The sequence below is a fragment of the Sinorhizobium kostiense genome, assembly GCF_017874595.1.
Taxonomy (GTDB): domain Bacteria; phylum Pseudomonadota; class Alphaproteobacteria; order Rhizobiales; family Rhizobiaceae; genus Sinorhizobium; species Sinorhizobium kostiense.
The window spans coordinates 340,255-396,287 of the sequence record NZ_JAGILA010000001.1 but is presented as its reverse complement, the minus strand read 5'-3'; the positions used below and the strand labels follow the sequence as shown (position 1 = coordinate 396,287).

The window sequence follows — 56,033 nt, the reverse complement described above, 5'->3', positions numbered from 1 at the left end:
GCGGCCCGACCAGCAGGACGCCTTTCGGCATCCGCCCGCCAAGGCGTCCATAGCCCTTTGGGTCCTTGAGGAAGTCGACGATTTCCTTCAACTCGTCCTTCGCCTCGTCGACGCCGGCGACGTCCTTGAACGTCACGCCCGTGTCAGTCTGGACATAGATCCTCGCCTTCGATTTGCCGATCTGCATCAGGCCGCCGCCCATCCCGCCGGCCATCCGCCGCAGCACGAACATCCAGATGCCGATGAAGACCACGGCCGGCAGGACCCAGGAAAGCAGGTCGCGAAGGAAGGTGCTCTCGACCTGACCGCTGACGACGACCCCGTGTTCCTGCAGTTGCGCCGCGATACCCGGCTCGACCCGGGTCGTGATGAACATCGGTTTGCCGTCCTGCGGGGTCTTGAACGTGCCCTGGATATATTGGTCCGAAACGGCAACTTCGGCGATCTTGCCCCCTTCGAGATAGGTCTCGAATTGGCTGTAGGGAATCTGCGCCACTTGCGTTGCGGTGGTGAAGATGTACTGAAACAGCATCAGCGCGAAAATGGCCGCTATCCAGTACCAGATGTTGAACTTCGTCTGCTTGTCCATCTTGCTGACCTGTCCGGCTGCAAAGGCACCTGCGTCAGCGCGCGAATGCAATGGGCGGATCCGCGCTCCGCCGTAAAACCGAAACGCCGCTGGAACGACGCCGGTTCCCCGGCAATGCTCGGCATCCCAAGGCAAAGGTTTGCGCGCAGCCGCTTCGTCGGTGCAATCCTGCAGCGCCGCGCGTCTCATCAGACGCGCAAAGGTCGCTGTAGCCCTTTCATCGCTGCATGTCTTTTTCCTTAAATCGAGGTCGATTTAAGGAGACATGCAGTAGGCGACAGACAGTCTAATGGCTACCCTGGCGTATGTGCTCGGGCTAGCGATTGACCAGCCAAAGAGTGACGGAGAGGAGGACGCTGAGTAGAAGCCCGGTGGTGATCGGGATGTAGAGGGTGAAATTCCCGCGCTCGATCATGATGTCGCCTGGGAGCCGCCCAAGGCCGACGCGCGTGAGCCACGGCCAGAGGAGCCCGACGGCGACGATAACGAGGCCGATGATGATCAGCAGTCGCGACATGACTCAATCTTACGCAACTGGCCCGGCAATATCCACGGCCGCAACAGTAAGTGGAAGATCATTCGGGTAGCTGTTCGCAATCGTCACGCGACCTTAGGCGACGGCAGGGTATTCCTCGCCCGAACTTCGGTCCTGACGGCGTTCATCAGCAGGACGCCGAGCAGGCAATAGACACCCATGGCCGCGATCTGCCACGGATAGGGCACGCCCGCATCGATGAGAAATCCGGTGAGACCCGGCCCCATAGCAGTGCCGAACACCATCAGCGCGACGATGATGGCCCTAATGCTTCCGAGATGCTTGATGCCGTAGATCTCCGGCCACAGCGCCCCGAACAGCGTCGTCGAAGAACCGAGAGATACGCCGAGCAGTCCCATGAAGACGAAGGCGCTCCACTGCGCGTCGACAAAGGCCAGGACGAAGCAGGCGGCGGAGAGCGGCACGAGATAGAAGGGGAGAATGTCGACGGCCGAGTAGCGGTCGACCAGATAGCCGCTCATGAGGGAAGAGACGACGGTCATCGATGACGAGACGATGAACGCGCTTGCGAAGATCTCGATCGACCATTGGCGCAATTCCACGAGGTAGACCTGGTGAAAGAAGATGGTCGTCGCGATGAAGCCCGGCGCGAGTACGCCCAGGAGCGCCAGCCAGAAGGTAGGATCACGAAGGACCTCCGAGCGTGTCCAGTCGCGCAATGCGGATCTGCGTTCCGGGCCGTCGCTGGCGCTTGGCATTCGTTCGATCCGCAAGAGGAAATAGATGGCCGGCAACCCGATGAGGAGGATGGCGGCGGCCGAGAGAAGCCAGGTGTTGCGCCAGCCGACAAGGGGTACGAGCGCGACCAAGGCGAGCGGAAACAGCGCCTCGCCCGCCTGATTGCCGAGGCTTGCCAGTGAAACCGCACGACCACGCTGCGCGGAAAACCAGCGCGCCATGGCCGTCATCGCGTTATGAGTCATCATGCCCTGCCCGAAGAGGCGCAGCAGGTATACCGTCACAAGGAGCCAAACCCAATTCGACGCAAAGCCCATTGAGATCGTCGCGATCGCCAGCACAGGCAGGGTCATGAGGAGGACATTGCAGGCCCGGATGTGATCGACGATCCGCCCGAGTTGGGGAAGCGTGAGCGCACTCAGGAGGGTGGCGCCCATGTACAGCATGCCGAAGGCGCCGTGGCTGAGGCCGTATTCCCGTCGGATATCACCTGCGGAGAGCGAGATGAAGAATGTCTGCCCGAAGGAGGAGAAAAAGCAGAGCAGGAATCCGCCGGCCAGCCAGCGACAGTTTCTCACGAGAAAGGTCGAAAACGGCATGTTGTTCTCGCTTGCAGGTGAATGTGGCGGCGTTTATCCCCGCCGTCGGGGCGGCTTCAGGGCTTCCTCGTTCCGAGCCCTGGGCCGAGTCCGATCGACCCAGGGTCATCTGGTCTAGTGGGCCGGCGCCGCCACCGCCACATCTTCCTTCTTGTCATGCACTGCGAAGCGGTCGAGCATGTGGGCGCTCGCTTCGTTGAGGCCGATGACCTCGACGAAGACGCCGTGGCGGCGGTATTTCAAAACCACTTTGTCGAGGGCGCCGACGGCCGTGATGTCCCAGAGATGCGCCTCGCTGATGTCGATCACGACCTTCGCCAAGGGCTCGGCGAAATCGAAGGCAGCGATAAACGCTTCGGTCGACGCAAAGAAGATCTCGCCGTCGACATGATAGGTGCGCACCTTGCCGGTCTCGTCGAGCGTCGAGCGGACATGGAAGAGGCGTGCAACCTTGCCGGCGAAGAACACTCCGGAGAGGAGCACGCCGACCAGGACGCCCTTCGCGAGGTCGTGCGTGCCGACGGTCGTGACGACTGTCGCCAGCATGACGACGGAGGACGGCAGGGGATTGCGGCCAAGGTCGAGGATCGAGCGCCAGGAGAATGTGCCGATCGACACCATGATCATAACGGCAACCAGAGCCGCCATCGGAATGATCCGCACGAGCTCATCGAGAACGAGGATGAGGAAGAGGAGGAACGCGCCGGCGACGAAGGTCGAGAGCCGTCCGCGTCCGCCGGAGGTCACATTGATGACCGACTGCCCGATCATGGCGCAGCCGCCCATCCCACCGATCAGACCGGAGGCGATGTTGCTCGCCCCCTGGCCGATGCATTCCTGGCTCTTGCTGCTCGTGGTATCCGTCATGTCGTCGACGATCTGCGCGGTCAGGAGCGACTCGAGCAGCCCGACGGCGGCGAGCGCGACCGAATAGGGGAAGATGATCTGCAACGTCTCGAGTGTCAGCGGCACCTGCGGCAGGGCGAGGATAGGCAGGCTCGATGGCAATTCGCCGAGATCGCCGACCGTGCGGATATCCATGCCGGTCCAGTAGGCGACCGCGGTCAGAACGGCGATTGCGACGAGAGGCGACGGGACCGCCTTCGTGAGATAGGGAAAGAGATAAATGATCGCCAATCCGGCGGCGATCATCGCATAGGTCACATGCGGTACGCCGATCAGTTCCGGAAGCTGCGCCATGAAGATCAGGATGGCCAGTGCGTTGACGAAACCGGTAATGACCGAGCGCGACACGAAACGCATGACCCGGCCGAGTTTCAGGAAGCCGGCGGCGATCTGGATCAGGCCCATCAACAGGGTCGCAGCGAAGAGATATTCGAGGCCGTGGTCCTTGACGAGGGTCACCATCAGCACGGCGGTGGCGGCGGTCGCCGCCGAGATCATGCCCGGACGGCCGCCGGCGAAGGCGGAAACACAGGCAATGGCAAAGGAGGCGAACAAGCCGACTTTCGGATCGACGCCCGCGATTACGGAGAAGCCGATTGCTTCCGGAATGAGGGCAAGCGCCACGACGATGCCCGAAAGGACGTCACCGCGGATGTTTGAGAACCATTCGCGTTTGTAGCTGGCAATTGTCAATTTCATGATTTTCTTCGCAAAAGTAGTGCACCAGGCCGGCGGGAGGTCCGGCAAGCTATGGTTTGATGCTGTTGCGTTGTCTGGCGGATCGGCGGCCAGAAGAGCCACCCGGAGTTTCACCGGGTCCAGGGCGAATGGCGCCGTTATAGGGAACGGCCGGGCTGGACGCAATGGCCTATTGTGCATTGCCGCAATTGCAGCGGCGAGCCAACGTGCAGCGATGAAAGTGGCCGCCTTCGATGGCTCCGGTCAGCGTTCAGGTGGAGCGCGCCGCCACCCAGGCGTGCCAGTCCTCCTCGCTGCCATGGAAGACATTGAGGTCGATCCTGCCGTCGACGCCGTGCGACAGGCCGGAACCGGAATATTGCCAGAAGATCCATTTGCGGCCGGGATAGACCTTGGACGGATGGGCGGCCACCGATCTCAGCCAGAAAGGATGGTTTGGAAAGGCGCCGTCGAGATTGTCGCGATAGAAATCCGGTGCGGTATAGATGATCGGCCGCTGCCCGTAATGGCGCTCGAGCTTGTCCATGAAGACCTGCATCTTCTCCCGCACGCGCGCCGGCGAGAGGCGTCGCTTGCAGCTCGATTCACCATTGTATTCGACGTCTATCACCGGCGGCAGCGCATCGGCCTCCCTTGGCACGTTACGGATGAACCAGTCGGCCTGCTCGCCTGCCGTCCGGCACCAGTAGAAGAAGTGATAGGCGCCGCGTTTCAGACCGGCGGCCTGTGCCCGGCGCCAGTTCTTCTTGAACATCGGGTCGAGATGGTCGCCGCCATCGGTCGCCTTGATATAGGCGAAGTTCGCGCCCCGGCTTCGAAGCTTCGCCCAATCGATTTCGCCCTGCCAACGGGAGACGTCGACGCCGTGGACGGCAAGTTTACGCGGCGATCTCTTGCCGAAATTGATCGGTTTGGCATCGCGGAACTGCTGGCTATAGACGCGCGAGCGCATGCGTGCAGCCGGGCTGTTCGCGGGATTCTCCGGGGTGACGAACGCGACGGGCCGCGCGTTCGGTACCGGCATACCGGCTTCCCGCTCCATGGGTGCGAAGGCCTGCGAATCCGGAACCGGCCCCGCCCAGGCAAGCGCCTCTTGCGACTCGGCCGGCGCTGTCGCCGGACCCACGGCTGCGGAAGGAACGGGGGCAGGTACCGCAAGCGCGGGCGCAACGGAGCTCGTGATTTCTTTCGACGACCGCGGCGAAAGGACGCTTTCGGGGCTGGAACTTGATGCGCAGCCTGCGAGGATCAAGCAGGTGAGGAGGACGGCTGGCGTGGCTGATGAACGCATGAGGACCCGTTACGCGATGACAACTGTCGGCTGCAGCGCTCGGTGACTGCGCGACCATTGGTCGGAAAGGCTAACGGGAAATTGCCAACAAAGATTGAATCAGGTCCGGGCTCGTCCTTAGTGTATCTCGGGTTCGGGCAGTTTGTGCGGCGACTGCAGGAAGGTGAAGTCGCAACCGTCCGGCGCCTGCTGGATGTGCTCGGCATGCATCTTCAAATAGCCGCGCGAATAGTCGCGCGCGGGCGGCTGCCATGCGGCAAGCCGGAGTTCGATCTCCGCCGGATCGACCTCGAGGTTGATAGAGCGCTTGGCGACGTCGAGCGAGACGATATCGCCGTTGTTGACCGCGGCGAGCGGTCCGCCGACATAGGCCTCCGGTGCCACGTGCAGGATGCAGGCGCCATAGCTGGTGCCGCTCATGCGGGCGTCGGAGATGCGCACCATGTCACGCACGCCCTTTCTGAGCAGTTTCTTCGGGATCGGCAACATGCCCCACTCCGGCATGCCCGGCCCGCCGACCGGCCCGGCATTGCGCAGGATGAGCACGGTATCGGCGGTGACGTCGAGATCCTCGTCGTTTACCGCCCGCATCATCGAGTCGTAATCGTCGAAGACAAGGGCAGGACCGCGATGCTTGAGGAGCGCCGGGTCGGCGGCGGCGGGCTTCATGACGCAACCGTCCGGGGCGAGATTGCCCTTGAGGATCGCCGTGCCGCCGCGCGGGGCAACCGGATTGTCGAGCGGACGGATGACCTCCGGCAGGTGAACCTCGGCGTGTGTTATCGCCTCGCCGATGGTGCCGATGACGTTGCGCTCCTCAAGATGAAGCAGCGGCTGCAGGCGCTTCCAGAGCGCCAGCAGACCCCCGGCATAATGGAAATCCTCCATCAGGAACGCCCCGGTCGGGCGGATATTGCAGAGCACCGGCACGTTCTCCGACATGCGGTCGAAGTCGTCGAGTATCAGAGGCACGCCGCAGCGCCGCGCCATAGCGATCAGGTGGATCATCGCGTTCGTCGAGCCGGCCATCGCCATGTGTACGACAAGCGCATTCTCGAAGGCCTTGGCGGTCAGCATGTCGGAGGGTTTCAGGTCCTCGAAAACCATGTCGACGACGCGGGCGCCGGAAAGCGCCGCCATTCGCGAGTGGCCGGCATCGGCCGCTGGTATGGTGGAGGCGCCGGGGAGACAGAGACCGAGCGTTTCCGCGAGTGCCGTCATGGTCGAGGCGGTGCCCATGGTCATGCAGGTGCCGAAGGAGCGGGCAATGCCGCGCTCCATCTCGTTCCATTGCAGTTCGGAGATCAGCCCCGCCTCCTTGTCCGCCCAGTATTTCCAGACATCGGAGCCAGAACCGAGCGCCTGACCGCGATAATTGCCGCGCAGCATCGGCCCGGCCGGCACGAAGATTGTCGGCAGGTCGACCTGGATCGCGCCCATGATCGTCGCCGGAGTGGTCTTGTCGCAGCCGGCGAGCAGCACCACGCCGTCGACCGGGTGCGAGCGAATGAGCTCTTCCACTTCCATGGCGAGAAAGTTGCGGTAGAGCATCGTCGTTGGCTTCACATAGGTTTCGGCGAGCGACATGGCCGGCAGTTCGACGGGGAAGCCGCCGGCCTGCCAGACGCCGCGCTTGACCTCCTCGGCCCGGGCGCGCAGATGCGCATGGCACGGGTTGATGTCGCTCCAGGTGTTGATAATCGCAATAACAGGCTTGCCGGCGATTTCCCGCTGATCGTAGCCCATCTGGAAGAGCCGGGAGCGGTGGCCGAAGGAACGCAGGTCCTTTGCGCCGAACCAGCGAAAGCTTCTAAGATCTTCTGGAGACTTGCGTTTGGCCATTGGCGACCTCCTTTGCATTCCGCATCGGCTCGGCTAAGCTACACCTGTTCAAAAAAATGACAGGCGAGACAAGCGATTGAACGACGTGACGTTGAAGTTGAAGCCGGCGCGGCGCGAACGCCTCGCCGACGTTCTCTACGGCCAGATCCTCGAGCAGATCACCAGCGGAGAACTTGTCGAAGGCGCGAAACTGCCGTCGGAGGCCCGGATCTGCCGTGATTTCCAGGTTTCCCGGCCGGTGGTGCGTGAGGCGCTGATGCGGCTGCAGGCGGACGGGCTCGTCGTCTCGCGCCAGGGAATCGGCACCTTTGTGAAAAGCCGCCCGTCGAGCAAGCTCACCGATTTCGCGGCGTCCGCGGATATTGCAAGCTATCTCCGCGCTTTCGAGCCGCGGCTGGCGCTGGAGGCGGAATCTGCGGCACTGGCCGCGATGCGCCGCACCAAGGCGCAACTCATTCAGATCGGCGAGGCGCTGGCGGCGCTCGAAACCGCCTTTTCGCGCGGCGAGTCCGGTTGGGAGGAGGATTTCGCCTTTCATCTCGCCGTGGCGAGGGCGGCTGGCAACGAGCTTTTCCCGCGTCTGCTTGAGGAGTTGCGCGATATACTGAGCGGCTCGATGCGCATGGCGCTCGGCCTCACGCGGCATGGCTCGGACGACCGGCGGCGGCGCGTCCTCGAGGAACATCGGAAGATCTTCGCGGCCATCTCCAGCCAAAACGCCGATCTCGCGCGCCTCTACATGCGCCATCACCTGACGGAGTCCCGCGCCCGCATCACCGGCTCCTACGGCGATCTTTAGTCCATTCGGGCGCGTGGGAGTGCATGCCTGCCTCGCGTTCTCCGTCACCGGTTGATTCATGTCAGGCACCCGTCGCCAGCCGCTTTGCTCCGCCGGCCGCCGCTTCGCTCCTTGCCTTCAGCGCCCTTGCGGCTTTGGCGATGGTACCGAGCCGTTCGGCGTCGTCGAGATTGGAGAGGAATTCGCCGATCGGACCCGTGTCGCAAATGCCGGCAAGCCGGACCGCCTCGTGCAGGACGCGGATCGGCGAGTGCGCATCCCGCAGGTCCTCGAGCGGGAGGAAATCCGCGCGAATGGCTCTTGCGTCGGCAAACCGCCCTTCGCGGCACGCCCTGAGGATCGCCGTCGACAGGTGAGGGGCGATGCAGACGGAGCCGGAGGTGAAGCCGGCAAGACCCATTTCCAGATGGTCGATCGCCGGGCGCTCGCCAATGCCGCTGACGATGCGCTCGCCGGACCCGACGGCATCGAGGATGGCGGCAAGGTAGGGATCGTTCGTCGGCTCCGGGCGCACCACCGCGTATTTCACAGCCGCAATTGCGCCGTCGCGGAAGAGACGGGCGACGTCCCGTGCATCGAGAAAGCCGCCATTCTTGATATAGGCGATCAGCGGCCGGCGGGCGGCATCGGCGAGCTTCACAAGGCCCCTAGCGACGCCCGAAGGCGTCGCCGGAAAGCCGAGCGGCAGCAGCATCGCCGTCGGAAAGGCGCGCTCCCGCAGAATGGCCGCCTGATCCATGGCCTTGCCGAAATCGGCGCCGATCGACGGGATCATCCAGCCGTCAGCCGGTGCGATCTCCTCGAGGATGTCGAGAAGGTGGGCAAAACCCGTGCTGCTGAAATTGTAGAGATTGGCATTGCCGCCATAGAGATAAGTCGTGACACCGCCCGAGCGCAGCCAATCCACCTGCCTGCGGTTTTCGGCAGTGCTCGGTTCTCCCCGCGCATCGCGCGCCAACGGCGGCACCGAGACGACGGAGGCAGCGAGGTCGGCCACTTCTACGGGGGCGGTCTTCATGGAAATCTCCCTTGCAAGTTTCCTGTATTTTTAATTTACAAGTTGAGAAAGCGCAAGGGCGATGCTAGGAGAGACAACTATCGAAAACGGGGCCTTCCAGGCCGGGTCTTTGCCGATGGCTGCGCGGGCCAACTGACACGTGGGGATAGGTTGAGAACATGTCTTGCGACCTGACTTTCAAGTGCGTGTTCGACTTGCGTTGTCAGGTAGCCGAGAGCCCCGTGTATGACGACCGCCGCAACTGCCTGTTCTTGGTCGATATCGGCCGCAGCACGGTTCATCGGATCGACCTTGCCGGCGCCGATCATGTCGAATGGAGCGTCGAGAACGGCGCCTGCAGCCTCGGTCTGACGCAGTCCGGGCGCCTCGTCCTGGCGCAACGCGATCGCGTCGTACTGTTCGATCCCGAAAACGGTGCGATCGTCCGCCAGGTCGCCGTGGTCGAGGCGGAGAGGCCGGACACTCGCCTGAATGACGGCAAGGTGGGGCCGGATGGCGCCTTCTGGGTCGGCACGATGCATGACGTCGTTGCCGACCGACGTCCCGTCGCCTCCCTTTATCGCGTGACGGCGGAGGGAACCGTTGAGCGCAAGGTGCCGGACGTGATCTGTTCGAATGGTCTTGCCTGGAGTGCCGACGGGACCGTCCTGTTCCACTCCGATTCGCGGGGACCCTGGATCGATCGCTGGCAATTCGACCCTCAGACGGGCGCAATGTCGGGGCGTCGGAGGCTCGCCACGCTCGATGACGGCAGCGGCCGGCCAGACGGCGCGGCGATAGATGTCGAAGGCAACTACTGGAGTGCCGGCGTCTCTGCCGGCGTGCTCAATCGCTTCGACCCCGAGGGCGGGCTGATCGAGGCCCATCCGTTCCCGGTCACGGCGCCGACGATGCCCTGCTTCGCAGGGCCGGAGCTCAGGACACTTTTCGTCACGTCGTTGCGTCCGGAAGGGATCGCCGAGGACAGCCCGGCAGGTGGCATTTTCGCGACCCGCAGTCCTGTCGCGGGCGTCCCAATCCGGCGCTTCGACGACCGCAGGCTATGAAGGCGGACGAGCGGATCAAAGCCGTCGACCTGGACGACAGGTCAAAACTCGGCATGCGTGGAAAGCGAAAATGCCCGACTTAAGGAACGGCACCACGGCAGGCCCAGGCGACATTTGCGAAGGATCTCGGCCCGTCGGGTCGGCCGGCCTGGTAAGCGTCGCGCACGGCGGCGCCGATACGCATCCGCTCCGTTTCATCGAGGGTGGCCACATATTGGCCGAGCGGCCCTTCGGCCGCGGCAATCGGCGCCCAGAAGTCGTCGAAGCTCTGGTAGTCCATGCGGATCATCAGCTCAGTTTCCGCGACGTCCAAAAAACCCTGCTCGACGAAGGTCTGCTTCATCTCGCCCGGCTGCATCATCGGCTGGAAACAATAGCGTTCGCGCAGCCGGCGCCCGCCTTCGCTGAGGGCCGCCACCGTATCGACCATCATGCGCATGCCGGGCATGCCGCCGAGGTGATCCCACACGGCCGCCGCGGCCACACCGCCCGGCCGGACAACCCGGCGTATCTCGGCGACGGTCTGGGCGGCCGCGGGCACGAAATGGAGCACGAGCAGTGCGAGGGCCCGGTCGAAGGTGCCGTCGTCATAGGGCAAGGCACAGGCATCCGCCTGTCGGATGCTTATTCGCGGATCGGTGTTGCGCCGCGCCGCCGCCTCGACGAAAACGGGCGAATAGTCGATGGCGGCGATTTCGGCGAGGTCTGCGGCTTCGGCAAGCGCGAAGGTCAGGCTGCCGGTGCCACAGCCGACATCGAGGACCTTCTCGCCATCGGCAAGGCCGGCGAAGTTGATGAAAAGCGGCGCGAGCCTCCGGCTCCAGCGGCCCATGAGCTGCTCATAGCCGGCCGCATTATGGACATTGAAGCTTGAGGTCATCGAAAGTCTCCATACGCTCGCGCGTATGCTAGGCCCTTTCCGGGTTAAATGGAAACATTCTGCCGGAGCAGGTTTTCGTCAGGGCAGAGGCGATTGCCGCAGGTCGTACCCGGAGGTACGGCCGAGGCGATCGCCTCTGATCCTGGCGGAAAGATGCCCGGCCACTGCACGTCTCCTTGAAGCGATCTCGCTTCAAGGACAAAGACATGCAGCAATTCAAAGTGCTACAGCGACCTTTGCGCGTCTGATAAGACGCGCGGCGCTGTAGAGGTTGGCTGAAGCGGGCGGCCTGTTTGCCCGGCTGGCTTGGCCGTATGCTTCGGCTACGCCGCGCGCCAGCCGGGCAAACATTCCGCTCCGCTTGAGCCAACAGAATCGTTTCCATTAACCCGGAAAGGCTCTAAGTCCTGCAGGAGGCACAAGGCAAACGGGTGTGCTGGCATCCCGTTTGGGGATGCGCTGCTAATGAAGGTGCCTCAGCTTGTCTGGGTTGCGCACGATATAGATCGCTGTCACCATGCCGTCCTCGATTTCGAGCGCCGTCGTCTGGAGTTCACCATCGGCCTCAAGCGTGACGAAGCCTGGTAGGCCGTTGATGAATCCGGTCCGAACAAGCGTCGAGCCGTGCTCCTTGAACCGCGCTGCCAGATGTTCCTGCACCTTCATCACCTCGTCGAAGCCGATCAACGGTCGCAATGCCGCCGAACGCTTGCCGCCGCCGTCGGCGTGGACGCTGACGTCGGTAGCCAGCATCGCCCCGAGCGCCGTCATGTCGCCGCTGCGGGACGCGGTGAAGAAGGCCTCCGCTAGCTCGAGGCCGCGCTCCTTCTCGACGCGAAAGCGCGGTCGCGCTTCGCGCACGTGGGTGCGTGCTCGGGCGGCGAGCTGCCGGCAGGCGGCGGGTTCGCGCTGGATTGTCGCCGCGACCTCCTCGAACGCCAGGCCGAACACGTCATGCAGCAGGAAGGCCGCACGCTCGAGCGGCGAGAGGCGTTCGAGCGCAAGCATCAGCGGCAAGGTGACGTCTTCCTGCTCTTCGTCTTCGACCACAGGGTCGGGAAGCCAGGGGCCGATATAGGTCTCGCGCTGGCGGCGCGCCGATTTCAGCTGGTCGAGGCAAAGCCGGGTGACCGTGCGGCGCAGGTAGGCCTCCGGCTCACGCACGCCGGTGCGGTCGGCCCCCATCCAGCGGATGAAGGCCTCCTGCACCACGTCCTCGGCGTCTGCCACCGAGCCGAGCATGCGATAGGCGACGCGGACGAGCTTCGGACGCAGCGGGTCGAAACTTGCCGCTGCGTCCTGGTGAAGTTGGCCTGCCATCAGGCGACCGCCTTGGCAGCGGTGTTTGCGGCGACCGCCGGATCGACCCACAGACCAAAGCCGACCGCAATCCGGTTCCAGCCATTGATGACGTTGATCATCAGCGTGAGCTTCACCTGCTCCTCCTCGGTGAACTGGGCCTTCAATTCCTGATAGACACTCTCATGTGCATGACGCTCCGAAAGTCGCGTCAGGGCCTCGGTCCATCCGAGCGCGGCGCGCTCGCGATCGGTATAACAAGGTGCCTCGCTCCAAGCCGACAGCAGATAGATCCGCTGCTCGGTTTCGCCTTTGGCGCGCGCTTCCGCAGTATGCATGTTGATGCAGTTCGCGCAGCCGTTGATCTGCGATGCCCGGATCTTGACGAGTTCGATCAAGGACGGTTCAAGGCTCGATGCGACGGCCATCGACGTGCTGGTCCAGCTTTTCATGAGAGCAGGGGCGGCGGCGAAGGGATCAAGTTTGGCGGTCATGATGTGCTTTCCTGTTGTTGATGACAACACCATGACGAGACAGGATCCCCCGATGTGACATCCAGACCGATTTTTCCGTTCCGGGGCGAGCTTATCCTCTCTGCGCTGCTAAATCTAATTCGCGCAGGCTATTTCGGGATAATCAACGCCGCGGTCACGTCGGTGAGCTTGACTGCCCATGACGAATCCAACGCAGAGCAACGATTTCGGTTGAGACTGGGTCATAGAGGACAGGCGCGTTTGCGACCATGCTGCCGGACCACATTTGCGTGGCCGTAAATCAGCGCCGACGCAGTATGACCCTACAACTTCCTTCGTGCCGTAGGGTTGCACTGCGTCGTAAGTCATTGTTGGGCCGGTGCCGCGGTGGCACTGGCCGATTCATCAGGCAGCCTGCCTGTGCAGGCTCAGAGCCTCCTCGAGCGTGATCTCGCCCGCGAAGCCGCCGCTGGATTCAGCCGCTTCGCCGCGCTCGATCGCATGGGCGAAGCGTACCCCAGGATCGTTCTCCAGCTTTTCGTAGAGCCGCTGAACCGAGGGATAGTCCCTGCGGTCGAGTACGTCGTGATAGTTCGTCCATCGTGCAATGCCGATGAAGTAGGCATCGGCCAAGCTGCGTTGGTCGCCCAGCAGCCAGTCCTTACCTTCAATCATTCTATCGAGATGGGCGTGGACGTTGGCGAGACAGGAGGCGCCGTAAGCACGCAGCGCATCCTTCGCAGCTCCTGGCACGTCATGTTCCAGCGCGTACCACAAAGGCGCAAAACCACTGAACAGGCTGGTATTGAGGAAAGCCAGGATCTGATTGAGACGATCGAACTCGGCGGTGCCTTGCCGGAAGCCCAGCCCCGTGCCGATGCCGAGTGCCCCGAGATGATTGAGGATGGCCATGCTCTCGGTGATGATTGTGCCATCGCCTGCCATCAGCGCCGGCGTCTCCGCGACCGGGTTGACGCGCCGATAAGCCTCGCTCGTGACATCGCCCGGCATTTCGATGCGCGACAGGCGGTAAGGCTCGCCGAGCCATTCCAGAGCCACGATCGACCCGAACGAGCAGCCCGAGGGGACACCGTAGAAGAGGATAGGTTCCATTTCAGTCTCCATGCTTGAGGTCGGGCATCACTAATGCCCTTCAACGGCTCAAAGCATGCATCAGTAGACTTTGCAGCTGAAGTCGCTAAGATGGCGCCTTATAGTCCACCAGTATGGACGTTGGAGCCATGTTGAACCTCAATGACCTTCAATTGTTCGTACGTGCGGTGGACAGCGGCGGCTTTACCGCGGCCGCCCGCATGATCGGTGCACCAAAATCGACAATCAGCAAGCGGGTGGCAGAACTGGAGGTCGAGCTCGGTGCGCGGCTCATTCACCGAACGTCCCGCAACTTCACCCTGACCGAGGTGGGGCGCGAGTTCTATGAACATGCGCGGGCTTCTCTCATCGAGGCCGAAGCAGCCGAGGAGGTCGTGCGGAGGCGGTTGGCAGAGCCGGTGGGCAGGGTCAGGATCACGAGTTCGGTCCCGGTTGCGCAGTTCCAACTTGCCGACCGCCTCGCGGCACTGTCGAGGGAATATCCCAGGATACATCTGGATATTCACGTCACCGATCGTTTCGTCGATCTCATCCACGAAGGCTTCGACATCGCGATCCGGAGCCACATGGCGCCCCTGCCCGACTCCGGACTGATGCAAAGACGCATGTCCGTCGAGCCGGTCATTGTCGTTGCGTCGCGGGACTACGTGGCCGAGCATGGCAAGCCACAGTCTCCGCTGCAGCTTGCGGACCACGCCGGCGTCAATGCGGGGCCGAGCTCAAACGTTTGGCGCCTTCGCAGCGAGACGGGAGAAGAGGTGCGGGTTTCGCCGCGCGCCTGCCTCAGCGCCGATGAGGCTGGGGTATTGCTGCGAGCCGCAAGGGCGGGCCTCGGAGTCGTCCGTTTACCTGAGACGATCGCAAGACCAGACCTTGACCGGGGCGAACTGGTCCATCTGCTGCCGGGGTGGACGGAAGGAACGATCACCACGACGATCCTGATGCCGCACCGGCGCGGGCAATTGCCGGCAGTCCGCGCGGTGGTCGACTTTTTGACGAAACCTGACCTGTCCATAGGGCGGCTCGCGCCGTTGAAATAAGATCGAGGAAGCGGAACGTCGCCAAACCAGGTGCCGCGAGGAATAGCAAAGCCTCGTTGCCGGCAGCCCAGCCGCCTTCTACATCGCCTTGCCGTCGGCGCCGAATACGTGGCAGCGGCCGGGATCGAAATAGACCGGGAGGTTGGTGCCGCGCTCCACTTTCTGCTGGCCATCGAGTGCGACCGTCACCTGCTGATTGTCCGGCGTGATGCCGTAGAGCATGGTTTCGCCGCCGAGATTTTCCACGAGCTCGACATTGATCGGCGCAAGTTCGATGCCGCTGTCGCGGGCGGAGAGATGCTCCGGCCGGATACCGAAAGTGACCTCTTCGCCAGCCGTTGCGCCGGCGAGCCGGCGCGGCAGGCGGATCGTGCCGCCGCAGACCTCAATCGACGTTTCACCTTCCCCAACTTCCGCAATCCGGGCTTTTAGGAAATTCATCTTGGGGCTGCCGATGAAGCCGGCGACGAAACGGTTTATGGGATTGTTGTAAAGTTCGAGCGGTGCGCCGACCTGTTCGACATGGCCGGAATTGAGGACGACGATCTTGTCGGCCATTGTCATGGCTTCCACCTGGTCATGGGTGACATAGATCATCGTGTTGCCGAGATCGCGATGGAGCCGGGAAATCTCGACACGCATCTGGACCCTGAGTTCCGCGTCGAGATTGGAGAGCGGCTCATCAAAAAGGAAGATCCGCGGCTCGCGCACGATCGCCCGGCCGATTGCTACCCGCTGGCGCTGACCGCCGGAAAGAGCCTTGGGTTTCCGGTCGAGCAGCTTCTCGATCTGCAGGATCTCGGCGGCGCGGCGAACCTTTGGTTCGATCTCCGCCTTCCTGTATCCGGCGGTTTCGAGACCGAAGGCCAAATTCTTGTAAACCGACATATGCGGGTAGAGCGCGTAGGACTGGAACACCATGGCGATGCCGCGCTTGGCGGGCGCCACCTCGTTCATCCTGTCGTTGTCGAGGAGCAGGGTGCCACCCGAAATCTCTTCAAGTCCGGCGATCATGCGCAAGAGGGTCGACTTGCCGCAGCCGGACGGGCCGACGAAGACGGCGAATTCGCCGGGGTCGATCGTCAGGTCGATGCCGTGGATCACGTCGAGCGCACCGTAGCGCTTCTCGACCTTCTGAAGAACGACGCTGGTCGCCATTGCGCAAATCCTCCCTGCGGATTCCAATAGGTTGGAGTGGGATGTGGCCCGGAAAACCGCACACACTTCCGCATCCCGCTCTAGCCGGTTATCTCGTGTTCGCGCGCCAATCGGCGTATTTCGGGCTCTCCGGCCCGATCGGCAGCGCTATTTCCTGGCCGCTGTCGGCGGACTGATAGATGGCAGTCACCAGCTCCAGCGCCCGCCGCGCGTCGCTGCTCGTGACGGGAAGCGGACCCTTGCCGCTCAAGTGATCGTGGAAATGCGCCATCTGCGTGGTGAAACGCGGGGCGACTGGCTGCCAGTCGCCGATCACCTCGTCGATCCGGGCCTGAACTGCCTCGTTCGCAGCGATGATCTTCCAGGGGTCCTTGCCAGGCGCATAGGCCTCATGGCTGCTTTCGAAGGTGACGTTCTCGAAGTGGAGCCTCAGCCGGCTGATCTGCTCCTGAGAGCCGAGCGTACAGGAGAGAGACACGAAGGCGCCGCTCTGCATCAAGAGGCTCGCCGAGGCGCAATCCTCGACCTCGATGTCGTTGACCCGCGTCGCGACGCGGCCGAAGACCTTGGCGACGGGGCCCATGAGATGCAGCATCATGTCATGCAGGTGCAGCGCGTGGGTGACCAGCACGCCGCCGAGTTCACTCTCCCATTTTCCGCGCCAAGGCACGGAGTAATATTCCGCTGTGCGCAACCAGAAGGTCTCGACCGTGCCAACGTAAGGCTTTCCGGCAATTCCGGCATCGATGATCCGCTTGGCCTTTTCGATGCCGTCGCCGTAGCGATACTGAAAGATCGGCATCAGGACGCCTCGGGCCAGCTTTTCTGCCTCCATGATCCGGTCGACGCCCTTCAGCGAGCCGGTGAGGGGCTTCTCGCAGACCACATGCTTGCCGGCGGCCAATGCATCGAGCACCTGCTCCACGTGCAGCCCCGGCGGCGTGCAGATGTCGATGATGTCGATGCTCTCGTCGGTAAGCAATTCCTTGAACGAGGTGGTACGCTGTTCGATGCCGAACTCCTCGCCGACGCTCTTCAGCCGCTCCTCGTCGAGGTCGCAGATCGCTTTGACCCTAAATTTATCCGGATGCGGCACATAGCCTTCGACGATATGGGATCGTCCGATTCCGCAGCCGATGACCGCGACTGTTTTCACGCTCATGTCAGTTCGTTTCCCGGTTTCGTTCGGCGATCGCCTGCGCTTGAAGCGCAAGCTCCATGGCCTTGAAGCAGCGTTCCTGCGGCATGGCCGTTTCGGTTCTGTCGCGGATATCCGCAACAAGCTGGTGACCGAAGGGCAGTTCGACGCCCGCACAGTCGATATGCTCGACGCCCCTTCGGTCGGCTATGAACAGGTGGTTGCCACCCGCGCGCCCGGCGAGATCGACGGTCTTGCGGACCTCGATCGTGCCGGTCGTTCCGACGATGAAGAGCCGGCCGTCGCCCCAGGTCGGCATGCCGTCAGGCGTCAGCCAGTTGACGTGGATCGTGCCGGTGGCGCGTCCCGTTGAAAGCTGGATGTTGCCGGTGTCCTGAAGTTCGGCCATGTCGGGCACGCTGCGATTGTCGACGCTTGCCGAAAGAATGGTGGCGTCGCTGGCGCCGGTGAAGAACAGGAATTGCTCGCACTGGTGCGAGGCGATGTCGGTGAGGATGCCGCCATAGTCCTGCCGGCGGAAGAACCAGTCGGGCCTCGTTTCCTTGCGCAGCCGATGTGGCCCAAGGCCGACGAGGTGCACGACCTCGCCGATCGCCCCGGTGGCGACGAGCTCGCCGGCCATCACCGTTGCCGGGCTTTCGAAGTGCTCGGAATAGAGAATCGAGAAGATCCGCCCGGTCTCCGCCTGGACGCGACGCACTTTGGCGAGCTGGTCGAGGCTCGTCATGCCGGGCTTGTCGACCAGCACGTCCTTGCCGTGCTGCATGGCGCGGATCGCCAGCTCCGCCCGATCGGAGGAGACCGCGGCCGACGTGATGAGGCCGATGCTTTCGTCCTCGAGAATCTGCTCGAGCGAGGCGATCCGGGGCACGTCGCGATAGGCGGCAGTGAATTCCGCAGCGAGGGCATCGTCCTTCTCATGGAAGCCGACGAGCTTTGCGCCGGCCCTGATGAGGCAATTCACTTGCCCATAGATGTGGTTGTGGTTGAGGCCGACGGCGGCGAAACGCAATTCGGTCATCGGTCGTCTCTCCGTCGTTAACGTTTCATGCCGGTGGTGGCGATGCCTTCGATCAGAAGGCGCTGGAAGAAAAGGAAGAAGAAGAACACCGGCACGAGCGACAGCGTCGACATGGCGAAGAGGCCGCCCCAGTCGGAGGTGCTGCTCGAGTCGACGAAGGTCCGGAGGCCGAGCTGGATCGTGTAGGTGTTCATGTCGTTCAGGTAGATCAGCGGACCGAAGAAATCGTCCCAGGTCCAGATGAAGGAGAAGATCGCAGCCGTTGCCAGAACCGGAAGCGACAGCGGCAGCATGATTTTCCAGTAGATGCGCCAGGGGCCGCAGCCGTCCATCATCGCGGCTTCGTCGAGTTCACGCGGAATTCCGCGGAAGAACTGCACCATCAGGAAGATGAAGAAGGCGTCGCTCGCGAGGAATTTCGGCACGACCAGCGGCAGGATCGTGTTGACCCAGCCGAGGTCGAGAAAGAGCACATATTGCGGGATCAGCGTCACGTGATAGGGGATCATCATAGTCCCCAGCATGATCGCGAACCAGAAGTTGCGGCCGGCAAAGCGCAACCGGGCGAAGGCATAGGCCGCAAGCGAGCAGGCGACGACATTGCCGATCACCGTCAGGACGGCGATGACGAACGAGTTCCAGGTGAAACGGCCGAAGCTGACGTCGAGCCCGAACCAGCCGCGTACATAGGAGCCGAGATCGACCGAGGACGGCCAGAGCGATGTCGAGGAGAATATCTCATCCTCCGGCCTGACCGAAGCCGAGACCATCCACAGGAGCGGATAGAGCATGGCGATCGACGCGGCGATCAGCGCCGCATGGATTAAGGTCGAGCTCAAGGGGCTGCGACGGATGGCCGGCGGCGGGGGCGGGGCGGTTACCGTGCTCATGGTCGCATCAGTCATCGTAGTGCACCCAGTAACGAGAGGTGAGAAACGAGAAGGCGGTGAACACGCCGATAATCAGCACGAGGATCCAGGCCAGCGCCGAGGCATATCCCATGCGGAAATTGCCGAAGGCCTCCTGGTAGAGATAGAGCGTGTAGAACAGCGTCGAATTGATCGGCCCGCCGGTGCCGCCGGAGATGATGAAGGCGGGGGTAAAGGCCTTGAATGCCTCGATCGTCTGCACCACCGCATTGAAGAAGATGACGGGGGTGAGCAGCGGCAGCGTGATCTTGTAGAACTGGCGGAACTTCGACGCGCCGTCGAGGCTCGCAGCTTCGTACATGTCTGTCGGGATCTGGCGAAGACCGGCGAGGAAGATGATCATCGGCGAGCCGAACTGCCAGACGCTCAGGACCACGAGCGTCCAGATCGAGTAGTCGGGATGCGAGATCCAGCTTGGCCCCTCGATGCCGAACTGCGCGAGCAGGCTGTTGACCAGCCCGTCGCCGGCAAAGAGCTGACGCCAGAGCACGGCGATCGCCACGCTGCCACCGAGCAACGACGGCAGGTAGAAGATCGCGCGATAGACTGTCAGGCCCTTGATGCCGCGATTGAGAAGGATGGCGACCAGCAGCGCGAAGGCGAGCTTGAACGGCACCGACAGCACGACATAGAGAACCGTCACCTTGAGCGAGGCGGCGAATTTCGGGTCGGCGGTGGCAATGCGGACGTAATTGGCCGTCCCGACCCACTCGGCGGAGCGGATCAGGTCGAAATTCGTGAAAGAGAGATAGAAAGAGGCGATGGCAGGCCCCAGCGTCAGACCGAAGAGGCCGACGAGCCATGGCAAGAGAAACATGTAACCGGCGCCATGTTTCGTCCAAATGGCGGCCAGGCGGCCCTGTGCGGCGGGGCGCGCCTTGGCGCCCGCACCGACGGCTACGGCGGAATCCTGCACGGCAGCCATGTCCTTCAGCCTCGCGACAGGATTTGCGAAACCTCGTTCACCAGCGTCTCGCCGCCCTGTTTCGCATCGAGCTGACCGAAGGCCACCTGTTCGGCGACGGTGCGCAGCGCGAATTCCGCTTCGCCGGCGCCGCTCGGCGGAGGCGGCGGCAGGGCTCCGGCAAGCGCACCGAGGCCTGAGACGTAGTCGAGCATGGCGCGGCCGAGTTCGTCGAGCGTCGGCGCCAGCTGCTCCCGCACGGCTGCAGACTCCGGTACGCCGCGCTCGACCCCAAGGATCTCGGCAGCCTTCGGATCCTTGACGAAGAAGTTGACGTATTTGGCGCCGAGTTCCGGATCCTTGGTCTGAGCCGAAACCGAGAAGAACATTGACGGCTTGCGGTAATGCCCGCCCTTGGCATCCTTGCCGATCAGCGGAAAGTTGTTGAGCTTCAGCTTGTCCTTGTTGACGCCCTGATAGGCGACGAACTGGTTGGAGTGGGCATAGGAGGCGGCCGCCTTGCCGAGCGACAGCGGGCTCGTCTCTACGGTGTACTGGTCGAGCGCCTGGATGTCCGGCGGCACGCAGGCCTGTGCCTCGCGCATCGCGGCCCACATGGCGAACCAGTCGGCGGCGTCCTTGGCGTCATAGGCGATCTTGCCGTCCGCGGTGAAAAGCGCTTTGCCGCGCTGACGCAGCCAGTTTTCGAGGAGCGGCTCGACGCCGCTGCCGTCGGCGATGCCGTAAAAGCCTTTGCGCTTGCCGGCCTTGGTGATCTCGGTGCCGATCCGCGCCATGTCGTCCCAGGTGGTCGCGGGCGTCGGCAGATCGACGCCGGCTTCCTCGAAGGCGACGGTATTGACCATCATCGCCGCCGAATTGGCGCCGAGGCTCACGCCGTAGAGCTTGCCGTCGACGCTTCCGCCCTCGATCTGGACCTTGTCGAAATCCTCGACCTTCAGCACCGAGCCGAGATACTCGTCGAGCGGGGCGAGCGCACCGCGGCGGGCATATTCGACGATGTAGCGATAGTCCATCTGGATGATGTCGGGCGCATTGCGTCCGGCAACCTGGGTCGCAAGGCGCGGCCAGTAGTCGCTCCAGCCGAGAAACTCGCCATTCATCGAGACGCCCGGGTTTTCCGATTGAAAGAGTTGATTGACCTTATTGGTGCGGTCGGCGCGCGCCTGAGAACCCCACCAGAGCACCCTGAGACGAGCTTCCTGCGAAAGCGCGCTCGAAGCGAGCATGGAATAGGATAGAAGTGCCGCTCCTCCTGCGAGCACCCTGCGTCTCGTCATCCACATTGTCATTGGTCCTCCTCCCTGGGGAGCGCCTCCACAACGCTCCCTTGCGTGGTTTTAGATCGTCCTCTTGCATTAAATAACTATTTGGTTACAAATTATGGGGAAGCATCGATGCTGTCAAGCAGTTGTGCGCGGAAGTGTCATTATCTTGTAAGAAAATATTACAATGTCGTGTCGAATGCCTCCGGGTATGGGATGCGGGAGGCGCGGGATGGACAAGGCTCAGTCGAGAGTTCGAGGCAGACGACGAAGCGGTGAAGGAGGGGCGGAGCGCCCGGCTCAGCGTGATCCCGAGCGAACGCGCGCCTCGATCCTCGCGGCGGCGACCAAGGAGTTTGCGGAGAACGGTATTGGCGGCGCTCGGGTCGACGCCATAGCCGAGCGCGCCGGCACCAACAAGCGAATGCTCTATCATTACTTCGGCGACAAGGAGCAACTCTATCTCGCCGTGCTCGAGGAAGCCTATATCGGCATCCGGTCGGCAGAAAGATCATTGCATCTCAGTGACTTGGAGCCGGAGCAGGGCGTTGCCGAGCTCGCCATGTTCACCTGGAAGTATTTCCTCGATCACCCGGAGTTCCTAAGTCTCCTCGGTACCGAGAACCTGCATCGCGCCCGCTGGCTTCGACAATCGACCCGGCTTAAGGAGCTGCATTCGAATTTCATCGACAAGCTCGCCGGCCTGCTCGATCGCGGCAAGGCGAAGGGACTTTTTCGAACCGACATCGATCCGCTGAACGTCTATCTGACGATCGCAGCGCTTGGTTATTTCTACCTCTCGAACCAGCATACGCTGACGACGATCTTCGGTCGCGACCTCGCGGACAAGGCCAATATCGAGGCTTGGAAGCAGCATATCGTGCATGTGACGCTTTCGTCGATCCGCCGCTGAATCGCTGACATGTCGTTTTTAATGTTGACAAGTGCGGTTGCTCTCTGCCACAAAGTAACCGTTTAGTTACTGGCTTGGGAGGGCTGGTCCGCCCCGATTGCCTGGCAGGGAGGAGATGATATGGCGCGCTTAGGGATTATTCTGCACGGCGTCACCGGCCGCATGGGCTATAACCAGCATCTGGTGCGCTCAATTCTGGCGATCCGCGACCAGGGCGGCATCGCGCTTGCGTCCGGTGATCGGCTGGAGATCGACCCGATCATCGTCGGCCGCAACCGAGACAAGATCGAGCAATTGGCCAAGCGCCATGACATTGCCCGCTGGTCGAGCGACCTCGACGCGGCGCTTGCCGATCCGCAGAACCAGATATTCTTCGACGCCGGCACGACTCTCATGCGCGCCGAACTGATTGGCCGGGCGCTCGACGCCGGCAAGCATGTCTATTGCGAAAAGCCGATTTCAGATGATCTGCGGACCGCGCTCAATCTGGCGCGCAAGGCCCGCGCCTCAGGCCTGAAGCACGGCGTTGTGCAGGACAAGCTTTTCCTGCCCGGCCTTCGCAAGCTGGCGCTTTTGAGGGACTCCGGCTTCTTCGGCAAAATACTCTCGGTGCGCGGCGAATTCGGCTATTGGGTCTTCGAGGGCGATTGGGGCGTGCCGGCCCAGCGTCCCTCCTGGAACTACCGCAAGAAGGACGGTGGCGGCATCATCCTCGATATGCTCTGCCACTGGCGTTACGTGCTCGACAATCTCTTTGGCGAGGTCAAGGCCGTCTCATGCCTCGGCGCCACTCATATCCCGACCCGCATCGACGAGCAGGGCCGCGCCTATCACTGCGACACGGACGACGCCGCCTATGCAACCTTCGAACTCGACGGGGGAGTCATTTCCCAGATCAACTCCTCCTGGGCGGTTCGGGTCCGTCGTGACGATCTCGTCACCTTCCAGGTCGACGGCACGCACGGCTCGGCCGTCGCAGGGCTCACGAAATGCTGGACCCAGCACCGCGTCAACACGCCCAAGCCGGTCTGGAATCCGGATCAGCCGCAGGGGATCGATTTCTACCAGACCTGGGACGAAGTGCCGGACACGCAGGTCTTCGACAACGGCTTCAAGGCGCAATGGGAGATGTTCCTGCGCCACGTCGCCGAGGACGGCCCCTGGCCCTATGGCCTCGAGGCCGGCGCCAAGGGCGTGCAGCTTGCCGAGTTGGGCTTGAAGTCCTGGGCCGAGCGCCGCTGGCTCGACGTTCCGGAACTGGAGTTCTGAGCGATGGTGAGTCTCGATCTTCCGCTCGAAGGCAAGCTCGTTCCATATCAGCTTACCGGCAGTCCGATTCCATTGCAGAAGCGCGATGCCGCAGCGTTTCCGCGGGTCGCCTTCGCCGCCGCGCATGTCGTCGCCGATCCCCTGGCCGATAATGATCCCTGGCTGACGCCGGCGATCGACTGGGAGCGCACGCTCGCGTTCCGCCATCGTTTGTGGGACCTCGGCCTCGGCGTCGCCGAAGCAATGGACACGGCCCAGCGCGGCATGGGGCTCGGCTGGCTGGAGGCGCGCGAACTCATCCGGCGGGCGCTGGCCGAAGCGCGTGGCCGGCCGGGCGCGCTGATTGCCTGCGGCGCCGGCACCGATCATCTGGCGCCCGGCCCCGACGTCTCGATCGACGACATCATTCGGGCCTACGAGAGCCAGATCGAGGCCGTGGAGGCGGAAGGCGGCCGCATTGTCCTGATGGCGAGCCGGGCGCTCGCCGCCGCTGCCAGGGGGCCGGACGACTATATCCGCGTCTATGGGCGCATCCTTTCGCAGGTGAAGGAGCCGGTGATCATCCATTGGCTCGGTGAAATGTTCGATCCCGCACTCGAAGGCTATTGGGGCAGTGGCGACCACGTGGAGGCGATGAAGACCTGCCTCGAAGTGATCGCGGCGCATGCGGCCAAGGTTGGCGGCATCAAGATTTCGCTTCTCTCGAAAGAGAAGGAAATCGTGATGCGGCGGCAATTGCCGCGAGGCGTGCGCATGTATACGGGCGATGACTTCAACTATGCAGAACTCATCGCCGGCGACGAAAAGGGGCATTCGGACGCGCTGCTCGGCATTTTCGATGCGATAGCGCCGGTGGCTTCCGCATCGTTGCAGGCGCTCGGCGAGGGGCGGAACGGCGAGTTCTTCGAATTGCTCGAACCGACGGTGCCATTGTCGCGTCACATCTTCAAGGCGCCGACCCGCTTCTACAAGACGGGAGTCGTGTTTCTCGCCTATCTCAATGGCCTGCAGGATCATTTCGTCATGATCGGCGGCCAGCAGAGCGCTCGGTCGATCGCCCATCTCGCCGAACTCTTCCGACTTGCGGACAAGGCAGGCGTGCTTGCGGATCCTGAGCTTGCAGTCGCGCGCATGAAGCGCGTGCTTGCCGTCAACGGCGGCGAGTGAGGCGCGACGATGACGGAAGCTCCTCGCATAAGGCTTGCCGAAGCGGCGTTTTTCGAGCGGCCGGTCGATTTCCGCTTTCCCTTCCGCTTCGGCTCCGCGCGTGTCGCGCGCGCGCCGCAAGCCTTCGTCCGGGCGCGGATCGAAGACGAACGGGGCCGCTCTTCCGTGGGGTGGTCGGCCGAAATGATGATGCCGAAATGGTTCGACAAGGATCCGAGCCTGTCGCCTCTCGATAATATTGGCCAGCTTCGCACCTCCCTTTATCTCGCGATCGAGGGGCTCAAGTCGGTGCCGACAAACACCCCCTTCGGCCTCCATGCTGCCGCGGAAGCGGATCATCATCGGGCGGCGGCAAGGCAGGGACTGCCTGCGCTTGTCGCTTCCTACGGGCTGGCGCTCGTTGATCGCGCCATCATCGATGCCGTCTGTCGGCTTGAGGGCGCAAGCGCGGCCGAGGCGGTCAGAGGCAATCTGCTCGGAATCACCGATGCCACCGCCCCCGATCTCGCCGGCTTCGAGCTGGGGCGTTTCTTCTCGCGGCTCGCGCCCCTGCCGAAGCTTTCGGTGCGCCACACGATCGGTCTTGCCGACGTGCTGAGGGCGGCTGACGTGGACCCGGCGCAGCGATGCGATGACGGACTGCCGCAGGCGCTCGACGAGGTGATTGCCGCCTACGGCCACCGCTTCTTCAAGATCAAGGTTTCGGGCCGACCCGAAGAGGACGTGGAGCGGCTGGCCGCCATCGCGTGGCTGCTCGGTTCCCGGTTTGACGATTACAAGCTAACGCTCGACGGAAACGAGCAGTTTGAAAGCGCCGGGGCCGTTTCGGATTTTCTTGACCGTGTCGACAGGGATCCGCGTCTGCAAAGGCTGCGAGCTTCCATTCTGTTTTTCGAGCAGCCGATCGCGCGCGCTACCGCGCTCTCGACGTCGGTCGCGGCCATTGCCGAACGTGTGCCGCTCGAGATCGACGAGTCCGATGGAGACGTTGGAGCGTTTCTCAGGGCGCGCCAACACGGCTATACCGGCATTTCGTCGAAATCCTGCAAAGGCTTTTATCGCGCCCTGATCAATCGAGCCCGCATCGAGAAGTGGAATGCGGAAGCCGGAACCGGCCGCTATTTCATGTCGGCGGAGGACCTTACGACCCAGGCGGGACTGGCGCTGCAGCAGGACCTGGTTCTTGCCGCCCTCATCGGTGCCGGCCATGTCGAGCGCAACGGCCATCATTATGTCGACGGCATGGCCGCCGCGCCCGCGGCCGAACAGGCAGCCTACATCGCGGCTCATGGCGACCTTTACGCAAACGCGCGCGGCCGCTCCCGACTCGCAATCCGAGCAGGCGAAATCACGTTTTCATCGGCCCTGGAGGCGGTCGGCCTTGGCTCCGCCGTCGAACCCGACTGGGCGGCAACGGTAGCGAACGTATGAGGAAGGGCAGGAGGAGCAGGAATGTCGGTCGAGGGTCTTTCCATCAATCTGGCGACCATCCGTGCGCAGTGCGACTTCACCGAGGCCGTGGACATCTGCCTGAAGCGCGGGATCACGGCGATCGCTCCATGGCGCGACCAGGTGGCCGCAATCGGCCTCGGCGAAGCCGCGCGCATCGTCAGGAGCAACGGGCTGACGCTCACGGGGCTCTGCCGCGGGGGCTTCTTTCCGGCAGCGGAAGCGGCGGGCCGGGAGAAGGCGCTCGACGACAACAGGCGCGCGATCGACGAGGCGGCAGAGCTCGGCGCCGATTGTCTCGTGCTCGTCGTCGGCGGCTTGCCCGGCGGATCGAAGGATATTGAAGCGGCTCGACGGATGGTCGAGGAGGGGATTGCCGAGGTGCTGCCACACGCGCGGGCGGCCGGAGTCCCGCTGGCGATCGAGCCGCTCCATCCGATGTATGCCGCCGACCGCGCCTGCGTGAACACGCTCGGCCAGGCGCTCGACATCTGCGACGCGCTCGGTCCCGGCGTCGGTGTCGCGATCGACGTCTACCATGTCTGGTGGGATCCCGATCTTGCCAATCAGATCGCCCGGGCCGGTCGGATGAAGGCGATTCTCGCCCATCACATCTGCGATTGGCTGGTCCCGACCGGGGACATGCTGACGGATCGCGGCATGATGGGCGACGGCATTATCGATCTCAAGCGCATCCGCCGCCAGATCGAGTCGGCCGGATTTCGTGGGCCGCAGGAGGTGGAGATTTTCTCGGCCGAGAACTGGTGGAAGCGTCCGGCCGAGGAGGTGATCGCCACCTGCGTCGAGCGCTTCCGGAGCTGCTGCTGAAATGCCAGCCCGCCCGCTGCGCACTGCCTTGCCTTCGCCGCCGGTCGCGGCTTCACCCAGACGGAATCGAGTGAGGAAAGATGGACAATAAACGTCGTTTCGCGCTGGTCGGAACCGGCAATCGCGGCACCACCATGTGGGGCAGGGAACTTCTCGCCGGTTGGCGGAGCTTCGTCGATCTCGTCGCCATTGCCGACACGAATTCCCTGCGCGCCGAGCGCGCCCGCACGATGATCGCCAGCAACGCCCCGATCTACGGTGATGTCGACCGGATGCTGGCGGAGACCCGTCCGGACCTCGTGATCGTCTGCACCCCGGATGACACGCATGACGACATCGTCGTCCGCTCGCTCGAATCCGGCGCCGACGTTATCACCGAGAAGCCGATGGCGACGACAGTAGAGAAGATCCGCCGCATTCTCGACGCCGAAAGACGCACCGGCCGGCGCGTCGACGTTTCCTTCAACTACCGCTTCGCGCCGACGGCGGCGCGGATCAAGGAAATGCTCCTTGCCGGCGAGATCGGCCGGGTCACCTCGGTCGACTTCCACTGGTACCTAGATACCGAGCACGGCGCCGACTATTTCCGCCGCTGGCACGCCTATACGGAACGCTCGGGCAGCCTTTTCGTGCACAAGGCAACGCATCATTTCGATCTTCTGAACTGGTATCTCGACAGCGCGCCCGTCACGGTCTCGGCTTTTGCCGGCCTGCAGATGTATGGGCGCAAGGGGCCGTTCCGGGGCCTGCGTTGCAAGCTCTGTCCGCACAAGGAGCGCTGCGATTTCTATCTCGACTTGGAGGCCGATCCCTTCCTCGACGCGCTCTACGAGCAGCCCTCCGAGATCGACGGCTATTTCCGCGACGGCTGTGTCTTTCGCGAGGATATCGACACCCCCGACACAATGGTTGCCAACATCCGCTATCGCAACAATGTCCATGTTTCCTATTCGCTCAACACCTTCCAGCCGATCGAAGGGCACCACATCGCCTTCAACGGCACGGAGGGCCGGATAGAGTTGCGCCAATATGAGGACCAGCCCTGGGAAACGGCTCCGGAAGACACGATCCTGCTCGTGCGCAACTTCCCGAAAGGCAAGCCGGCGGTCGAGCGGATCACCGTACCGCATTTTCCCGGAGGGCATTATGGCGGCGACGATCGACTGCGGAACACGATCTTCAAGCCTGGCATGACGGATCCACTCGGCCAAAGGGCCAGCGCGCGGGCCGGAGCGCTCTCGGTCCTATGCGGTATTGCGGCACTCCAGAGCTCGCTGAGCGGCAAAGTCGTCCGGCTTGCCGATCTGATGCCCGAGCTTTTCGAGGGGGAAGGCGATGCTCTCGCGGGGCCGGCTCAGTCGGCAGCCGGCGGCCGCCGCTGAGGCGACTGCCGTCGAGTGGGGCTTACTCGATCCCCTCTCCTCGGCAAGGCCAGAGCGCAGCGCTGCGGTGACGTCGGTTTACCGGCCATCACAAAACCGTAACTTCAGCGCACAATGGTCTAAGGCTGTGGTTCGGTCTCGGCCAAGCCATTCGAATTGAACGATCCGATGAAGATGAAGCGCAGAACGATCATTCTCGGGGGCGGCGCGCTTCTTGCCGGCGCCGGAAACGCCTTCATCGCCTTCGGCCGCAGTGGCGAGCCGATCTCGCGGCGGAGCTTCGACTGGTCGGCGTCCGACTTCCGCTCGGGCGGTACGGCGGCAGTTCCGAGCGATTTGCCGGAGCCGATCTTTCGCGCCGAACCCCAATGCATCGTGACGTCTGCGCAAACGCTCGGTCCCTGCCATACCAGCGGCGTACCTTTACGCGGCGACGTGACCGAGGGTGTCGTGGGACTGCCGACCCGCATCAGCCTTCGCGTGGTCGAGTCGGAAAGCTGCGCTCCCGTTGAGGGTGCCGACGTCGAGATTTGGCACACGGACGCGCGCGGCGTCTATTCCGGTGAGGCGGCGGCGATGTGCAATCGCGATGACGCGGGGTCGAGGAGCGTGAGCTTTCTCAGGGGGCGGCAGATTAGCGACGACAAGGGCGTCGTCAACTTTCTGACCGTCTATCCCGGCTGGTATCCGGGACGCGCCGTCCATGTTCACCTGCGAATCCTCGTGGACAGCCGGGAACTGCTTGTGAGCCAACTTCTGTTCGACGATGCGCTAAGCGACCTCGTCTACGGGGGTCATCCCGACTACGCGGGGCGTCCGACGCGCGAAACGATGAACGGCGGCGACAGCGTGTTTGCCGCGAGCGAGGCGGCGCGGTTCATCTTCGATTTCGAAAAGCTCGATGCGGGCGTGCTGCAGGCGAGCTATACGGTCGGGGTTGCGCGAGGTTAACGACGCGCGACCCTGTTTGCAAAATACTCTAACTGCAGGTTGCCGGGCTGGCGTGGCCGCCGCTCCTGTAGTACTCGCGTCCTGGCCGAACCCAACGGGCAGGAATCGAGATGACCGCCGACCGACTTCGCTTTGTCCTCTTCCTCAACGGTGTGTTCATATTGGCATTGGCGGTGGCGATGCTGGTGCCGGCGATCGTCGATTTCGCCGCCGGGAACCATCGGGATGCGATTGTTTTCGCAAGTGGCGCGGCGGTGAGCGCCGGTCTGGGGTGCCTTCTCGTCGCCGCGTTCAGCCAGCGGGACGCAGATATCAAGGACCGCCGCACCGGCCTGTTGGTCACGGTCAGCGCCTGGCTTTCAGCGAGCGTGATCGGAGCCTTGCCGCTCTATAATTCAGAGTTCGGGATCAGCTGGACCGACGCGGTCTTCGAATCGGTATCGGCATTGACCACGACCGGTTCGACGATCCTCGTTGGGCTTGACGACATGCCCCATGGGCTGCTTCTATGGCGCTCGCTGCTGCAATGGCTCGGGGGGATCGGCATCATCGTGATGGCGCTCAGCGTACTCCCCGCGTTGCGCGTCGGTGGTATGCAGCTCTTCCGTTCCGAGTCTTCCGACATTTCCGAAAAACCCTTTCCCAAGGTGCGGCAGATCGCGCGGAACATCCTGATCGTTTATGTGTCGCTCACCGTGGCTTGCACTGTCGCCTTCGACGTCGCAGGCATGTCCACCTTCGATGCCATCAACCATGCGATGACGACTATCGCGACGGGAGGGCTTTCGACGAAGGATGCTTCGATCGGCTACTACGGTTCATTGTCGATCGAGCTGGTGGCGATCATTTTCATGCTCCTGGGGGCGCTGCCGCTCGCCTTTTACGCGGTGTTCCTCGTCAACCGAGGCAAACGCAGTACGATCGAGGGGCAGATCAAACCCTTTCTGCTGATCGTGGCGGCGGCGACATTGGCATCCACCGCCTGGAACATTTCCCAGGGCATGTCGCCGCCCATGGCCCTGCGGGTGTCTGCCTTCAACGTCACCTCGATCATCACGAGCACAGGATTCGTCACAGACGATTTCTCCGCCTGGGGCAGTTTCGCGATGGGCCTCTTTTTCCTGCTTTACTTCATCGGCGGGTGCGCGGGTTCGACAGCTGGTGGCGTCAAGATTTTCCGGTGGCAGATACTATTCTTGGGAAGCGGACGGGTACTGCGGCAAATGCTCTACCCGAATGCGCTCGCGCCGGTACGCTTCCAGGGGCGGTCTGTCGACGACGTGGCGATTGGCAACGTTCGAAACTTCTTCTTCCTCTATATCATGACCACGCTGGCGCTTTCGCTCCTGGTTATGGCAACCGGCCTCGATTTTCTCTCGGCGATTTCCTCGGTGGCGCAAGGCATGGGCAACGCGGGCCCCGGCCTCGGGGAGACTGTCGGCCCGGCAACGAATTTCTCGACAATACCCGACGCCGCCAAGTGGCTCATTGCGCTCTCGATGATCGTCGGCCGGCTTGAACTCGTGACTTTCCTCGTCGTGCTGCAACCGTGGTTCTGGCGGCGCTGACGGGACAGCGCTTCAGCGCCGAAAGGGGGAGTTGCGCACCGAGCCGGGCCCGTCTGGCGGAGCCTTTGAGGTTTCTGGCATCAAGATGCGCAACTCCATTCGGCGCCGGCCAACAGGGACACGTGACCGGCGCCGAAGATTGCCTCCATACCGTCTCGCGCACGCGTTCCCCCGGTCCGGGTACGCTGCGGCAGGAGGCACGAGCATCAGGCGGCCTCTGCGAATGGGCTACGCGATGCTGAGAGGAGCCGGTCGAAATAGCCGATGGTTTGCAGGAGGCCGCCGGAGAGATCCATGCGCGGACACCAACCGAATTCCTGCATCGCAAGGGCGATGTCGGGCTGGCGCCGGCGCAGAATGCCGGCTTTCTTGGGGCGAAGGACGAGGCTCGATCGTGAGCCGACAAGCTCGATCACCTGCTCGGCCACTTCGCCGATCGCAAACTCCATCGGACTGCCGAGGTCGATCGGGACCGGCAGCGAAGCGGGCGAAGCCATTACGCGGACAATTCCGTCGATCAGGTCATAGGCGAAGCAGAAGGTGCTGGTCTCGGAAGGGTCGCCATAGATTGTGATGTCTTCCCCTTTCAACGCCCGGAGGACGAAATTCGAGATGATGCGGTTATCGTCCGCGCGCATCATCGGGCCGTAGGCATTGAAGATGCGGACGAGCCTGACGTCCAGCTGGTATAGCTCGTGGAAATCGGAGAACAGCGCTTCCGCTGATCTGGGGCCTTCCTCATAACAGGAGCGCCGGCCGAGAAAGGCGGCGTCGCCCCCGACCGACTCCGGATAGAGTTGCTGAGCGCCATCGTCCGAAAAGGTCACGTGAAGAACGCGCGCCCCGTGGCGAGCGGCTAGCTCGAGCACGTTTATGGTGCCGAGCACATGGGTTTGCATGGCGCGGATCGGGTCGGCCTGGCAGTGTGGTGGAGATGCAGGATTGGCTAGATGATAAATCTCATCGATCTCAAGCTCGAACGGCTCGACGACGTCATGCATTGCGACGGCGAAGGCATCGAAGCGCATCAGCGGCTCGACATTGCTCTTGGCACCGATCGAGAAATCGTCGAGACAAACGACCTGATGCCCGGCCTCGAGAAGAAGCCGGCAGAGATGGGATCCGAGAAAGCCAGCTCCACCGGTAACAAGAACTCTTTTCCTTTCACGATCGTTGCGCAAAGAAACTTTTCTGCAATCGGCAGCAGTTTGCGAATAACGCGCGCGGAATCTGCGTAGATAGCTCACGACTACCTCCATCGATACTCAATATACGGTCTTCGTTTGAGGTTGTGACACCATCTCGCCCGCCGGCAAGACGGCGATTCGATCGGTGCTTCTAAGTCAATTGCCGCAATTAACTGCGATGGCTACATAAATACAAACACAAGTCGCAGCTGTCATTATCAGCACATCCAGAAAGTTATCCTCCCATCCATTTCTCCGCAAAAAGCGGTATAAGTGGTAATGAGGTGTAATTGGCCGGCGCGCTTCCACCTGTGGGCGAGGAGCGCGAAGAGAGCCCGCTTGCACTCGCCGGACGGCAATTGGAGTTGGAAGCGTTCGATGTCCAGTGACAACGGAACAGGTGACGACCCGACAGATCCTCCGCCTTGGCCGGCGGACATGGAGCGACGGCGCTGGCCGCGCGAGTCGGATATCACGAGGAAGCAACGGCCGGGTGGTCCGCCCGCGCTTGTGCCGATGCGCTTCTCGACACACGAGCTGCCGCCGCAGCAGCAGTTCCAGGCCTGGCAGGCGCATATGGCCCCGCTCCTCGACGTTCGGTTGCCGGACGGGGTTTCGCCGGATCATGGCTTTGTCGCCGAGCAGACCGGGTGGCGTCTTGACGATCTGCTCATCGTCCAGCAGCGCACACCGGCACACAGCTATCTGCGCTCCCGCGCCATGCTCCGGTCAAGCCGGTTCGATCATTGGAGCCTCGGGCTCATGAAGCGCGGGCGGTCCTGGACGGAGGTCGACCGTAACGTCATAGAGACCCGCCCTGGAGAACTCTTCCTGCGCTCGCTCGGCTATCCCTTTCGCGGTCGGGTGACCGACAGTGAAGGCTTGCTTTTCTTCATGCCTTTCGAACTTCTGGCCGACGACGCCGGCAGTCTGGAGGCAGCCAATAACTCGATCCTTTCGGGCAGCTTGGCGGAGCTCCTCTTGAACTACATCAATGGCATCGAGGCCAACCTGGCGAGCATCACGGCCGACGAACTGCCTGGGATCGTCCATACGGTGCGCGACATGGTGGTCACTTGCGTCGCCGCCTCGGCAAGGCCGGAGGCGGACGGACCTCGGACGAACAAGGGCGTGATGGAGCGGGCGCATCTCTACATCCATCTCAACCTCACTTCGTCCGAACTCACGCCCGATGCCATCTGCCGGGCTATTGGGATTTCACGCACGCGGCTTTACCAGCTGTTCGAGCCGAGTGGCGGCGTCCTGAACTACATCCGGCGGCGCCGGCTTCAGCAGGCCCATGCGGCCCTCAGCGATCCGACGGACACCCGACCGATCGCGGAAATCGCGGAGGCAGCCGGCTTCGACCTTGCCGCCAACTTCACGCGCGCCTTCAGCCACGAATTCGGAACAAGTCCCCGCGAGGTCCGCAAGGCCGCGTCCTCCAAAAAGCCCGTCGCGCCGGCCGCTTCGCCTTCGAGGAGGCATCGTGGAACGACGATCGGCGACTGGCTTCAGGCAGCCGGCAGGTGAGCGGGCGTTTGAGCCGGTGGGGCTTGGAGCGGATGCCTTGCGGCATTTCTGCGACCCCAGGTGATTCCACCGGACTGCAAGTAGGCTTCAGCTCAGTCTGAGATCGACCGCCGGATGCAACTTCTTCAAGTTCGGCAGCGACTTCGTTTGCCAGGGATATTCCGAGCTTCCGCGCACCGTGAACTGGACGTTCGGCCTCTTGCGCGCCTCGATGGTGAGCTTCGCGAGCAGGTTGATTCCGGAGGAGTTCAGGAACTGCAGCCCCGTGACGTCGACGGCCATGCGCTCCGGCTCCGCCTCGAGAATGCCCATCACCAGGGAGAATATCGGGGCGTAGGCCTCGGTGCTCGGCAGGCGCATTGTCCCGTCGAAATAGACATTTTTGCCCTCCGACCAGACCCGATACTCGTCTTCTCTAATTTCCATCGGCGCTGCCCATCAGTTTGAGGGATCGGGGACTGCAATAGACGCATAGGTCTCGAGTGGGATGGAGTCCTCACCGTTGGAACCGAAAACCCATGCGAAATGAGCGCCATAATCGCTCATGAGGGTCAGAAGTCCAAGCCCGGAGCCGCTCGCATCGCCAGCGGCATTGGCTTCGATCCGTTCGATCAGAAGGTCGCCAGGCTCTCCGGCCGTGATCTCCGAAAGCAGCCGCTGGAACCGTTCGGCGGTTTGCTTGTCCACATAGTTGGAGACCTTCGTCCGGAAGGCGGTGTCGGTGACCGATGCTTCGATCATGATCTCACCCGATGCCCGGAACTTCACGGCATTCTCTATAAGCTCATTGGTCAGGTAGCCGACATTATGCCGCACTTCCTTGTAGAGGCTACGAGAGCCTCGATAGCGCAGGGCCACGAATTCGGCGACGAAGTCCGAGGTCATCGCACAATGTTTCCAGCTCAGGTCGAGCGGGCCGTCGAACAGGCGAAGCGTGGTCACGTTGTCGCCGGTTCCGATCGCGAGATCTGCCAATCCGTACAGGGCTGTCATTCCTTACCTATGCCTCATCACTACCAGCGTTATGTCGTCATGAATCTTCTCAGTGCCGATATGCGCCATCAGGTCTTTGAGAATGCCCTCTTTGACCTCCTCGGCGGTCCGGCCGTATCGCCGGCGCGCACTTTCGCAGAGCCTGTCGATACCGAAGAGCTCGCCCTCACGGTTCTCCGCTTCGGTGACGCCGTCGGTGTGCAGGACGATCAGGTCGCCGTGGTCGAAAGCGATCTCGCGAGTGGCCACAAAGGGTGAGATATCCGGCTCCAGTCCGATCGGCAGGCCGAGGTCGAGCGTGTCGATGCGCTCCACCTTCGTGGCATCGCGCACCACAATCAGTTCCTCGTGCTGGCCCGAGAGAGTGAGGCGCCTTCCATCGTAGTCGAGAAAGGCGAGGGAAAGGTGCTTGTTGGTGCTGGTCCGTATGATGTTCTTGTAAATAGCACGGTTTACCCGGTTGAGAAATTGCGAAGGGTCCATCTCGCCTGCCTCCTGCAATGCCCGGGCGACGGATTGAACCATGAGCATCAGTACGCCGCTTTCGAGGCCGTGTCCCGTTACGTCGCCAATGCCGATCTTCAGCCGCTGGCCGTCCTTCAGCACATCGTAGTAATCGCCGCCGACCTCGTCGGCCGGCCGCATGTAGGCGGCAATTTCCAGATCCGGGATTTCCGCGAGTTCGCCGGCTCTCGGCAGCACCATCATCTGAATCCGCCGTGCGACCGCCAATTCAGCGCCGAGCCGCAAATTTTCGCTCCGCAGTTGCTCGTTAAGCGCGGAAATTTGGAGGTTCGCCTCTTCGATCTCCTTCGTTCGATCCTCGACCAGCTGTTCGAGATTTTCGGTGTGATAGCTGATCTGCTCCGCCATACGGTTGAAGGCGGTGCCGGCTGCGCCGACCTCGTCGCGTGTCGGGATCGCGACCCGCACGGAATAATCCTTCGCCTCGATACGTTTCGCGGCGTTGGCAAGCGCGCTGATGCCGCTCGTGATCCGCTTGGACACCGCGAAGACGGCCGACGTGACGAAAAGCAGGGAGACGAGCAGCGCCAGCATCTGGTAGATCAGGATTCGGTTCGTCGCCTCGGAAATGCCGGCCTGGGCTGCGAAGAGCGAGGCATAGATCTCCCGTTCGGGGACGACGATGCCGAGCTGCATGGTCTCCCGGCGAACCGGCCCGGAAACCCAGAGGTTCGTCGGCTGCAATTGTTTCAGGACGACGAGGTAGGGTACCTTTTCGCCGTTCTCTTCGAGAAGCACATGCTGCAGCAGCCCGTCTCGCTCGAGCGGCAACTTCGCGATCGCGGTTTGCGTGCTCCTGCGCAGTGAGCGGTCGAGACCGGTAACGCCCTGTTTCCCCGTTTCGCTCGAGGCGCGAAGACCTATGATCTTTTCCCCGATCGGATTGATCGCCACGACGTTGCCGTCCGACATGGCCAGGAAGCCGAAGCCATTTTCCGCGACCCGGACATTCTCGACGATCTCGGCAAGCTGATCGAGCGTAATATCCGTACCGGCGACGCCGGCAACGCGCTGACGGTCACGCGACCAGAGCGGCTGGAAGAAGCTGACAATCAGTTTGCCGGTGATCGCGTCCGTATAGGGTGCCGTCTGGGTCACGTCTACGTTGACCGGGCGCGATTTCGGATCGCGCGCCCATTGCTCCCAGGATTCGTAAAGACCGGGAAAGAAGAATGGCCAGAAATCCTCCTTGTTGTGGCCCGGGTAGAGCTTGTCGAATGTCTGTGCCTGATCGGTGTAGGGGGCTGTCCTGAAGATCGGCCGCTCTTTCGGACCGATATAATACATCTGCAGCTTCGACTGGCCGTTTGCGAGCAGGCTCGGCGCGACGAGGTCCAGAATGGCGCTGTTCTCGATCTCCGCCTGGACGTCGGGAAGCGGAACGTGATTGGCATCGAGAAGATATCCCCAGACGCTGACGACCGACAGGGGACCGGGTCGGTTCTGCGCCCATCCTCCTTTCGCGTTATATTCGACCGTCACAGTGCCGGGGGCGCCGCGCGCCATCGCTTCGCCGATTTCCGATTTTCTGACGGGGCGGTCGATCTGCTCCTGGAGAACGCCTGCCAGGGTGTTCACGTCGGAGTGGACCTGGCTCAAGAGCAGGTTGACGCGGGCGGCCGTCGATTCCGCATAGGAGCGGATATAGTCCTGGTTGGCTATCTCCAGACCACGGCCGACTTCCAAGGCGGCGTCGCGTGAAAGCCTTTGCACGTTCCACAGTGCAAGGCCGCCGGTGACGAGCAGGTCGAAAAGCACGGCGCCGCCCACGACGAGGACGAACTTGGCGCGGAATGAACGCAGACTGAAAGGCGAGGTCTTTTGTTCATACACGCTCATAGCGGTTTGCGTCCCGACGCCGCCCAGATCGGCCAGCCGGCATAGCCCTTGGGATGGAGTGCGGCGAAGATATGGTCCCGGAACCCCTGGCGGAAACGCTCGATGAATTCGGGAGGATCGCCGCGCTTCACGGCCATCTCACCGGCATAGACATTCTCCCAGGCAGTGATGATGTCGGCGAAGTCTTGCGGGTCTCCGTCGAGGTTAGTCACCATGAAGGATTCAACGCGGATGTCCTCGAAGCCGGCATCGGCGAGAAAGCGGCGGCTCTTTGGTCCCAGTTCCACGTCCATTTCGAAATGGCTGAAGAGTTTTGCCACTTCGTTGTATGTCCACTGGATGCTTTGTGATCTCGGCTCGCCAAGGCAGTGCGAGTTCTTCTCATTGGTGATGTAGACGCGGCCGCCCGGCTTGCAGATCCGGTAAAGCTCCTTCAACAGCACATGCGGCTGGTTGAAGATCTGCAGCGAATGGCGGCAGGTGACGAGATCAAACTGGTCGTCCTCCAGCAGCATCTCGGACGCGTCGCCATAGCTATATTCGATATCGACAATGCCGAAATCAGCAGCGACGTTGCGGGCATAGGCGAGACTCGCGCGCGAATGGTCGAGCGCCACGATACGCGCCGGCTGGAACTCCTTGCGGACAAGCACGGCGAAATCGCCGATGCCGCAGCATATGTCCGCCATGTGGATGCCGGGCCGCATGCCGTGGCGCGGCAGGATCGCGCGCTCGTGACGCCAGGTCATCTTGGTCTGCGTGCGCAGGATCGGAATGAAGCTGGTGTCCTCGACGAAGCTCTGGCCAGGATAGAACTTTGAATCATAGACCTCCACAGTCACCTGCGGCTCGATTCGGCTCAGATGCCTGAACATGCGTTCTGTCCAGCCAACGACGCTTGAGGTCACGACCACGAAGCGAATGTCGGACCTCGACCGGCAGGCGTCGAGGATCACGCGCGAGAAGGCATGAAAGGCGGTGTTGTTCATCTGAACGAGGCGCTTCACATTGATGTAGAGAACGCCACGCGCCACCTCGATCGCCTGCCTAAGCGCGGAAAGGCTCGGTGCGATCTCGTCGACCGAGCGCGGCCGGATCACGCCGGCAACGGAGAATTCCTGGCTGTTGGGGTCGTAGACCGCCTGGTGCGGAGTGGAAAGAGTCGTTGCGATGTTCAACTTACGATTCCTCCAAGCGGCAGGTCCACAACAAGTGTAATCGACGAGGACGCCTCTTCCTCCAGGCTGATCTCGGCTTCGAAGTTGATGGCGAGGTCAAGGAGGACGATCTCCCGGGTCGGTGCGAGAGCGGTCGATACGGCGTCGAGATAGCGGGCGTAGGCATCTCCTTTTCGGGTTTTCGACACCGCCTCTCGATAGAAGTCGTGTTGGCCGGGGGGGCAGGGAAAGCTGAGTTTCACCCGCTCCAGTTCGCCTTGGCGATAGACGGTGCAGCCGATCCGGCCACCAGACGAACCGCCGCGGAAGGACACTTCCAGAAGCTCGTTCAAGGCTGAGGAGAAGAAATTCGCGTGGCGAACGGGGTCCGTCCGGTTGTGGCTGATCATCCGCGCCAAAAAGGACGACAGATAATCGCAATGCTGCCAGTCGGACAGGAAGGTTTCCATTTCCATTTCGAGCCGGATGAGGGGTTCGAAAGCTGGCTCCGCTGCGGCTGCGTGCATATCTTTTTGCTCCTCCCTAGGCGATGTTGGCGACTTACTCCCGGAATCAGGACTATCTTGGCGGCGGAGACCAGAGCAGCGGATCGCGCCACGATCGACGGCCCGAGAATTCTCCGATGAGTGCGGTGGGCGACTTGCGAAGGAACTCTCCGATCGCCTCAGCCGGAATCGGGAAGCCCAGGAAGTATCCCTGCAGCCGATCGCACCCTTCCTTTTCCAGCCAGATCGCCTGTCCCTCCGTTTCCACCCCTTCGGCGGTCACATGCATGCCGAGCCCGTGGGCAAGCGCGATGATGGACCGTACGATCGTTTGCCCCTTTTCGTCGTGCTCCAGGTCCTTGATGAAATATTGGTCGATCTTGATCGTATCGAAGGGGAAATTCTTCAGGTAGCTGAGTGAGGAATAAAAGGTGCCGAAATCGTCGAGCGAGATCTGCACGCCAAGCACGTTCAACGTATTGAGCGTGTCGAGATTGTTTATCGTCCGCTCCAGCAGCACCGATTCGGTGATCTCCAGCTCAAGCCGATCGGGCCGCAATCCGACGAGATCGAGCGTCTGGGCGACGCGGTCGGTGAGGCCCTCGTGCAGGAACTCCGCCGGAGACAGGTTAACCGCGACGGTGAAATGTGACGGCCAGCTCATCGCGGCACGGCAGGCCTGCTCCAGAAGCCATTTTCCGATTTCGCTCATGAGCCCGTCCTTCTCCGCCATCGGGATGAAGACGCTCGGCGGGATGTTGCCGATCAAGGGGTGGCGCCAGCGCAGCAGCGCTTCGAAGCCGAGGACCTCGAAGGCGGGGCTGACCAGCGGCTGGTATTCGACGAAGAACTCTCCCTCCTGGAGGGCTGTGCGCAGGCTGCGACGCAGCATCTCCCGCTGTTCGAGCACGATCAGCATGGAACGCGTGAAGGTCCTTGCCCGATTGCGGCCGTCCTTCTTCGCCGCGTACAGCGCGATGTCGGCAGCCTTCATCAAGGGCTCGACCTCGTTTCCGTCCGCCGGCGCAATGGCAATTCCGACGCTCGCTCCGACGAAGACGTTGATGCCATCCACGGTGAAAGGCGCCTGGAACGCGTCGATCAGGGCGGCTGCGACGCGCTCGGCCTCTCGGGGCTGATCCGCTCGCCACTGGATCACGGCGAATTCGTCGCCTGCCAGCCGATAGGCGAACTCGCGGTCTTCCAGCACGCTGCGTATCCGCTCCGCGGCCATCTTGAGGACCATGTCGCCGGCGCCGTGGCCCAGCGTGTCGTTGATGGGCTTGAAGTCGTCGAGGTCGATCTGCATGAGGGCGAGGCTTGCGCCGCTTGGCACGGGCAGGGCGCTTCGCAACTGATCGCTGAAGGCCCGCCGATTGGGCAGACCGGTCAAAACGTCATGGGTGGCCTGGTGCAAAAGCAGCGCCCGGTCGCTTTCGCCCTGCTTGGGCTCCCGAAAGGTGGCGCTGCCTTCCGCTTCGATAACCCCGACGCCGTGCTCGGTACGAAAAACGATGAGCGTGCGGCGGCCGTTTCGCGCCGCATCGGCTATTTCGATGCTCCGGGGCAAACCGCTAGCGATGACGGATTCGACGGCCGCTTTTGGCCCGATTGCAAGCAACTCCGGGTAGACGTGCCACAGCGTCGCTTCGATCAAGGTGTCGACCGCATGCACTTCCCTGTGTCTTGCCGAGCCGCCGACGAGATGAAAGCTCTCGTCGTAGAATGAGACGAGCTCGTCGGTCTCGGCAAGATATTCGCGGTCGATGATAGACGAAGCGGGCATGCTCGCATCAGCGTCCGGCATTCTTCCCTCCAATGCTCGTTCCGTCGCGTGTCGCTCGAAAGCAGTACCCTATCAGATTGCGCGACCTCATGAGCTTTGACCCAACTCAATGTTGTTCGCCCAAGCTTCCCTACCACCCGAAAAATTATCGCGGAAGGTGTTGTGGTCAATCCTGTTCGAGCGGTGGAGGTAACGATTTCTGAAATAGTGCCCCAAGATGGGGATTTCCCGCGAGCACTCAGAGTTGCGGGGAGGCGCAGCCCCGAGCGTTCTATTCCACGGCAAAACCGTCAGTTTTGAGGGTTGTTCGAGGTCGAATATGGGTGAATTCTCATAAGATGCGCGGGCCAAGTCGAGGAGGCGAGTCCAGAGCCACGTCCCCCTGGCGGAGCACCGAAAAACCGTTCGGGACCCAGTCTTTGAGCGGAAGCGGGCGAGCCAGTCGGGCGGATGGTGGGAATCCACTGTCCGGATCTGCGTTGATGTTGCTTTAAGTCATGCGTACGGACGCCACCAGATGATCCTGAACCATCGTATCACTCGCGTCTCGGTCGGCATTCTGCTCCTGCTTCTTGTGGTCGTCGTAATGTTGCCGAGCTTGACCGGCTTCACCAGTCTGGACGGAACCGTCAATGCCCGCCTGGCGGTGATCAATGCGCCGATCGACGGTGAGATTGCCGGCCCCCCCGCGCGAATTGGCACGCCGGTGCGGGAAGGCGAGCGGGTGGCGGCGATCCGCAATGACCGCGTCAGCCGGGCAAACCTCGCCTCCTTGCGCGCCGAGCATGGAACCGCCTTGAGACGCATCGCAGCGCTGGCACGGGAGCGCGATTCGCTCGTGCGCCTGCGAAATCAGCTTGCCGAACGGCTCGAACTCTACCAGCGAACGACGATCGCCAGCCTCGAGCGGGAGCTCGAGATCGTCGAGAAGCGCGTCGAGGTGGCGCGCGCACAGGATGTCGTCGCAAGACTTGATTACGACCGCCGCCAGGAGCTGGAGTCGAAGGGTATTTTCACCCGGAAGATGGTGGAATCGGCCGAAGCAGCCGGTGCGGCCGCGGGGGGCGAGGTAGAGATCAACAGTCTGACCGTCGCATTGCTCAAGCAGCGCCTCGATGCCGTGCGCCGAGGCGTATTCGCCCTCGGCGACGGGCAGAACGACGTGCCCTATTCCAGGCAGCGCCAGGATGAGGTGATCATTCGCATCAACGATCTCAACACACGGATCGCCGAAAACAGAACGCGGGCGAGCCAGATCGAAGTGCAGATCGCCGAGGAGGACAAGCGTGTCCGCAGCGTGGAAACGGCGACCGTCACGTCCCCATTCGAGGGGGTGGTCTGGAGCAGGAACGTCGTCAGCGGTTCGAACGTCATCCTGAACAACGAGATGATGCGCATTCTCGACTGCCGTGAATTGTTCGTCGATATCCTCGTCCCGGAAGTCGATTACGATGAAATCTATCCCGGCCGCGAGGCGGAGGTCCGGCTCTTCGGGCGAAGCGAGGTCTTCAAGGGGGAGGTGCAGGCGGTCAAGGGCAGTTCCGCCGTCGTCGAGAAGGATCAGCTAGCCGCCAACGAACCCGAGACGGAGGAGCGCAACGCCCGCATACGCATCCTGCTTCAACGCTCGGCGCTCAACACCGATTTCGCCAACTTCTGCCAGGCCGGCCGCACGGTACAGGTGCGCATCTCCAAAAGTACCGTCCGGCTCTCGCAATGGATCGAAAGCCTGTGGTTCAGCATTTTCTAGCCTTGGCGCCGACGCTTGCGGTGATTGCCTTTTTCCTGGTCGGGCCATCCAACTGGTCGCGGCATCGCAGTTCTGCGCGCTCGATCACCTGTATCTTCGTCGGCTTCGTCGCGCTGCGCTACATTGTCTGGCGCTTCACAGAGACCGTCCTTCCCTATCCCTATGACGGGGCGAATTTCTATTGGGTCTGGTTCGTCTTCATGGTCGAGATGCTCGCCTTCGTGGAGGTTGTGCTCTTCCTGATCCTGATGAGCCGCTATGTCGACCGCAGCGCCGAGGCGGACCGGCTGGGCCGCACGTTCTTCCAGCGGGAGAAGAGCGAACTGCCCACGGTCGACATCTTCATCCCGACCTATAACGAGCCGCTCGACGTGCTGGAAAGAACGATCGTCGGCGCCCTGGCGCTCGATTATCCGAAGGAAAAGCTGACGGTCTACGTGCTCGACGACGGCCGCCGCGAGTGGCTCAAGGCCTTCTGCGAATCCCGCGGCGCGATCCACCTCACGCGAAGCGACAACTCGCACGCAAAGGCCGGCAACATGAACAACGGTCTCGGCGCCAGCTCCGGTGATTTTATCGCCATTTTCGACGCGGATTTCGTGCCCTACCGCAACTTCCTGAGGCGGACCTTGCCATTCTTCTCGGACGAGACCATCGGCATCGTCCAGACGCCGCAGCACTTCTTCAATGTCGATCCGGTGCAGTCCAATCTCGGCCTCGAAAACATCTGGCCCGACGAGCAGCGCCTGTTCTTCGACGAGATCGCGCCGAGCCGCGACGGCTGGGACGTGAGCTTCTGCTGCGGCTCCTGCTCGATCGCACGGCGAAAGGCGGTTGAGGCGATCGGCGGCTTCCCGACCGAGTCGATCACCGAGGATCTGCTAACAACCCTTTCGATGCTGAACAAGGGTTACAAAACCCGCTACCTCAACGAACGCCTGTCCATGGGACTCGCGGCCGAGAACCTGACCGGCTATTTCGTTCAGCGTGAGCGCTGGTGCCAGGGGGGCATCCAGACGCTCTACCTCTACAACGGCCCCCTGCGAGGGCCGGGGCTCACGCTCTTTCAACGGATCATGTTCCTGCCGATGTCCTGGCTGGTACAGTATCTGGTGCGCTTCGTGGTGCTTCTGGTGCCCATCGTTTATCTCTGGTTCGGCGCGCTGCCGCTTCATTTCACGGGCGTTGCGGACTACGTCTCGCATCAGGTCCCGCTGCTCGCCGCCTATTTCCTGCTGATGCTCTGGATCACGCCGACCCGCTATCTGCCGGTGGTCTCGAGCGCAGTCGGGACCTTCGCGGCCTTCCGCATGCTGCCAACGGTAATCTCCAGCCTGATTCGACCGTTCGGCAAGCCCTTCAAGGTGACGCCGAAGGGCAGCGGCAACGAGGTGAGCGTCTTCGACGCCTACACCTTCACCTGGATCGCTGGCTTCATACTCGTGACCGCCATCGGTCTCGTCATCAATATCGTTCCGGAAACAGCACGAATACAGGGAGCGTTTTCGGTAGTCGCGGGGCTCTGGGCAGGGATCAACATCGTCGTGCTCGTCATCGCCTCGCTGATCTGCTTCGAAAAGCCGCGCCGTCTCTTTCAAGCGTTCAAGCTGGATGAGCCCGCCAGCGTCGACGGCTCCAAGGGCCGGATTGTTAGCCTCTCCCTCGAAAAGGCGGTGGTCGCGGTTCCCGTGGAGACGCGCTTCCTATCGACGAGGGTACGTCTCATGATCGACGGCTTCGAGCCGATCGAGGCCGATCTGAGGCAGGTGACGCAGCGGCGCGGCGACGTCACGCGCACAGGCGACAAGCGACGCTACTACCTGCATCTCCACTACGAACTCCAGGGGGCGGAGCGCGACAAGATGATCGTCAAGCTCTATACCGGGCGCTACTCCCGGGACGTTCCCGACATTGACAAGGTTGCGGTGTCCGTCAACCTGTTGCTGCGCGCCTTCGGCCGCACGCGCACCGCTTAGAATTCCGGGGCTGCTCAAGCTCGGAGGGAGCGGGTGGCTGGGCGGTAGAGCACTTTTCGGTCGATGGAATTACCTGACGTCGCACAAATGCGTCGTGGGGCGGTGATCCTGCCCCGGCAGACCGCGCCGGTCCGTCTGAGATTGCACGGAACCAAGATTGCTGACGCATGTTTCTCCTCCGTCTGACGGGAGATCGCCATGTCAACGGTTCGCTATGAAATCGTGGAACACGACGGGGGGTGGGCATATAAGGTGGACGAGGTCTTCTCCGAAACCTTCCCTACCCATGCCGATGCCCTTGCCGCAGCTGAAATCGCGGCGCAACAGCACGAGCTTCCGGGTTCTACGGAGATTATCGAATACCAGGACTCAGCCGGGCACTGGAGACAGCAGGTCGCCTCCGGTGACGACCGCCCAATGACCGAAGTCGTCGATGAAGGGGCCGTACTGCGCTCGCCGGGGCATGGTCCGGCGCTCCATCGGCCTCGTCGCGTCGGCGCCCCTTCCGGCAACCTCTTGCTGCTCGCCGGAATCGGCTTGGTGATCGGTTATCTTCTGCGCTCCGGTAAACGCAGATAATTGCGAACGCGGCACTAGGCCGCCGCGTGCCGCGGCAGTTTCCGTTAGACGTGGGCCAGCATCATTTCAACGCTTCGACAAAGCGGATGATGTCGGCGACCATGCGCGCGTCCCAAAGATCGTTATGACCGGAGTTGTCATAGACCAGCATCTGCTTTGGCTCTAAAGCGAGATCATAGAGTGCCTCTGCGGAAGACAACGGGATGATCGCATCACGCCGGCCGTGGAGGAAAAGCTTCGGTTGAGAGACCTCTGCTATCCTCAAGTCTGAGCGGAATGAATCCTTGATAAGCAGGGCGACTGGAAAGAGCGGGTAATACGCCTGAGCGAGTGAGAGCACCGACAGATACGGGGAGACCAGAATTGCGGCGGAAGCCGGTCTCAGCCGGGCCGTGTTCACGGCGACGCCGCTCCCCAGCGATTGACCCAGCAGAACTATGTCGACTCCGGTGCGCTCCGCAAGCCAGTCGAAGGCGGCGATGCCGTCGGTCAGCAGGCCGGCCTCGCTCGGCGCGCCGGTCGATCCCGGATAGCCGCGATAGGAGATTGCCAGGAGCCCGATGCCCCGCGACGCCAGCGCCTGGGCAAGGAAGTCATAGTTGTTGACCCGGTCGGCATTGCCGAGAAAGAACAACAGCGACGGCTTGCCAGGCCTGGCCGGACTGTAGAGACCCTGAAGCCGCTCTCCATCCGGCGTCCCGATGGAGATGCTCTCGCCCCAACTCACGTAGCCTGTCTCCAGTGTCGGGCCCGCGCCCGGATAAAGGAGGGCGCGCTGCGACACATATGTCAGGCCGAGAAGCGACACATAGGCGAACGTCGCCATCAGGGGCAGCATCAGGAAGAGCTTGGGGGTGCTCACGACAACATCCACCGCGGTTTCCGTCCTCATCAGATCATGATGATTTTAGTGTCGGATCGATTTTAATCCTGAACGTGTTTGCGCGGGATGCGGGCGTAAACCGAGCACTTTTCCTCGTCCCGCGCTAACGGACCGGCTATGTCATTCTCCTTACGATCCAAAGCGAGCGGCCCGAATGGGCTATTGCGGACACGTGTCGAAGGCGCGGGTCTTCCGTGAGCCGCTCGGCCTCGATCTCATCAAGACACAGAGCCCGCCGGTCGGTCTCGTTTGCATTCGGGGTGATCCACCAGCGCCGACCCTCGCAGCAAAGTCCGGCTTCCGGATGCTCCTGAAGGTATTCAATCGCATACGCGGCATTCACTTTTTCCTGGGCATCGACCGACATTTGCTGGTTCTCCTCCGTTCGCGGTCGCTGGTGGTGATTATACTCGATTATGGCGCGTGCTGCAGGACAGGAAGGCGGAGACCTCACCATGCATTGCCGGCGCTGTCGACGCGGGCGTTGCCAGGCGGACGACGGAACTTCCGGCCGCGGGACTTGTTAGGCGGCTACTGCATGTCTGCTTAGATCACCTCGATTTGAGGACAAAGACATGCAGCAATTCAAAGTGCTGCAGCGACCTTTGTCCGTCTGATAGACGCGCGGCGCCGTAGGAGAGTTATGATGCCACCACCGAAAGAGATGGATTCTGTTTTGACCAGCCTTCCACTCAGGATAGGTGCTTATGTTCCCGATGATCTCCTAGAGGACTGGTTTGCACCGGACGCGGGAATGAGCCCGCCGTCGAATACCGCATTGGCCCGAGCGACGTCCTATGGTCGGAGCTTCGAGTGCGAGTTCAAGTATTATCCCGAGCGGAGAGAAGGGGTGTTCTGGAAATGGGTTCCGGCAATCTGAACAGCGACAGGCTGGAAGCGAAGGCGATCGCGGCTTTCGTCGAAGAACTCGAGCGGCAGGCGGCGGAAAACCCCTCGAAACTGCGTGTCCGCCGCAGCGGCGAAAAGCTTGCCGTCGAAGGCGAAATTGACGTCGACGCGCTGGTGATGGTGATCGTCGGGTCGATGACAGGAGGCCCTTGACGCCCTTTTGGAGCGGAATCCGCGGCTTTCGCCTATATGGCCCCGCCGGTGACGGGATTTACCTTCGGCTTTTCGCTTGTGTCCTTCGCCCCGCCAGGTTGAACGGCGGGAGGCGCGGTCGACTCTTCGTCGCGATGCTTCTTCCGGTCGGCGGGCTGATTGACATCGGCCGGCTGTGGCTGTTCTGGCTTTGCATTGGTGTCTTTGATAGCCATCTTCTCCTCCGTTGGTGAAAGAAGGAACGGATGCGGGGGACGACAGGTTCCTTACGAGATGAAAGCACCCGCTCCAGTTCCGGCAACTCGTGACGTCTCGAGGGCGAAAGGCGATGTCACGCCTGTGCCAATTGATTAAGCAGTGTTCAGTTCATGTGCTAAATTTTCATCAATTCCGCTTGGCGCCGCCGCATTCCCCGCTGTGGTCGCTGGTGTATCGCGGCGCGGCGCGCGCCCTTTCAGACGCTTGATGACCGATATACGAATTTGAATTGCTTCACGTTTTCCTTTTGGATCGACTGCGATTCAACGCAACATGCAGCGGCGCGGGACTTTGGCACGTCTCTTGCGTACGCTATGGCGAGTCCGAGCAGATATCGCCGGTGCGCCCAATGGCGGGCGTTATGAGCAGAGCCGCTGGTGAGGTCAGGCGCCGCTGGGCGCAGATCCATGTTCGAGGCATTTCCACGATCAACGCGTGAGTGGCGCACATGCGACGCGCCGGGAGAATCTATGTCCGCGCTGCACCAGACACATAAGATATCAGAAAACGAACAGGCACGTGCCCTGTGGATATCCACGGTCGCCTTCACCATCTGCTTCGCGGTGTGGACGATCTTTTCGATCATAGGCGTGCGCATCAAGGACGAACTCGGCCTCAGTGAGGCTGAGTTTGGGCTGCTGATCGGCATGCCGATCCTCACCGGCTCCATCGTACGGATCGTCCTCGGCATTTGGACGAGCCGCTTCGGCGGCCGTTTGATCTACACCGCCACCATGGCTGCTGCGGCGGTGGCGACCTTTCTGCTCGCCCATGCAACAACCTACGCGCAGATGCTGCTTGCCGGGCTCGGAGTCGGACTGGCGGGCGGCTCCTTTGCCGTTGGCGTCGCCTATGTGTCGCCCTTCTTTCCTCCTGAGAGGCAGGGCACGGCGCTCGGCATCTTCGGTGCCGGCAACGTCGGCGCGGCGGTCACCAAGTTCCTGGCGCCACTCCTGCTTGTTCCTTTCGGCTGGCAGGTGGTCGCCGAGGTCTGGGCGGCCGCCCTCCTACTGACCGCCGCGGTTTTCTGGTTTACGACCGAGGACGATCCGCAATTTATCGCGCGCCGCCGCCAACGCGGGTCGCGCAGGAGCTTGGCAGCCGAATTCGAGCCGCTCAGGAACGTCCAGGTCTGGCGCTTCGCTCTCTATTATTTCTTTGCCTTCGGGGGATTCGTTGCCCTCGCGCTGTGGCTGCCGCGCTACCTCGTCGGCGTCTATGATTTCCGTATAGAGACGGCTGGCATGATCGCTGCCGCCTATTCTATCCCCGGCAGCATCTTCCGCGCCTATGGCGGTGCATTGTCCGACCGGATCGGTGCCCGCAAGATCATGTATGCGATGTTTGCCGTATCTGCCGTCGCGACGCTCATCCTTTCCGTGCCCGCGGGACAGGCTGGCGGCGCCATCCCGATCGCGGTCACGCCGGCTCTCTTCGTCGTTACGATCTTCGTGCTTGGCTTTGTCATGAGCCTCGGCAAGGCGGCGGTCTACAAGCATATTCCGGCCTATTACCCCAACCATGTCGGTGCCGTCGGCGGCGTGGTCGGCATGATGGGCGGCCTGGGCGGTTTTTGCCTGCCGATCGCCTTCGGGTTTCTCAAGGATGTGACGGGCCTATGGTCGAGCTGCTTCATGCTCCTCTTTGCGATAGTCGCCGTCTCTCTCGTCTGGATGAACGCCTCGATCCGGCAGTTCAATCGGCGCGCGGAGGCGGCGCCGGCCAGTGCCTATGCGCGATAAGCGTTGTCGATTTCGCTGAAGTCCTTCGCTGAAGCCCGTGGCGGGCGCACGACCGGCATTCGCCGCGTCCGTAGCTCGCCGTCTCAGGACCGGGTGGAGATGCCTGTCTCTGCCGTTTGCAGGAGCAACAACTCGATTCACTTCCCCGGCAGGGAGTTGCCAAACCCTTGCCTAACTTGCCCGGCCGTGGTGGCCGGGCTTTTTTGCTTGGGTGGCAGCGATCTGCTCGCGCCGTTCCCCCCGCTCACGGATTCCAGCCGCCGCTGCCGTAGGGACGCGTGATGATCTCGAGCAGATGACCGTTAGGGTCTTCGAAATAGAGGCCGCGACCGCCATCGTGGTTATTGATCTCGCCCAGTCCTTTCTGGCCCGGGTCTGCCCAATAGTTCAGCTTCCGCTCGCGAATTCGATCGAATATTCCGTCGAATTCGGCCTCGCCGACCAGGAAGGCGTAATGTTGCCGCTCGATCTCGCCTTCGGTTGCCATATAGTCGAGATTGGCGTCGTTGTCCGTCGTGACCATGTGAAACGGACCCCAGCGCCGCGGCGCAGGCAGCCCCAGCATTTCGGCCAGGAAAACTGCCGAGGCCTTGGCATCGCGGGCAGAAAGGATGGTGTGGTTGAAGTGGATGGCCATGTCGATCTCACAGGAAGACGAGCGGAGTTTCGTGGGTGCGGAGGTTCGATGAATAACTCGCCCCGCTCGCCTCTTGTTCCGGGCCCCGGATGCGCTTCGTATCGCCCTTTTGAAAATCGCTCCGGCCGATGCTTTAGGCGCGCTCAGGATCGGGGCCGAGGGGCGAGACCTGTCCAGCGCAGAGCATTCTCGACCGCAACCTCGATGCCATCTCTCCGGCGGCTTGACAACATCGGCTTGCGCAAGCCCCAGGCCCGCGCGCTCTCGACGGTCGAGGAAACGCCGACATCCAGAAAGAAGGCTCCGCTCTTTCCATAGCCCGTTGTCGTATCCAGCGGGGCGCCGTGGTCCATGCCGGAGAACGTATTAAGTTCTATGACACCACGCCCGCTTGCGTCCTTCCAGACCTGAAGCGTCCGACTGCCCCGTTGCCTTGTGGAGGCAGGTTGCGGTCCTATGCCATGCACGCCGCGCCATTGCCCGACGATGGCCATGGCATTGGCGGGCACCACCGTATCATCCCCGGTCCCATGCCAGACGGAAACCCTCGGCCATGGCCCTTGATGATCGGAAGCGCGGCGCACCTCGGCTTCTAGTGCCTCTGAATCTTGGAGGCCATATCCTCGCATCCGATCGAAGGCTTCCGATATCGTCGACGCCGACCTGTACGGCAACCCGGCCAGAATTGTCCCTGCGGAAAACACGTCCGGATAGGCAGCCAGCATTGCGTTTGCCATGGCCCCGCCTGCGGAGAGACCGGTTATGAATATGCGGCTCCGATCCACATTGCATCGTTCAATCATGTGCTCGACCATCTGCCTGATGGACAGAGCTTCGCCGGAATTGCGTCTGACGTCGGCCGGATTGAACCAGTTGAAACAGAGATTGCTGTTGTTGGACCGAACCTGTTCCGGAAGAAGAAGCGCAAAGCCGTATTCGTCGGCAAGGCGCGACCACCCGGAACACGTGTCGTAGATGGCCGCCGTCTGCGTGCATCCGTGCAGAACCACCACGAGTGCCGGAGAGGGTGTAACGCCCGGTGGGACGTAGGACCAACCGCGAAGCTCGCCGGGATTTGATCCGAAGTGGTCCAGAGGTTTGAGCGGAGAAGGGGAGGATCCCGGGACCTCCGTGGCGAAATGCCTTCTGGATAGTCGTCTCACTGTGTCTGAAAGAGACCTCATGCTGCCTCCATTGACGGCCGCACATCGCGGCTCGCTACAGCCCCGCCTCCTACAAAGACGCGAAGGTCGCTGTAGCGCTTTGAATTTGCTGCATGCCTTCATCCCCACATCGGGGTGCTTGATGAAGCATGCCGAAGGAAACGCCTTAATGTGGCGATTTTTTGCTGCAGTGCACAATGAATTTTGTCGCCGCTGCCTCGGCAGGTGAATTCGTTGGCCGAAGAGACTGGAGAAGAGACTAGCGTAAAGAGCGTCCCACCCGTTTTTTCGTCGGCAAGAGGCCTTTGCTAATCCTTCCTGGTCGGAGGATTCGGAATAACCGGCGAATAGTCGGAGGCATCCACGGCTTGGGGCCGCCCGTCGATCCGCAACTCGCCAATGCGCGCCGGCGTGCGGGCGATCACCTTGCCGCGGCGGATGACGGCCAGGCGATTGGGTTTCAGCCGCAGGGCCTCGAGCGGATCGCGCGCCTGCAGGATGATGAGATCGGCGCTGCACCCCTTTTCGAGGCCGTAGCCCTGAAGATCCATGGTCCTGGCCGAATTGACCGTCAGGGCATCGAATATCTTCTTCCTGTCCTCGATGCCGGCCATCTGGGCGACGTGAACAGCCATGTGACCGACTTCCAGCATATCGGCCGAGCCCATCGCGTACCACGGGTCCATCACGCAATCATGGCCAAAGGAGACGTTGAGGCCGGCTTCCATCAGTTCGCGCACCCGCGTCAATCCGCGGCGCTTGGGATAGGTGTCGTGCCGGCCCTGCAGCATGATGTTGATCAGCGGATTGGGAACGACGTTGATCCCGGCCTCTCCCATCAGCGGGATGAGCTTCGAGACGTAATAATTATCCATCGAATGCATCGAGGTGAGATGCGATCCGGCAACCCGGCCCTGTAGACCGAAGCGGATCGTCTCACGGGCGAGCGTCTCGATGTGGCGCGACATCGGGTCGTCGGTCTCGTCGCAGTGCATGTCGACCGGCAGGCCACGATTGGCGGCAATGCGGCAAAGTGCCTCGACCGAGGCGGCGCCGTCCGCCATCGTGCGCTCGAAGTGCGGAATGCCGCCGACGACGTCGACGCCCATGTCGAGAGCGCGGTCCAACGCCTCGATAGCGCCCGGCGCGCGGTAGTAGCCATCCTGAGGGAAAGCGACGAGTTGCAGGTCGATGTAAGGCGCGACCTTCTCCCGAACCTCGAGCAGCGCCTCGACCGTCACCAGCCGCGGGTCGGTCGTGTCGACATGGCTGCGGATGTAGAGAAGTCCTTGCGTCACAGCGAGGTCGCAATAGCGCAGCGCCCGCTCGACGAGCGCCTCGCGGGTCAGCGTTGGCCTGAGCTCACCCCAAAGCGCGATGCCCTCGAGCAGCGTACCTGAGCGGTTGAGCCGCGGCAGCCCAAGTGAGAGCGTCGCGTCCATATGGAAATGCGGGTCCACGAAGGGCGGCGAGACGAGCCTGCCGGTGGCGTCGATTTCCTCTTTCGCCGCTGCCTCGATCGTGGTGGAGACCTCGGCGATCTTGGTGCCCTGGATGCCGATATCGATGCCGCTGCGGCCGTCGGGGAGGTTTGCGTTGCGGACGATGAGGTCGAACATGATGCACCCGATGTGAGAGCTGGAAGGGGTTCAAGGCTAACACGCCCCAGGAGAAGCGTGCAGGCTCGAGCGAGCCTTTAGATGCTCTCCGGCAAGAAGATATCAAAAGGCAGGATCGTCTGCCCCGGCGTGCCTGCATGGCCCCGGTCGACTGCGCCGATCATGAGATTTATCGTCTCTCTCGCGAGCGCCTGGACCGGCGTCGCGATCGCCATGATCACCGCCTCGTCGGCAAGGGCGGCGCGGGATTCCGGCGTCAGCTCATTGACGACGACGTGCAGCCTGCCCTCGAGCTTCTCCTCGCGGATCGCCGAGATCGCCCCTTCCATGCCGCCGCCGCAGACATAAAAGCCGAGCAGGTCCGGATGGCGCTGCAGGAGATCGAGCGTCGCCTCATGGGTGATTTCAGCGGTATCGAGATTGACCATCGTGTCGAGAACCTCGAACTCCGGCGCCTTCTCACGGAAGTAGGAGCGAAAGGCAATCTCGCGCAGCTCGTGGCCATGAAAGCGATGGCTGCCGATGAAGGCCGCGACCTTGCCCGGGCGTTTTGCCGCCTTGGCGATCATCCAGGCGGCAGTGCGCCCGACCTTGTGGTTGTTGAGGCCGATATAGCCCTCGCGCACGCCGGCGGCGAAATCGGAGAGAAGCGCAAAGCAAGGAATGCCGCGCTCGCGCAGTTCCTCGACCGCTGCGGTGACGGCCGGATAATCCGGCGCGACGAAGGCGATCGCCTGGTTGCGTGCTGCCATTGCCTTCAGCTTTTCCGTGACACCGGTCGGGGTCGAATTGGCGACGAAATCGATTTGCGGGACGGCGCGGACATGGGTGAGGGATAATGCCGCATTCTCCATTTCCTTGGCCACCGCCTGATAGAAGGCCTGCTGCGGCTTTTGCAGGAGAAAGCCCAGCCGGTATTGCGGCACGTCCTCGAATACCCGTTGGCGCAGGAGGCCGACGGCGTGATAGCCGATCGCCTTTGCCGCGTCATAAACCCGCCGCGCCGTTTCCTCTCGCACGGGATGGCGCCCGTTCAGGACGCGATCGACCGTGGCGACGCTTACGCCCGCGGCGCGCGCGAGATCGGCGATTGTCGGCCTGTTGGCCATGTTCTCCTCCCTGACGTTATTCCCTCATGAATGAGGTCAGCGATTTGATGCTTTTTGAGAGAATATATCATCACTGCATTGAGACCTGTCAAAAGCTAAAATATTCTTGCTGGCATTGGCGCGGGATGAGGAAAAGCGTGCGGTTCTCCGCCCGCAACCGGCGCTGCAGAGTCGGCGCGGGAGCGCCTCGGGAGGCGGGAATGACAACGGTTCCGACAAAACGAGATTACAGCCTGCTCGGGCGCGATGCCCAAGCCGCGGTCGAGAGCGGCCTTGCCGCTGCCGAATGGTATCACACCGAAATTCCGCGCAAGCAGATGAAGGAACTGATGAAGCGCGAGGATGGGCCCGCCATCCGCGACACGATCATCTGGCTCGCCAGCTTGCTGGTCTTCGGCTGTCTCGGCATCTATTTCTGGGGCAGTCTCTGGGCGGTTCCGTTCTTCCTTGCCTATGGCGTGCTCTATGGCTCGGCTTCCGACAGCCGCTGGCATGAATGCGGGCACGGCACCGCCTTCAAGACGATGTGGATGAACGACGTCGTCTATCACATCGCCTGCTTCATGATCATGCGTAACCCCGTGACCTGGCGCTGGAGCCACACCCGCCACCACACGGATACGATCATCGTCGGCCGCGACCCGGAAATCGCCGTCATGCGGCCGCCGGACCTCTTTCGCTTGATCCTTAAATTCTTCGGCATCCTCGACGTCTGGCACGCGGTCATCGACATGGTTCGCAACGCCTTCGGCGTGATCAGCGCCGCGGAAAAGACCTTCATTCCGGAAATTGAGCGGCCAAAGGCGATCCTCGTCGCCCGCATCTGGCTTTTGATCTATGTCGCGACAATCGGGCTTTCGGTCTATCTCGGCTCGATCCTGCCGCTGATGCTGATCGGCCTGCCGCGCCTTTACGGCGCCTGGCACCATGTGCTGACCGGGCTCCTCCAGCATGGCGGACTTGCCGACAACGTCATCGACCACCGGCTGAACAGCCGCACCGTCTATATGAATCCGGTAAGCCGCTTCATCTACTGGAACATGAACTACCATGTCGAACATCACATGTTCCCGATGGTGCCCTATCACGCGCTGCCGAAGCTGCACGAAATGACCAAGCACGACCTGCCGGCGCCCAATCCGTCGATCCTCCACGGCTACCGTGAGATGATCCCGGCCTTCCTGCGGCAGTTGCGCAACGAGGACTATTTCCTGAAGCGGGAACTGCCGCCGACGGCGAAACCCTATCGCGAAGAGTTTCACAGCGACCGGATCGTGCAGGCCGGCGAGTGAGGCGGGCAATCAGGACCAAAAATATTGGAATGGAGGAAACCATGAGCTCGAACTGGGTCGAGGTCTGCGCGGCTGAGGAGATCGACGAAGAAGACGTCATCCGTTTCGACCACGACGGCCGCACCTTCGCCGTCTATCGCAGCCCAGAGGACGAGTATTTCGCGACGGACGGCCTTTGCACGCACGAGCAGATCCATCTCGCCGACGGGCTGGTGATGGACGACATTATCGAATGTCCGAAGCACAACGGTCGCTTCAACTACAAGACGGGCCAGGCCAAGGGCGCGCCGGTCTGCGTCAATCTCAGGACCTATCCGGTGAAGGTCGAGGATGGGTCCGTCTTCATCGCGATTTCCTGAGGAAGGCCGTCTCCGCTAGAGATGAGGGGAGGAGAGCAGCATGGATATCGTTATCGTCGGCGCCGGCGAGTGCGGCGCGAGGGCGGCTTTTGCCCTCAGGGAGAGAGGCTTCGCCGGCAAGGTCACGTTGATCGGCGCCGAGCCGCATCCTCCCTATGAGCGGCCGCCGCTCTCCAAGGATGGGCTCGCCGGCGCCGAGCCGCCGAAATACGTGGCCGCCGTCGAGCGCTACGCGGAAGCGGGCATTTCGGTGCTGACCGACGCCTCGGTTGCAAGCATCGACCGGGAACGCAAGGCCGTAGTCCTCGCAGGCGGCGGCGCCATCCGCTACGACCGTTTGCTGCTTGCGACGGGCGCACGACCGCGGTCCTTTCCCGGTGTTTCCGACGACGCCAGGCGCATCCGGATGCTGAGGACCCATGCGGATGCCGCGGCGATCCGCTCAGCACTTCTTCCCGGGAGCAAGCTCGTCATCATCGGCGGCGGCTTCATCGGTCTCGAGCTTGCCGCGACCGCGCGCAAGCTCGGCGCGGAGGTCGTGCTCATCGAAGGGCTGGCGCGGGTTCTCTCCCGCGGCGTTCCCGAGGAAATTGCCGCCGTGGTCGCCGATCGGCATCGCCGCGAAGGGGTCGAAATCCTCTGCGGCGTGCGAATCTCAGAGATCCACGAAGATGAGGGCGGCGCAGCCGTGCTGCTCGCCGACGGCGGCCGCATCGCGGCCGACCTCGTCGTCGTCGGCATCGGCGCGGTTCCGAATACGGAATTGGCGGCCGCCGCGGGCCTTGCGCTCGACAATGGCATTGCCGTTGACGAGACCTTGCGCACCTCGGATCCGGACATCTTTGCCGCCGGCGACTGCTGCTCGTTCCCGCTCAGCCATTACGGCGGACGGCGGGTGCGGCTCGAGGCCTGGCGCAACGCGCAGGACCAGGGAACGCTTGCCGCCGCCAATCTGCTCGGCGCCGCCGAGCCGATTACGGCCGTGCCCTGGTTCTGGTCGGATCAGTACGAGTTGACGCTGCAGATCGCCGGCATCGCCGACGGCGCGGAGACGACCGTTCGGCGAGAACTCGGCGAGGACGCTTTTATCCTCTTCCATCTCGACGGAAATGGTCGGCTGATCGCCGCAAGCGGCGTCGGCCCCGGCAACGCCGTCGCCCGCGACATTCGCCTTGCGGAGATGCTGATCGCCGCCGGTGCAAGGCCGGACCCGGCAGCGCTCGCCTCGCCCGATACCAAGCTGAAGAAGCTCTTGGCGGCGTGAGC

General features: G+C 62.3%; 52 protein-coding genes and 1 other annotated feature (1 of these 53 running past the window's edge). Of the genes, 21 read left to right on the top strand and 31 right to left on the bottom strand.

The features are described 5' to 3' along the window. The 6 genes from ftsH to araD all read right to left on the bottom strand — a co-directional run. A protein-coding gene (gene ftsH / locus J2Z31_RS01765) for an ATP-dependent zinc metalloprotease FtsH (protein WP_209600156.1) crosses the window boundary here: on the bottom strand, positions 1-589 show its start. It extends 1,256 nt beyond the left edge of the window; 589 of the gene's 1,845 nt are visible here — the first part of the coding sequence; it begins with the start codon at positions 587-589; its stop codon lies off the left edge, out of view. A 316-nt stretch (positions 590-905) separates the two neighbouring features. Beyond that, positions 906-1,106, bottom strand: coding sequence for a DUF2905 domain-containing protein (locus tag J2Z31_RS01760; RefSeq protein WP_209600155.1), 201 nt, complete (start codon positions 1,104-1,106; stop codon positions 906-908). A gap of 83 nt (positions 1,107-1,189) precedes the next feature. Then, entirely contained in the window at positions 1,190-2,422 is a 1,233-nt protein-coding gene (locus tag J2Z31_RS01755) for an MFS transporter (protein WP_209600154.1), read from the bottom strand. Positions 2,423-2,536: 114 nt separating this feature from the next. Next, positions 2,537-4,027, bottom strand: coding sequence for a SulP family inorganic anion transporter (locus J2Z31_RS01750; RefSeq protein ID WP_209600153.1), 1,491 nt, complete (start codon positions 4,025-4,027; stop codon positions 2,537-2,539). A 68-nt stretch (positions 4,028-4,095) separates the two neighbouring features. Further along, positions 4,096-4,151, bottom strand: a sequence feature (sul1 is cis-regulatory element that is thought to sense ions involved in sulfur or methionine metabolism; They are found in Alphaproteobacteria). 126 nt (positions 4,152-4,277) lie between these two features. After that, positions 4,278-5,318 carry a glycoside hydrolase family 25 protein gene (locus J2Z31_RS01745; protein WP_209600152.1) on the bottom strand — a complete coding sequence of 347 codons (1,041 nt, stop codon included), beginning with the start codon at positions 5,316-5,318 and terminating at the stop codon, positions 4,278-4,280. A 117-nt stretch (positions 5,319-5,435) separates the two neighbouring features. Then, the gene (gene araD, locus J2Z31_RS01740; protein ID WP_209600151.1) at positions 5,436-7,160 is read right to left on the bottom strand and encodes an L-arabinonate dehydratase; all 1,725 of its coding nucleotides are present in this window, start codon (positions 7,158-7,160) and stop codon (positions 5,436-5,438) included. 76 nt (positions 7,161-7,236) lie between these two features. Between araD and J2Z31_RS01735 the strand changes: the two genes are divergently transcribed. Beyond that, positions 7,237-7,959, top strand: a complete 723-nt coding sequence (locus tag J2Z31_RS01735) for a FadR/GntR family transcriptional regulator (protein ID WP_209600150.1) — start codon at positions 7,237-7,239, stop codon at positions 7,957-7,959. A 61-nt stretch (positions 7,960-8,020) separates the two neighbouring features. Here the strand turns inward: J2Z31_RS01735 and J2Z31_RS01730 are convergent, their stop codons facing one another. Further along, positions 8,021-8,977, bottom strand: coding sequence for a dihydrodipicolinate synthase family protein (locus J2Z31_RS01730; RefSeq protein ID WP_209600149.1), 957 nt, complete (start codon positions 8,975-8,977; stop codon positions 8,021-8,023). 158 nt (positions 8,978-9,135) lie between these two features. Here J2Z31_RS01730 and J2Z31_RS01725 point away from each other — a divergent pair, with 158 nt between their 5' ends. Further along, positions 9,136-10,023: an SMP-30/gluconolactonase/LRE family protein gene (locus J2Z31_RS01725; protein WP_209600148.1), complete on the top strand. Its 888-nt coding sequence runs from the start codon at positions 9,136-9,138 to the stop codon at positions 10,021-10,023. A gap of 79 nt (positions 10,024-10,102) precedes the next feature. On the opposite strand, the gene J2Z31_RS01720 is transcribed toward J2Z31_RS01725, so the two are convergent. The 4 genes from J2Z31_RS01720 to J2Z31_RS01705 all read right to left on the bottom strand — a co-directional run bounded on the left by J2Z31_RS01720 (position 10,103) and on the right by J2Z31_RS01705 (position 13,788). Continuing rightward, positions 10,103-10,903 (bottom strand): class I SAM-dependent methyltransferase, encoded by an 801-nt coding sequence (locus J2Z31_RS01720; RefSeq protein WP_209600147.1) that lies wholly within the window; start codon positions 10,901-10,903, stop codon positions 10,103-10,105. A gap of 462 nt (positions 10,904-11,365) precedes the next feature. Next, positions 11,366-12,223, bottom strand: a complete 858-nt coding sequence (locus tag J2Z31_RS01715; protein WP_209600146.1) for a sigma-70 family RNA polymerase sigma factor — start codon at positions 12,221-12,223, stop codon at positions 11,366-11,368. Then, positions 12,223-12,696: a carboxymuconolactone decarboxylase family protein gene (locus J2Z31_RS01710; protein WP_209600145.1), complete on the bottom strand. Its 474-nt coding sequence runs from the start codon at positions 12,694-12,696 to the stop codon at positions 12,223-12,225. The genes J2Z31_RS01715 and J2Z31_RS01710 overlap by 1 nt, the downstream gene beginning before the upstream one ends. Before the next feature lie 384 nt (positions 12,697-13,080). Further along, positions 13,081-13,788 carry a glutathione S-transferase family protein gene (locus tag J2Z31_RS01705; RefSeq protein WP_209600144.1) on the bottom strand — a complete coding sequence of 236 codons (708 nt, stop codon included), beginning with the start codon at positions 13,786-13,788 and terminating at the stop codon, positions 13,081-13,083. A 128-nt stretch (positions 13,789-13,916) separates the two neighbouring features. Between J2Z31_RS01705 and J2Z31_RS01700 the strand changes: the two genes are divergently transcribed. After that, positions 13,917-14,828 carry a LysR substrate-binding domain-containing protein gene (locus J2Z31_RS01700; protein ID WP_209600143.1) on the top strand — a complete coding sequence of 304 codons (912 nt, stop codon included), beginning with the start codon at positions 13,917-13,919 and terminating at the stop codon, positions 14,826-14,828. 78 nt (positions 14,829-14,906) lie between these two features. On the opposite strand, the gene J2Z31_RS01695 is transcribed toward J2Z31_RS01700, so the two are convergent. The 6 genes from J2Z31_RS01695 to J2Z31_RS01670 all read right to left on the bottom strand — a co-directional run bounded on the left by J2Z31_RS01695 (position 14,907) and on the right by J2Z31_RS01670 (position 21,312). Then, entirely contained in the window at positions 14,907-15,986 is a 1,080-nt protein-coding gene (locus tag J2Z31_RS01695) for an ABC transporter ATP-binding protein (RefSeq protein WP_209600142.1), read from the bottom strand. A gap of 88 nt (positions 15,987-16,074) precedes the next feature. Beyond that, a complete protein-coding gene (locus tag J2Z31_RS01690) occupies positions 16,075-17,148 on the bottom strand; it encodes a Gfo/Idh/MocA family protein (protein ID WP_209600141.1) in 1,074 nt (357 codons plus the stop codon). Between the two features lies 1 nt (position 17,149). Continuing rightward, positions 17,150-18,166 carry a Gfo/Idh/MocA family protein gene (locus tag J2Z31_RS01685; RefSeq protein ID WP_209600140.1) on the bottom strand — a complete coding sequence of 339 codons (1,017 nt, stop codon included), beginning with the start codon at positions 18,164-18,166 and terminating at the stop codon, positions 17,150-17,152. Positions 18,167-18,183: 17 nt separating this feature from the next. Beyond that, positions 18,184-19,071 carry a carbohydrate ABC transporter permease gene (locus tag J2Z31_RS01680; RefSeq protein ID WP_209600139.1) on the bottom strand — a complete coding sequence of 296 codons (888 nt, stop codon included), beginning with the start codon at positions 19,069-19,071 and terminating at the stop codon, positions 18,184-18,186. Then, positions 19,064-20,020 (bottom strand): carbohydrate ABC transporter permease, encoded by a 957-nt coding sequence (locus tag J2Z31_RS01675; RefSeq protein ID WP_209600138.1) that lies wholly within the window; start codon positions 20,018-20,020, stop codon positions 19,064-19,066. The genes J2Z31_RS01680 and J2Z31_RS01675 overlap by 8 nt, the downstream gene beginning before the upstream one ends. A gap of 5 nt (positions 20,021-20,025) precedes the next feature. Then, positions 20,026-21,312, bottom strand: coding sequence for an ABC transporter substrate-binding protein (locus J2Z31_RS01670; RefSeq protein ID WP_209600137.1), 1,287 nt, complete (start codon positions 21,310-21,312; stop codon positions 20,026-20,028). 205 nt (positions 21,313-21,517) lie between these two features. Between J2Z31_RS01670 and J2Z31_RS01665 the strand changes: the two genes are divergently transcribed. From J2Z31_RS01665 to J2Z31_RS01630, 8 genes are all read left to right on the top strand, one after another. Further along, positions 21,518-22,198, top strand: a complete 681-nt coding sequence (locus J2Z31_RS01665) for a TetR/AcrR family transcriptional regulator (protein ID WP_209600136.1) — start codon at positions 21,518-21,520, stop codon at positions 22,196-22,198. Between the two features lie 120 nt (positions 22,199-22,318). After that, positions 22,319-23,467: a Gfo/Idh/MocA family protein gene (locus J2Z31_RS01660; RefSeq protein ID WP_209600135.1), complete on the top strand. Its 1,149-nt coding sequence runs from the start codon at positions 22,319-22,321 to the stop codon at positions 23,465-23,467. A 3-nt stretch (positions 23,468-23,470) separates the two neighbouring features. Next, positions 23,471-24,634 (top strand): dihydrodipicolinate synthase family protein, encoded by a 1,164-nt coding sequence (locus J2Z31_RS01655; protein WP_209600134.1) that lies wholly within the window; start codon positions 23,471-23,473, stop codon positions 24,632-24,634. Between the two features lie 9 nt (positions 24,635-24,643). After that, entirely contained in the window at positions 24,644-26,065 is a 1,422-nt protein-coding gene (locus J2Z31_RS01650; RefSeq protein WP_209600133.1) for an enolase C-terminal domain-like protein, read from the top strand. Positions 26,066-26,086: 21 nt separating this feature from the next. Continuing rightward, entirely contained in the window at positions 26,087-26,911 is an 825-nt protein-coding gene (locus J2Z31_RS01645) for a sugar phosphate isomerase/epimerase family protein (RefSeq protein ID WP_209600132.1), read from the top strand. 80 nt (positions 26,912-26,991) lie between these two features. Continuing rightward, the gene (locus tag J2Z31_RS01640) at positions 26,992-28,293 is read left to right on the top strand and encodes a Gfo/Idh/MocA family protein (RefSeq protein WP_209600131.1); all 1,302 of its coding nucleotides are present in this window, start codon (positions 26,992-26,994) and stop codon (positions 28,291-28,293) included. A 174-nt stretch (positions 28,294-28,467) separates the two neighbouring features. Next, a complete protein-coding gene (locus tag J2Z31_RS01635) occupies positions 28,468-29,244 on the top strand; it encodes a dioxygenase family protein (protein WP_209600130.1) in 777 nt (258 codons plus the stop codon). Positions 29,245-29,354: 110 nt separating this feature from the next. Beyond that, on the top strand, positions 29,355-30,812 hold the full coding sequence (locus J2Z31_RS01630; RefSeq protein WP_209600129.1) for a TrkH family potassium uptake protein: 1,458 nt from the start codon (positions 29,355-29,357) through the stop codon (positions 30,810-30,812). A 206-nt stretch (positions 30,813-31,018) separates the two neighbouring features. Here J2Z31_RS01630 and J2Z31_RS01625 read toward each other — a convergent pair whose 3' ends face one another. Continuing rightward, a complete protein-coding gene (locus J2Z31_RS01625) occupies positions 31,019-32,059 on the bottom strand; it encodes an NAD-dependent epimerase/dehydratase family protein (protein WP_328243159.1) in 1,041 nt (346 codons plus the stop codon). A 318-nt stretch (positions 32,060-32,377) separates the two neighbouring features. Here J2Z31_RS01625 and J2Z31_RS01620 point away from each other — a divergent pair, with 318 nt between their 5' ends. After that, positions 32,378-33,532 (top strand): helix-turn-helix transcriptional regulator, encoded by a 1,155-nt coding sequence (locus tag J2Z31_RS01620; protein ID WP_209600127.1) that lies wholly within the window; start codon positions 32,378-32,380, stop codon positions 33,530-33,532. A gap of 87 nt (positions 33,533-33,619) precedes the next feature. Here the strand turns inward: J2Z31_RS01620 and J2Z31_RS01615 are convergent, their stop codons facing one another. From J2Z31_RS01615 to J2Z31_RS01590, 6 genes are read right to left on the bottom strand one after another with little or no spacing between them, the layout of a single operon-like run. Then, the gene (locus J2Z31_RS01615) at positions 33,620-33,958 is read right to left on the bottom strand and encodes a slr1659 superfamily regulator (RefSeq protein WP_209600126.1); all 339 of its coding nucleotides are present in this window, start codon (positions 33,956-33,958) and stop codon (positions 33,620-33,622) included. Between the two features lie 12 nt (positions 33,959-33,970). Next, the gene (locus tag J2Z31_RS01610) at positions 33,971-34,525 is read right to left on the bottom strand and encodes a slr1658 superfamily regulator (RefSeq protein WP_209600125.1); all 555 of its coding nucleotides are present in this window, start codon (positions 34,523-34,525) and stop codon (positions 33,971-33,973) included. Between the two features lie 3 nt (positions 34,526-34,528). Next, positions 34,529-36,889, bottom strand: a complete 2,361-nt coding sequence (locus J2Z31_RS01605) for a SpoIIE family protein phosphatase (protein WP_209600124.1) — start codon at positions 36,887-36,889, stop codon at positions 34,529-34,531. Next, positions 36,886-38,061, bottom strand: coding sequence for a class I SAM-dependent methyltransferase (locus J2Z31_RS01600; protein ID WP_408022014.1), 1,176 nt, complete (start codon positions 38,059-38,061; stop codon positions 36,886-36,888). Before J2Z31_RS01600 ends, J2Z31_RS01605 begins: the two co-directional genes overlap by 4 nt. Before the next feature lie 2 nt (positions 38,062-38,063). Next, positions 38,064-38,573 (bottom strand): ubiquinone biosynthesis methyltransferase UbiE, encoded by a 510-nt coding sequence (locus tag J2Z31_RS01595; protein ID WP_209600122.1) that lies wholly within the window; start codon positions 38,571-38,573, stop codon positions 38,064-38,066. Between the two features lie 52 nt (positions 38,574-38,625). Further along, on the bottom strand, positions 38,626-40,359 hold the full coding sequence (locus tag J2Z31_RS01590; RefSeq protein ID WP_209600121.1) for a putative bifunctional diguanylate cyclase/phosphodiesterase: 1,734 nt from the start codon (positions 40,357-40,359) through the stop codon (positions 38,626-38,628). A gap of 496 nt (positions 40,360-40,855) precedes the next feature. On the opposite strand from J2Z31_RS01590, the gene J2Z31_RS01585 reads away from it, so the two are divergent. From J2Z31_RS01585 to J2Z31_RS01575, 3 genes are all read left to right on the top strand, one after another. Continuing rightward, on the top strand, positions 40,856-42,088 hold the full coding sequence (locus tag J2Z31_RS01585; RefSeq protein WP_209600120.1) for an efflux RND transporter periplasmic adaptor subunit: 1,233 nt from the start codon (positions 40,856-40,858) through the stop codon (positions 42,086-42,088). Then, positions 42,070-44,064, top strand: a complete 1,995-nt coding sequence (locus J2Z31_RS01580) for a glycosyltransferase (RefSeq protein ID WP_209600119.1) — start codon at positions 42,070-42,072, stop codon at positions 44,062-44,064. The genes J2Z31_RS01585 and J2Z31_RS01580 overlap by 19 nt, the downstream gene beginning before the upstream one ends. Before the next feature lie 198 nt (positions 44,065-44,262). Further along, entirely contained in the window at positions 44,263-44,643 is a 381-nt protein-coding gene (locus tag J2Z31_RS01575) for a DUF2188 domain-containing protein (protein ID WP_209600118.1), read from the top strand. Between the two features lie 61 nt (positions 44,644-44,704). Here J2Z31_RS01575 and J2Z31_RS01570 read toward each other — a convergent pair whose 3' ends face one another. Together J2Z31_RS01570 and J2Z31_RS01565 are read right to left on the bottom strand one after the other, a co-directional pair. Beyond that, entirely contained in the window at positions 44,705-45,535 is an 831-nt protein-coding gene (locus J2Z31_RS01570; RefSeq protein WP_234939219.1) for an alpha/beta hydrolase, read from the bottom strand. A gap of 106 nt (positions 45,536-45,641) precedes the next feature. Next, positions 45,642-45,893 (bottom strand): hypothetical protein, encoded by a 252-nt coding sequence (locus J2Z31_RS01565; RefSeq protein WP_209600116.1) that lies wholly within the window; start codon positions 45,891-45,893, stop codon positions 45,642-45,644. Between the two features lie 279 nt (positions 45,894-46,172). Here J2Z31_RS01565 and J2Z31_RS29705 point away from each other — a divergent pair, with 279 nt between their 5' ends. Continuing rightward, the gene (locus tag J2Z31_RS29705; protein ID WP_328243158.1) at positions 46,173-46,406 is read left to right on the top strand and encodes a hypothetical protein; all 234 of its coding nucleotides are present in this window, start codon (positions 46,173-46,175) and stop codon (positions 46,404-46,406) included. Continuing rightward, entirely contained in the window at positions 46,388-46,588 is a 201-nt protein-coding gene (locus J2Z31_RS01560) for a hypothetical protein (RefSeq protein WP_209600115.1), read from the top strand. The genes J2Z31_RS29705 and J2Z31_RS01560 overlap by 19 nt, the downstream gene beginning before the upstream one ends. A 32-nt stretch (positions 46,589-46,620) precedes the next feature. On the opposite strand, the gene J2Z31_RS01555 is transcribed toward J2Z31_RS01560, so the two are convergent. Next, the gene (locus J2Z31_RS01555; protein WP_209600114.1) at positions 46,621-46,803 is read right to left on the bottom strand and encodes a hypothetical protein; all 183 of its coding nucleotides are present in this window, start codon (positions 46,801-46,803) and stop codon (positions 46,621-46,623) included. 513 nt (positions 46,804-47,316) lie between these two features. Between J2Z31_RS01555 and J2Z31_RS01550 the strand changes: the two genes are divergently transcribed. Beyond that, positions 47,317-48,588 carry an MFS transporter gene (locus tag J2Z31_RS01550; protein ID WP_209600113.1) on the top strand — a complete coding sequence of 424 codons (1,272 nt, stop codon included), beginning with the start codon at positions 47,317-47,319 and terminating at the stop codon, positions 48,586-48,588. 244 nt (positions 48,589-48,832) lie between these two features. Here the strand turns inward: J2Z31_RS01550 and J2Z31_RS01545 are convergent, their stop codons facing one another. The 4 genes from J2Z31_RS01545 to J2Z31_RS01530 form a co-directional block, all read right to left on the bottom strand. Next, a complete protein-coding gene (locus tag J2Z31_RS01545; RefSeq protein WP_209600112.1) occupies positions 48,833-49,225 on the bottom strand; it encodes a VOC family protein in 393 nt (130 codons plus the stop codon). Between the two features lie 143 nt (positions 49,226-49,368). Beyond that, positions 49,369-50,409, bottom strand: a complete 1,041-nt coding sequence (locus J2Z31_RS01540) for an extracellular catalytic domain type 1 short-chain-length polyhydroxyalkanoate depolymerase (protein WP_209600111.1) — start codon at positions 50,407-50,409, stop codon at positions 49,369-49,371. Positions 50,410-50,696: 287 nt separating this feature from the next. Continuing rightward, the gene (locus J2Z31_RS01535) at positions 50,697-52,007 is read right to left on the bottom strand and encodes an amidohydrolase family protein (protein ID WP_209600110.1); all 1,311 of its coding nucleotides are present in this window, start codon (positions 52,005-52,007) and stop codon (positions 50,697-50,699) included. A 77-nt stretch (positions 52,008-52,084) separates the two neighbouring features. After that, positions 52,085-53,116 carry a LacI family DNA-binding transcriptional regulator gene (locus tag J2Z31_RS01530; RefSeq protein ID WP_209600109.1) on the bottom strand — a complete coding sequence of 344 codons (1,032 nt, stop codon included), beginning with the start codon at positions 53,114-53,116 and terminating at the stop codon, positions 52,085-52,087. A gap of 200 nt (positions 53,117-53,316) precedes the next feature. On the opposite strand from J2Z31_RS01530, the gene J2Z31_RS01525 reads away from it, so the two are divergent. The 3 genes from J2Z31_RS01525 to J2Z31_RS01515 are packed head-to-tail and all read left to right on the top strand — an operon-like array spanning position 53,317 to position 56,031. Further along, entirely contained in the window at positions 53,317-54,408 is a 1,092-nt protein-coding gene (locus J2Z31_RS01525) for a fatty acid desaturase family protein (RefSeq protein WP_209600108.1), read from the top strand. Between the two features lie 41 nt (positions 54,409-54,449). Next, positions 54,450-54,767, top strand: a complete 318-nt coding sequence (locus tag J2Z31_RS01520; protein ID WP_209600107.1) for a MocE family 2Fe-2S type ferredoxin — start codon at positions 54,450-54,452, stop codon at positions 54,765-54,767. Between the two features lie 40 nt (positions 54,768-54,807). Further along, a complete protein-coding gene (locus tag J2Z31_RS01515; RefSeq protein WP_209600106.1) occupies positions 54,808-56,031 on the top strand; it encodes an NAD(P)/FAD-dependent oxidoreductase in 1,224 nt (407 codons plus the stop codon). Positions 56,032-56,033: the final 2 nt, after the last annotated feature.

Excerpts from the sequence above, each read along its gene's own strand:
- J2Z31_RS01760 (WP_209600155.1), bottom strand. The coding sequence starts at position 1,106 with ATGTCGCGACTGCTGATCATCATCGGCCTCGTTATCGTCGCCGTCGGG.
- J2Z31_RS01755 (WP_209600154.1), bottom strand. The coding sequence starts at position 2,422 with ATGCCGTTTTCGACCTTTCTCGTGAGAAACTGTCGCTGGCTGGCCGGC.
- J2Z31_RS01750 (WP_209600153.1), bottom strand. The coding sequence starts at position 4,027 with ATGAAATTGACAATTGCCAGCTACAAACGCGAATGGTTCTCAAACATC.
- J2Z31_RS01745 (WP_209600152.1), bottom strand. The coding sequence starts at position 5,318 with ATGCGTTCATCAGCCACGCCAGCCGTCCTCCTCACCTGCTTGATCCTC.
- araD (WP_209600151.1), bottom strand. The coding sequence starts at position 7,160 with ATGGCCAAACGCAAGTCTCCAGAAGATCTTAGAAGCTTTCGCTGGTTC.
- J2Z31_RS01730 (WP_209600149.1), bottom strand. The coding sequence starts at position 8,977 with ATGAAGACCGCCCCCGTAGAAGTGGCCGACCTCGCTGCCTCCGTCGTC.
- J2Z31_RS01725 (WP_209600148.1), top strand. The coding sequence starts at position 9,136 with ATGTCTTGCGACCTGACTTTCAAGTGCGTGTTCGACTTGCGTTGTCAG.
- J2Z31_RS01720 (WP_209600147.1), bottom strand. The coding sequence starts at position 10,903 with ATGACCTCAAGCTTCAATGTCCATAATGCGGCCGGCTATGAGCAGCTC.
- J2Z31_RS01715 (WP_209600146.1), bottom strand. The coding sequence starts at position 12,223 with ATGGCAGGCCAACTTCACCAGGACGCAGCGGCAAGTTTCGACCCGCTG.
- J2Z31_RS01710 (WP_209600145.1), bottom strand. The coding sequence starts at position 12,696 with ATGACCGCCAAACTTGATCCCTTCGCCGCCGCCCCTGCTCTCATGAAA.
- J2Z31_RS01705 (WP_209600144.1), bottom strand. The coding sequence starts at position 13,788 with ATGGAACCTATCCTCTTCTACGGTGTCCCCTCGGGCTGCTCGTTCGGG.
- J2Z31_RS01700 (WP_209600143.1), top strand. The coding sequence starts at position 13,917 with ATGTTGAACCTCAATGACCTTCAATTGTTCGTACGTGCGGTGGACAGC.
- J2Z31_RS01695 (WP_209600142.1), bottom strand. The coding sequence starts at position 15,986 with ATGGCGACCAGCGTCGTTCTTCAGAAGGTCGAGAAGCGCTACGGTGCG.
- J2Z31_RS01690 (WP_209600141.1), bottom strand. The coding sequence starts at position 17,148 with ATGAGCGTGAAAACAGTCGCGGTCATCGGCTGCGGAATCGGACGATCC.
- J2Z31_RS01685 (WP_209600140.1), bottom strand. The coding sequence starts at position 18,166 with ATGACCGAATTGCGTTTCGCCGCCGTCGGCCTCAACCACAACCACATC.
- J2Z31_RS01680 (WP_209600139.1), bottom strand. The coding sequence starts at position 19,071 with ATGACTGATGCGACCATGAGCACGGTAACCGCCCCGCCCCCGCCGCCG.
- J2Z31_RS01675 (WP_209600138.1), bottom strand. The coding sequence starts at position 20,020 with ATGGCTGCCGTGCAGGATTCCGCCGTAGCCGTCGGTGCGGGCGCCAAG.
- J2Z31_RS01670 (WP_209600137.1), bottom strand. The coding sequence starts at position 21,312 with ATGACAATGTGGATGACGAGACGCAGGGTGCTCGCAGGAGGAGCGGCA.
- J2Z31_RS01665 (WP_209600136.1), top strand. The coding sequence starts at position 21,518 with ATGGACAAGGCTCAGTCGAGAGTTCGAGGCAGACGACGAAGCGGTGAA.
- J2Z31_RS01660 (WP_209600135.1), top strand. The coding sequence starts at position 22,319 with ATGGCGCGCTTAGGGATTATTCTGCACGGCGTCACCGGCCGCATGGGC.
- J2Z31_RS01655 (WP_209600134.1), top strand. The coding sequence starts at position 23,471 with ATGGTGAGTCTCGATCTTCCGCTCGAAGGCAAGCTCGTTCCATATCAG.
- J2Z31_RS01650 (WP_209600133.1), top strand. The coding sequence starts at position 24,644 with ATGACGGAAGCTCCTCGCATAAGGCTTGCCGAAGCGGCGTTTTTCGAG.
- J2Z31_RS01645 (WP_209600132.1), top strand. The coding sequence starts at position 26,087 with ATGTCGGTCGAGGGTCTTTCCATCAATCTGGCGACCATCCGTGCGCAG.
- J2Z31_RS01640 (WP_209600131.1), top strand. The coding sequence starts at position 26,992 with ATGGACAATAAACGTCGTTTCGCGCTGGTCGGAACCGGCAATCGCGGC.
- J2Z31_RS01635 (WP_209600130.1), top strand. The coding sequence starts at position 28,468 with ATGAAGCGCAGAACGATCATTCTCGGGGGCGGCGCGCTTCTTGCCGGC.
- J2Z31_RS01630 (WP_209600129.1), top strand. The coding sequence starts at position 29,355 with ATGACCGCCGACCGACTTCGCTTTGTCCTCTTCCTCAACGGTGTGTTC.
- J2Z31_RS01620 (WP_209600127.1), top strand. The coding sequence starts at position 32,378 with ATGTCCAGTGACAACGGAACAGGTGACGACCCGACAGATCCTCCGCCT.
- J2Z31_RS01615 (WP_209600126.1), bottom strand. The coding sequence starts at position 33,958 with ATGGAAATTAGAGAAGACGAGTATCGGGTCTGGTCGGAGGGCAAAAAT.
- J2Z31_RS01610 (WP_209600125.1), bottom strand. The coding sequence starts at position 34,525 with ATGACAGCCCTGTACGGATTGGCAGATCTCGCGATCGGAACCGGCGAC.
- J2Z31_RS01605 (WP_209600124.1), bottom strand. The coding sequence starts at position 36,889 with ATGAGCGTGTATGAACAAAAGACCTCGCCTTTCAGTCTGCGTTCATTC.
- J2Z31_RS01595 (WP_209600122.1), bottom strand. The coding sequence starts at position 38,573 with ATGCACGCAGCCGCAGCGGAGCCAGCTTTCGAACCCCTCATCCGGCTC.
- J2Z31_RS01590 (WP_209600121.1), bottom strand. The coding sequence starts at position 40,359 with ATGCCGGACGCTGATGCGAGCATGCCCGCTTCGTCTATCATCGACCGC.
- J2Z31_RS01585 (WP_209600120.1), top strand. The coding sequence starts at position 40,856 with ATGATCCTGAACCATCGTATCACTCGCGTCTCGGTCGGCATTCTGCTC.
- J2Z31_RS01575 (WP_209600118.1), top strand. The coding sequence starts at position 44,263 with ATGTCAACGGTTCGCTATGAAATCGTGGAACACGACGGGGGGTGGGCA.
- J2Z31_RS01570 (WP_234939219.1), bottom strand. The coding sequence starts at position 45,535 with ATGAGGACGGAAACCGCGGTGGATGTTGTCGTGAGCACCCCCAAGCTC.
- J2Z31_RS01565 (WP_209600116.1), bottom strand. The coding sequence starts at position 45,893 with ATGTCGGTCGATGCCCAGGAAAAAGTGAATGCCGCGTATGCGATTGAA.
- J2Z31_RS29705 (WP_328243158.1), top strand. The coding sequence starts at position 46,173 with ATGCCACCACCGAAAGAGATGGATTCTGTTTTGACCAGCCTTCCACTC.
- J2Z31_RS01560 (WP_209600115.1), top strand. The coding sequence starts at position 46,388 with ATGGGTTCCGGCAATCTGAACAGCGACAGGCTGGAAGCGAAGGCGATC.
- J2Z31_RS01555 (WP_209600114.1), bottom strand. The coding sequence starts at position 46,803 with ATGGCTATCAAAGACACCAATGCAAAGCCAGAACAGCCACAGCCGGCC.
- J2Z31_RS01550 (WP_209600113.1), top strand. The coding sequence starts at position 47,317 with ATGTCCGCGCTGCACCAGACACATAAGATATCAGAAAACGAACAGGCA.
- J2Z31_RS01545 (WP_209600112.1), bottom strand. The coding sequence starts at position 49,225 with ATGGCCATCCACTTCAACCACACCATCCTTTCTGCCCGCGATGCCAAG.
- J2Z31_RS01540 (WP_209600111.1), bottom strand. The coding sequence starts at position 50,409 with ATGAGGTCTCTTTCAGACACAGTGAGACGACTATCCAGAAGGCATTTC.
- J2Z31_RS01535 (WP_209600110.1), bottom strand. The coding sequence starts at position 52,007 with ATGTTCGACCTCATCGTCCGCAACGCAAACCTCCCCGACGGCCGCAGC.
- J2Z31_RS01530 (WP_209600109.1), bottom strand. The coding sequence starts at position 53,116 with ATGGCCAACAGGCCGACAATCGCCGATCTCGCGCGCGCCGCGGGCGTA.
- J2Z31_RS01525 (WP_209600108.1), top strand. The coding sequence starts at position 53,317 with ATGACAACGGTTCCGACAAAACGAGATTACAGCCTGCTCGGGCGCGAT.
- J2Z31_RS01520 (WP_209600107.1), top strand. The coding sequence starts at position 54,450 with ATGAGCTCGAACTGGGTCGAGGTCTGCGCGGCTGAGGAGATCGACGAA.
- J2Z31_RS01515 (WP_209600106.1), top strand. The coding sequence starts at position 54,808 with ATGGATATCGTTATCGTCGGCGCCGGCGAGTGCGGCGCGAGGGCGGCT.